Annotated in this window: 57 protein-coding genes and 1 tRNA gene (2 of these 58 running past the window's edge); 29 read left to right on the top strand and 29 right to left on the bottom strand. The window is 71.6% G+C overall.

Going from position 1 to position 54,539, the window contains the following annotated elements:
- The 3 genes from IE295_RS12250 to IE295_RS12240 form a co-directional block, all read left to right on the top strand.
- A protein-coding gene (locus IE295_RS12250) for a helix-turn-helix transcriptional regulator (protein WP_190063620.1) crosses the window boundary here: on the top strand, nt 1–773 show its 3' portion. It extends 37 nt beyond the left edge of the window; 773 of the gene's 810 nt are visible here — the last part of the coding sequence; its start codon lies beyond the left edge, outside the window; the stop codon is at nt 771–773.
- A gap of 106 nt (nt 774–879) precedes the next feature.
- Entirely contained in the window at nt 880–1,542 is a 663-nt protein-coding gene (locus IE295_RS12245) for a GntR family transcriptional regulator (protein WP_190063619.1), read from the top strand.
- Complete coding sequence (locus IE295_RS12240) at nt 1,539–2,864, top strand: MFS transporter (RefSeq protein WP_190063618.1); 1,326 nt, start codon at nt 1,539–1,541, stop codon at nt 2,862–2,864. The genes IE295_RS12245 and IE295_RS12240 overlap by 4 nt, the downstream gene beginning before the upstream one ends.
- A 6-nt stretch (nt 2,865–2,870) precedes the next feature.
- Here IE295_RS12240 and IE295_RS12235 read toward each other — a convergent pair whose 3' ends face one another.
- Nucleotides 2,871–3,701, bottom strand: a complete 831-nt coding sequence (locus IE295_RS12235; RefSeq protein WP_190063617.1) for a maleylpyruvate isomerase family mycothiol-dependent enzyme — start codon at nt 3,699–3,701, stop codon at nt 2,871–2,873.
- 143 nt (nt 3,702–3,844) lie between these two features.
- Between IE295_RS12235 and IE295_RS12230 the strand changes: the two genes are divergently transcribed.
- The 3 genes from IE295_RS12230 to IE295_RS12220 all read left to right on the top strand — a co-directional run bounded on the left by IE295_RS12230 (nt 3,845) and on the right by IE295_RS12220 (nt 7,772).
- A complete protein-coding gene (locus tag IE295_RS12230; protein ID WP_190063616.1) occupies nt 3,845–4,621 on the top strand; it encodes a carbon-nitrogen family hydrolase in 777 nt (258 codons plus the stop codon).
- A 63-nt stretch (nt 4,622–4,684) separates the two neighbouring features.
- A complete protein-coding gene (locus tag IE295_RS12225; RefSeq protein ID WP_190063615.1) occupies nt 4,685–5,725 on the top strand; it encodes a recombinase family protein in 1,041 nt (346 codons plus the stop codon).
- Nucleotides 5,726–5,930: 205 nt separating this feature from the next.
- Entirely contained in the window at nt 5,931–7,772 is a 1,842-nt protein-coding gene (locus IE295_RS12220) for an NHL domain-containing thioredoxin family protein (protein WP_190063614.1), read from the top strand.
- Between the two features lie 26 nt (nt 7,773–7,798).
- Here IE295_RS12220 and IE295_RS12215 read toward each other — a convergent pair whose 3' ends face one another.
- The 4 genes from IE295_RS12215 to IE295_RS12200 form a co-directional block, all read right to left on the bottom strand.
- On the bottom strand, nt 7,799–8,023 hold the full coding sequence (locus tag IE295_RS12215) for a DUF6458 family protein (RefSeq protein ID WP_190063613.1): 225 nt from the start codon (nt 8,021–8,023) through the stop codon (nt 7,799–7,801).
- A 116-nt stretch (nt 8,024–8,139) separates the two neighbouring features.
- Nucleotides 8,140–8,781, bottom strand: coding sequence for a DUF4232 domain-containing protein (locus IE295_RS12210; RefSeq protein WP_190063612.1), 642 nt, complete (start codon nt 8,779–8,781; stop codon nt 8,140–8,142).
- 71 nt (nt 8,782–8,852) lie between these two features.
- Nucleotides 8,853–10,145 (bottom strand): M18 family aminopeptidase, encoded by a 1,293-nt coding sequence (locus IE295_RS12205; protein ID WP_190063611.1) that lies wholly within the window; start codon nt 10,143–10,145, stop codon nt 8,853–8,855.
- 96 nt (nt 10,146–10,241) lie between these two features.
- Nucleotides 10,242–12,068: an acyl-CoA dehydrogenase gene (locus tag IE295_RS12200; protein WP_190063610.1), complete on the bottom strand. Its 1,827-nt coding sequence runs from the start codon at nt 12,066–12,068 to the stop codon at nt 10,242–10,244.
- A gap of 130 nt (nt 12,069–12,198) precedes the next feature.
- Between IE295_RS12200 and IE295_RS12195 the strand changes: the two genes are divergently transcribed.
- Complete coding sequence (locus tag IE295_RS12195) at nt 12,199–12,651, top strand: SseB family protein (RefSeq protein ID WP_190063609.1); 453 nt, start codon at nt 12,199–12,201, stop codon at nt 12,649–12,651.
- A 28-nt stretch (nt 12,652–12,679) separates the two neighbouring features.
- On the opposite strand, the gene IE295_RS12190 is transcribed toward IE295_RS12195, so the two are convergent.
- Nucleotides 12,680–13,597, bottom strand: coding sequence for a trypsin-like serine peptidase (locus tag IE295_RS12190; RefSeq protein ID WP_190063608.1), 918 nt, complete (start codon nt 13,595–13,597; stop codon nt 12,680–12,682).
- A 93-nt stretch (nt 13,598–13,690) separates the two neighbouring features.
- Here IE295_RS12190 and IE295_RS12185 point away from each other — a divergent pair, with 93 nt between their 5' ends.
- Nucleotides 13,691–14,482: a pirin family protein gene (locus IE295_RS12185; RefSeq protein WP_190063607.1), complete on the top strand. Its 792-nt coding sequence runs from the start codon at nt 13,691–13,693 to the stop codon at nt 14,480–14,482.
- A 6-nt stretch (nt 14,483–14,488) separates the two neighbouring features.
- On the opposite strand, the gene IE295_RS12180 is transcribed toward IE295_RS12185, so the two are convergent.
- Together IE295_RS12180 and IE295_RS12175 are read right to left on the bottom strand one after the other, a co-directional pair.
- On the bottom strand, nt 14,489–15,049 hold the full coding sequence (locus IE295_RS12180; protein ID WP_190063606.1) for a CD225/dispanin family protein: 561 nt from the start codon (nt 15,047–15,049) through the stop codon (nt 14,489–14,491).
- A 157-nt stretch (nt 15,050–15,206) separates the two neighbouring features.
- A complete protein-coding gene (locus tag IE295_RS12175) occupies nt 15,207–17,342 on the bottom strand; it encodes an ATP-binding SpoIIE family protein phosphatase (protein WP_190063605.1) in 2,136 nt (711 codons plus the stop codon).
- A 185-nt stretch (nt 17,343–17,527) separates the two neighbouring features.
- Between IE295_RS12175 and aspS the strand changes: the two genes are divergently transcribed.
- The gene (gene aspS / locus IE295_RS12170; protein ID WP_190063604.1) at nt 17,528–19,315 is read left to right on the top strand and encodes an aspartate--tRNA ligase; all 1,788 of its coding nucleotides are present in this window, start codon (nt 17,528–17,530) and stop codon (nt 19,313–19,315) included.
- A gap of 66 nt (nt 19,316–19,381) precedes the next feature.
- On the opposite strand, the gene IE295_RS12165 is transcribed toward aspS, so the two are convergent.
- From IE295_RS12165 to IE295_RS12140, 6 genes are all read right to left on the bottom strand, one after another.
- Complete coding sequence (locus IE295_RS12165) at nt 19,382–19,756, bottom strand: DNA-binding response regulator (protein WP_190063603.1); 375 nt, start codon at nt 19,754–19,756, stop codon at nt 19,382–19,384.
- 144 nt (nt 19,757–19,900) lie between these two features.
- Nucleotides 19,901–21,634 (bottom strand): methionine--tRNA ligase, encoded by a 1,734-nt coding sequence (gene metG, locus IE295_RS12160; protein ID WP_190063602.1) that lies wholly within the window; start codon nt 21,632–21,634, stop codon nt 19,901–19,903.
- A 97-nt stretch (nt 21,635–21,731) separates the two neighbouring features.
- On the bottom strand, nt 21,732–21,965 hold the full coding sequence (locus IE295_RS12155) for a DUF7848 domain-containing protein (protein WP_190063601.1): 234 nt from the start codon (nt 21,963–21,965) through the stop codon (nt 21,732–21,734).
- Nucleotides 21,962–22,159, bottom strand: a complete 198-nt coding sequence (locus IE295_RS12150; protein WP_190063600.1) for a hypothetical protein — start codon at nt 22,157–22,159, stop codon at nt 21,962–21,964. The genes IE295_RS12155 and IE295_RS12150 overlap by 4 nt, the downstream gene beginning before the upstream one ends.
- Nucleotides 22,160–22,299: 140 nt before the next feature.
- On the bottom strand, nt 22,300–23,403 hold the full coding sequence (locus IE295_RS12145) for a vWA domain-containing protein (protein ID WP_308013100.1): 1,104 nt from the start codon (nt 23,401–23,403) through the stop codon (nt 22,300–22,302).
- A gap of 177 nt (nt 23,404–23,580) precedes the next feature.
- The gene (locus IE295_RS12140) at nt 23,581–24,942 is read right to left on the bottom strand and encodes a carotenoid oxygenase family protein (RefSeq protein ID WP_190063599.1); all 1,362 of its coding nucleotides are present in this window, start codon (nt 24,940–24,942) and stop codon (nt 23,581–23,583) included.
- A 324-nt stretch (nt 24,943–25,266) separates the two neighbouring features.
- Between IE295_RS12140 and IE295_RS12135 the strand changes: the two genes are divergently transcribed.
- Nucleotides 25,267–26,586: an alpha/beta hydrolase gene (locus tag IE295_RS12135; protein WP_190063598.1), complete on the top strand. Its 1,320-nt coding sequence runs from the start codon at nt 25,267–25,269 to the stop codon at nt 26,584–26,586.
- A 51-nt stretch (nt 26,587–26,637) separates the two neighbouring features.
- Here IE295_RS12135 and IE295_RS12130 read toward each other — a convergent pair whose 3' ends face one another.
- A complete protein-coding gene (locus IE295_RS12130; RefSeq protein ID WP_190063597.1) occupies nt 26,638–27,597 on the bottom strand; it encodes a ScbA/BarX family gamma-butyrolactone biosynthesis protein in 960 nt (319 codons plus the stop codon).
- Between the two features lie 233 nt (nt 27,598–27,830).
- On the opposite strand from IE295_RS12130, the gene IE295_RS12125 reads away from it, so the two are divergent.
- From IE295_RS12125 to IE295_RS12115, 3 genes are all read left to right on the top strand, one after another.
- Nucleotides 27,831–28,571 (top strand): HAD family hydrolase, encoded by a 741-nt coding sequence (locus tag IE295_RS12125; protein WP_190063596.1) that lies wholly within the window; start codon nt 27,831–27,833, stop codon nt 28,569–28,571.
- On the top strand, nt 28,558–29,331 hold the full coding sequence (locus tag IE295_RS12120; RefSeq protein ID WP_372478800.1) for an SDR family NAD(P)-dependent oxidoreductase: 774 nt from the start codon (nt 28,558–28,560) through the stop codon (nt 29,329–29,331). Before IE295_RS12125 ends, IE295_RS12120 begins: the two co-directional genes overlap by 14 nt.
- Nucleotides 29,332–29,522: 191 nt before the next feature.
- Nucleotides 29,523–30,218: a ScbR family autoregulator-binding transcription factor gene (locus tag IE295_RS12115; RefSeq protein ID WP_190063595.1), complete on the top strand. Its 696-nt coding sequence runs from the start codon at nt 29,523–29,525 to the stop codon at nt 30,216–30,218.
- 128 nt (nt 30,219–30,346) lie between these two features.
- Here IE295_RS12115 and IE295_RS12110 read toward each other — a convergent pair whose 3' ends face one another.
- Nucleotides 30,347–30,943 (bottom strand): TetR/AcrR family transcriptional regulator, encoded by a 597-nt coding sequence (locus IE295_RS12110; RefSeq protein ID WP_190063594.1) that lies wholly within the window; start codon nt 30,941–30,943, stop codon nt 30,347–30,349.
- 492 nt (nt 30,944–31,435) lie between these two features.
- Between IE295_RS12110 and IE295_RS12105 the strand changes: the two genes are divergently transcribed.
- From IE295_RS12105 to IE295_RS12095, 3 genes are all read left to right on the top strand, one after another.
- Entirely contained in the window at nt 31,436–31,711 is a 276-nt protein-coding gene (locus IE295_RS12105; RefSeq protein ID WP_190063593.1) for a hypothetical protein, read from the top strand.
- Between the two features lie 136 nt (nt 31,712–31,847).
- Nucleotides 31,848–32,267, top strand: a complete 420-nt coding sequence (locus IE295_RS12100; protein ID WP_190063592.1) for a rodlin — start codon at nt 31,848–31,850, stop codon at nt 32,265–32,267.
- 207 nt (nt 32,268–32,474) lie between these two features.
- Nucleotides 32,475–32,915: a rodlin gene (locus IE295_RS12095; protein ID WP_190063591.1), complete on the top strand. Its 441-nt coding sequence runs from the start codon at nt 32,475–32,477 to the stop codon at nt 32,913–32,915.
- A gap of 107 nt (nt 32,916–33,022) precedes the next feature.
- Here IE295_RS12095 and IE295_RS12090 read toward each other — a convergent pair whose 3' ends face one another.
- A complete protein-coding gene (locus tag IE295_RS12090; RefSeq protein ID WP_224322988.1) occupies nt 33,023–33,289 on the bottom strand; it encodes a hypothetical protein in 267 nt (88 codons plus the stop codon).
- Between the two features lie 152 nt (nt 33,290–33,441).
- Nucleotides 33,442–33,840, bottom strand: coding sequence for a helix-turn-helix domain-containing protein (locus IE295_RS12085; RefSeq protein ID WP_190063590.1), 399 nt, complete (start codon nt 33,838–33,840; stop codon nt 33,442–33,444).
- Nucleotides 33,841–34,069: 229 nt separating this feature from the next.
- On the opposite strand from IE295_RS12085, the gene IE295_RS12080 reads away from it, so the two are divergent.
- From IE295_RS12080 to IE295_RS12060, 5 genes are all read left to right on the top strand, one after another.
- Nucleotides 34,070–34,285: a hypothetical protein gene (locus tag IE295_RS12080; RefSeq protein ID WP_190063589.1), complete on the top strand. Its 216-nt coding sequence runs from the start codon at nt 34,070–34,072 to the stop codon at nt 34,283–34,285.
- Between the two features lie 123 nt (nt 34,286–34,408).
- Nucleotides 34,409–34,627, top strand: a complete 219-nt coding sequence (locus tag IE295_RS12075; protein ID WP_190063588.1) for a hypothetical protein — start codon at nt 34,409–34,411, stop codon at nt 34,625–34,627.
- Between the two features lie 96 nt (nt 34,628–34,723).
- The gene (locus tag IE295_RS12070) at nt 34,724–36,823 is read left to right on the top strand and encodes a hypothetical protein (RefSeq protein WP_224322987.1); all 2,100 of its coding nucleotides are present in this window, start codon (nt 34,724–34,726) and stop codon (nt 36,821–36,823) included.
- Between the two features lie 39 nt (nt 36,824–36,862).
- Entirely contained in the window at nt 36,863–37,510 is a 648-nt protein-coding gene (locus IE295_RS12065) for a hypothetical protein (protein WP_190063587.1), read from the top strand.
- A gap of 36 nt (nt 37,511–37,546) precedes the next feature.
- Nucleotides 37,547–38,260 (top strand): hypothetical protein, encoded by a 714-nt coding sequence (locus tag IE295_RS12060; RefSeq protein WP_190063586.1) that lies wholly within the window; start codon nt 37,547–37,549, stop codon nt 38,258–38,260.
- Between the two features lie 22 nt (nt 38,261–38,282).
- Here the strand turns inward: IE295_RS12060 and IE295_RS12055 are convergent, their stop codons facing one another.
- Nucleotides 38,283–38,630 (bottom strand): MerR family transcriptional regulator, encoded by a 348-nt coding sequence (locus IE295_RS12055; RefSeq protein WP_190063585.1) that lies wholly within the window; start codon nt 38,628–38,630, stop codon nt 38,283–38,285.
- A gap of 427 nt (nt 38,631–39,057) precedes the next feature.
- On the opposite strand from IE295_RS12055, the gene IE295_RS12050 reads away from it, so the two are divergent.
- From IE295_RS12050 to IE295_RS12040, 3 genes are all read left to right on the top strand, one after another.
- Entirely contained in the window at nt 39,058–39,261 is a 204-nt protein-coding gene (locus IE295_RS12050) for a cold-shock protein (RefSeq protein ID WP_037915390.1), read from the top strand.
- Nucleotides 39,262–39,471: 210 nt separating this feature from the next.
- Nucleotides 39,472–40,761 (top strand): DEAD/DEAH box helicase, encoded by a 1,290-nt coding sequence (locus IE295_RS12045; RefSeq protein ID WP_190063584.1) that lies wholly within the window; start codon nt 39,472–39,474, stop codon nt 40,759–40,761.
- A gap of 6 nt (nt 40,762–40,767) precedes the next feature.
- Nucleotides 40,768–41,037 carry an SCO5918 family protein gene (locus tag IE295_RS12040; RefSeq protein ID WP_190063583.1) on the top strand — a complete coding sequence of 90 codons (270 nt, stop codon included), beginning with the start codon at nt 40,768–40,770 and terminating at the stop codon, nt 41,035–41,037.
- Here the strand turns inward: IE295_RS12040 and IE295_RS12035 are convergent.
- Nucleotides 41,024–41,734: a DUF998 domain-containing protein gene (locus IE295_RS12035; RefSeq protein WP_190063582.1), complete on the bottom strand. Its 711-nt coding sequence runs from the start codon at nt 41,732–41,734 to the stop codon at nt 41,024–41,026. The genes IE295_RS12040 and IE295_RS12035 overlap by 14 nt on opposite strands.
- Before the next feature lie 194 nt (nt 41,735–41,928).
- Nucleotides 41,929–42,222, bottom strand: a complete 294-nt coding sequence (locus IE295_RS12030; protein ID WP_190063581.1) for a hypothetical protein — start codon at nt 42,220–42,222, stop codon at nt 41,929–41,931.
- 239 nt (nt 42,223–42,461) lie between these two features.
- Here IE295_RS12030 and IE295_RS12025 point away from each other — a divergent pair, with 239 nt between their 5' ends.
- On the top strand, nt 42,462–42,944 hold the full coding sequence (locus IE295_RS12025) for a DUF5994 family protein (protein ID WP_190063580.1): 483 nt from the start codon (nt 42,462–42,464) through the stop codon (nt 42,942–42,944).
- Nucleotides 42,945–42,978: 34 nt separating this feature from the next.
- Here the strand turns inward: IE295_RS12025 and IE295_RS12020 are convergent, their stop codons facing one another.
- From IE295_RS12020 to IE295_RS12000, 5 genes are all read right to left on the bottom strand, one after another.
- Nucleotides 42,979–45,852 (bottom strand): M48 family metalloprotease, encoded by a 2,874-nt coding sequence (locus IE295_RS12020; RefSeq protein ID WP_190063579.1) that lies wholly within the window; start codon nt 45,850–45,852, stop codon nt 42,979–42,981.
- Between the two features lie 6 nt (nt 45,853–45,858).
- Nucleotides 45,859–46,389, bottom strand: a complete 531-nt coding sequence (locus tag IE295_RS12015) for a hypothetical protein (RefSeq protein ID WP_190063578.1) — start codon at nt 46,387–46,389, stop codon at nt 45,859–45,861.
- 140 nt (nt 46,390–46,529) lie between these two features.
- A complete protein-coding gene (locus tag IE295_RS12010; RefSeq protein WP_190063577.1) occupies nt 46,530–48,314 on the bottom strand; it encodes a serine/threonine-protein kinase in 1,785 nt (594 codons plus the stop codon).
- 97 nt (nt 48,315–48,411) lie between these two features.
- A complete protein-coding gene (locus tag IE295_RS12005) occupies nt 48,412–48,939 on the bottom strand; it encodes a DUF4232 domain-containing protein (RefSeq protein WP_190063576.1) in 528 nt (175 codons plus the stop codon).
- Nucleotides 48,940–49,131: 192 nt separating this feature from the next.
- On the bottom strand, nt 49,132–50,433 hold the full coding sequence (locus tag IE295_RS12000) for a helix-turn-helix domain-containing protein (RefSeq protein ID WP_229922955.1): 1,302 nt from the start codon (nt 50,431–50,433) through the stop codon (nt 49,132–49,134).
- A 259-nt stretch (nt 50,434–50,692) separates the two neighbouring features.
- On the opposite strand from IE295_RS12000, the gene IE295_RS11995 reads away from it, so the two are divergent.
- Nucleotides 50,693–51,406: a DUF4232 domain-containing protein gene (locus tag IE295_RS11995; RefSeq protein WP_190063574.1), complete on the top strand. Its 714-nt coding sequence runs from the start codon at nt 50,693–50,695 to the stop codon at nt 51,404–51,406.
- 60 nt (nt 51,407–51,466) lie between these two features.
- Here the strand turns inward: IE295_RS11995 and IE295_RS11990 are convergent.
- Nucleotides 51,467–51,540: transfer RNA gene (locus IE295_RS11990), tRNA-Gly, on the bottom strand.
- 285 nt (nt 51,541–51,825) lie between these two features.
- On the opposite strand from IE295_RS11990, the gene IE295_RS11985 reads away from it, so the two are divergent.
- The 3 genes from IE295_RS11985 (at nt 51,826) to IE295_RS11975 (ending at nt 53,169) form a co-directional block, all read left to right on the top strand.
- Nucleotides 51,826–51,990, top strand: coding sequence for a hypothetical protein (locus tag IE295_RS11985; protein WP_190063573.1), 165 nt, complete (start codon nt 51,826–51,828; stop codon nt 51,988–51,990).
- Between the two features lie 76 nt (nt 51,991–52,066).
- Complete coding sequence (dcd, locus tag IE295_RS11980) at nt 52,067–52,642, top strand: dCTP deaminase (RefSeq protein WP_071962992.1); 576 nt, start codon at nt 52,067–52,069, stop codon at nt 52,640–52,642.
- A gap of 29 nt (nt 52,643–52,671) precedes the next feature.
- On the top strand, nt 52,672–53,169 hold the full coding sequence (locus IE295_RS11975; protein ID WP_086573381.1) for a phosphoribosyltransferase: 498 nt from the start codon (nt 52,672–52,674) through the stop codon (nt 53,167–53,169).
- An 84-nt stretch (nt 53,170–53,253) separates the two neighbouring features.
- Here IE295_RS11975 and IE295_RS11970 read toward each other — a convergent pair whose 3' ends face one another.
- Both IE295_RS11970 and IE295_RS11965 read right to left on the bottom strand, forming a co-directional pair.
- Nucleotides 53,254–54,261 carry a Yip1 family protein gene (locus IE295_RS11970; protein ID WP_190063572.1) on the bottom strand — a complete coding sequence of 336 codons (1,008 nt, stop codon included), beginning with the start codon at nt 54,259–54,261 and terminating at the stop codon, nt 53,254–53,256.
- A gap of 102 nt (nt 54,262–54,363) precedes the next feature.
- Nucleotides 54,364–54,539: the 3' portion of a MarR family winged helix-turn-helix transcriptional regulator gene (locus IE295_RS11965; protein ID WP_190063571.1), read on the bottom strand. The gene runs 307 nt beyond the window's last position; 176 of the gene's 483 nt are visible here — the last part of the coding sequence; its start codon lies beyond the right edge, outside the window; the stop codon is at nt 54,364–54,366.

Raw genomic sequence — 54,539 nt, 5'->3', positions numbered from 1 at the left:
TCCGGGCCTGGCGCGGCCGGATCGATCCCAGGACCGTCCGCGAGCTGCGCGGAGTTCTCCCGCGCCCCGGACGGCGGCTCTCCCAGAAGCACGTCGCCCGGATGACCGGCGTGAGCGAGGGCTGGTACCGGGCGCTGGAGGCGGGCCGCAGACAGGACTTCTCCGAAAGCTTTCTGCTGAGGGTCGCCGAGGCGCTGCGGCTGAGCGAGGCGGAGACGCTCACGCTCTTCCTCGCCGTCTGCGGCCGAAGACCCCCGGAACCGGGCCGCGCCCGGGCCGACTTGCCGCGGGGCGTCGAGGCCCTGCTCGAGCAGCAGGTCACCTATCCGGCCTACCTCTCCGACGTGGCCTGGAACATCGTCGCGTCCAACGCCCTGATGGGCGAGTGGTTCCCCTGGGTCCGCCGCCCCCGCCCCAACCTCATGCGCTGGGCCCTGCTGCACCCCGAGGCACGCGAGCAGATGCTCGACTGGGAGGACAGCTGCGCCCGCGTCTACCTCGCCATGCTCCGCGTCGCCGCCAACAGCAACCCCGGCAACGAGGAACTGCGCGGCCTGGTCCACGAGATCCTCGACGCCGACGCGGACTGCCGTCGCATCTGGGCGCAGGAGTACGACGTGGTCGAGCACCGCGACGGCCACGTCTTCCGGCTGCGCCTGCCGTACCACGGCAACGCCGAGATCCGGGTGACGAGCCACGTCCTGCTGCCCATACAGCGCACCGACCTGCGGTTCGTCTTCATCACCCCCGTCGACGGCTGGGCGGGCGTCTAGCGGGCACGCGAGGGCCCGTACGCCGCCGCGGTTCTGACGAACCGTCGATCGTCCGGATCGCGGACGCCCCCTCACCAGGTGTCTTTGTTGTATCTATGCTGTGCGCATGTCTCCCGCGCCCACCGTCCAGGACAGACAGCCCCCCGCCGCCGAGCGGGTGTACGCGCACGTCAAGGAGGCGGTACTGCAACGGCACTACGAGGGCGGCACGCTGCTGACCGAAGGCGACCTGGCCGAGGCCGTGGGGGTCTCGCGCACGCCCGTCCGCGAGGCGCTGCTGCGGCTGGAGGCGGAGGGGCTGCTCAAGCTCTACCCCAAGAAGGGGGCGCTCGTGCTGGCGGTGTCCGCCCAGGAGATCGCGGACGTGGTGGAGACCCGGCTGCTGGTGGAGAAGCACGCCGTCGGCAAGGCCGTACCCGCCCCGCCCGCGCTGATCGACCGGCTGGAGGAGCTCGTCGACGACATGCGCCGGCAGGCGGCGGCCGGCGACCTCGCCGCCGTCTCGCTCAGCGACCGCGCCTTCCACGCCGAGATCGTGCGCAGCGCCGGCAACCGCATCCTCTCCGGCCTCTACGAGCAGCTCCGCGACCGGCAGTTGCGCATGGGCGTGGCCGTGATGCACGCCCACCCCGACCGGATCGCCAAGAACATCGCCGAGCACACCGAGATCCTTCAGGCCCTCCGCGCCGGGGACGCCCCGGAGGCCACGGCCGTCGTCGACCGGCACATCAGCTGGGTCCGCAATCTCGCCCGGGGGGAGACCCGATGAGCCAAGCCCCGACAACACTGCCCGGCGACCCACCCGGCGGCCGCCGGGCCGTGGCCGTCTGGGGAATCGGCGTCGCCGTCTACTTCGTCGCGATCATCTTCCGCACCAGCCTGGGCGTCGCCGGCCTCGACGCCGCCGAGCGCTTCCACATCAGCGCCTCCGCCCTGTCGACGTTCTCCATCCTCCAACTCCTCGTCTACGCCGGCATGCAGATACCCGTCGGCCTGATGGTCGACCGGCTGGGCACCCGGAAGGTGCTGGCCCTGGGCATCGTCCTGTTCACCGCCGGACAGCTCGGCTTCGCCCTCGCCCACTCCTACCCCGCCGCCCTGGCCTGCCGGGCCCTGCTGGGCTGCGGCGACGCGATGACGTTCATCAGCGTGCTGCGCCTGGGCGCCCGCTGGTTCCCCGCCCGCAACGGCCCGATGATCGCGCAGGTCGCGGCCCTGTTCGGGATGGCGGGCAACCTCGTCTCCACGCTCCTACTGGCCCGGCTGCTGCACACCGCCGGCTGGACGGCGACCTTCGCGGGCAGCGCCGCGGCGGGCGTGGTCGTCCTCGTGCTGATGCTCTCCTTCCTCAAGGACCACCCCGACGGCCACGAGCCCGCCCCCGGCCCCCGCCCCGGCAAGGGCTTCGTACGCCGCCAGATCCTGCTGGCCTGGCGCGAACCCGGCACCCGGCTGGGACTGTGGGTGCACTTCAGCAGCCAGTTCCCCGCCATGGTCTTCCTGCTGCTGTGGGGGATGCCGTTCCTCATCGAGGCCCAGGGGCTCGACCGGGGGACGGCGGGCTCGCTGCTCACGCTGATCGTGCTGGTGAACATGGCCGTCGGGCTCGTCTACGGCCAGATCATCGGCCGCCACCACGCGGCGCGCCTGCCGCTGGTGCTGGGCACGCTGGCCGCCACGGCCCTGCTGTGGGCGGCCGTCGTCGGCTGGCCGGGGGAGCGCGCCCCGATGTGGCTGCTGATCACGCTGTGCGCCGTGCTCGGCGCCTGCGGCCCCGCCTCGATGATCGGCTTCGACTTCGCCCGCCCCGCCAATCCGCCCGAGCGCCAGGGCACCGCCTCCGGCATCGTCAACATGGGCGGCTTCGTCGCCTGCATGACCACGCTGCTGGCCGTGGGCGTCCTGCTGGACGCGACCGACGGCAGCTACCGCGTGGCCTTCGCCTCCGTGTTCGTCCTCCAGGCGCTCGGGCTCTCCCAGATCCTGCGGCTGCGGGGCAGGGCCCGGCGGCGCGAGCGGGAGCGGATCGTGGCCTCGCGCGTGACGACCGTCCACGTGCCCGTGTGGGCGGAGGGCGACGTCAGGGGGTGACCCGCGTCAGGGGGTGACCGCGAACTCCCGCAGGATCGCCCCCGCCAGCTGCCGGTCCCCCTCGACCCCGACGCGGTCGGCCACCGCCTCCGGCCGCACCCGCCCGCACGCCAGCCGGGCGTACGTCTCCCAGTCCAGCGAGAACGTCACCGTCGGCCCCAGCGAGACGCTGCCGTCGATCGTCCCCTTGCCCTGCGGCCCCACCCGCACGGTCCGCAGGAACTCCAGCGGCCCGTGCACGTCGAAGGCCGCCGTCATCCCCGGCCTGGCCCCCGCCTTCCGCGCGACCACGTCCGGCAGGGCCGTCAGCAGCACGTCCCGGGCGATCTGCGCGGCCGGCGAGTCCAGATTGCCCGGCACGCCCAGCGCCCGGCGCACGTCCTGCTCGTGGGTCCACACGTCGAAGGCCCGCACGGCCAGGGTGCGTTCGAGGGTGCGCTCGCTGCCGCTGCCCAGCGGCCAGCGGATCATCGTCTGCGGGGAGCGCGACTCGTTGCGCAGCTGACGGCGGCGCCGGATGATCGTGTACTCCAGCTCGGAGGTCATCTCCAGCGCCGTGTGACAGCGCCGGACGTCGACCTGCACCTCGATGTAGCGCGAGAACTCGTCGGTGACGTGGCGCAGATCGCGCGGCAGCGTATGGATCGGCCGCGGCTCGCCCAGCATTTCGCACTCGACCCCGATGACGTGCGAGACCACGTCGCGCACCGACCACCCCGGGCACTCCGTGGCCCGGTTCCAGTCGCTCTCGGCGAGCGGTGTGACCAACTCGTTGACGGCTTCGATGGAATGCGCCCAGGCGTCGATCGCGGGCTGAAGGCTGGGGTGGACTGTCACGGGCGGATCCCTCGGGCGATGCTGGGCGATGGCTGCGTGCGCGTGGGTGGCAAGTGCTGTCTGGGCTCTCCGCAGTTAAGTTACGCTGCGGACGGTCGTCCCTGCAGAGGTTTCGTGTGACGCATGCGGAGAGTGGTGGTACTGTGCGCGCCTCTTTGATCCAGCTCGGTGTGGACGACGACGAGCCCGTCGCCGCCCGTCGCGAACGCGCCGCAGGCCTCGTCCGGTCGCTGCGCGGCAGCGACCTGGTGGTGCTCCCCGAGCTCTGGCCGGTCGGCGCCTTCGCCTACGAGTCCTTCGCCGCCGCGGCCGAGCCGCTGGACGGACCCACGGCCGAGGTCATGTCGCGGGCCGCGCTCGAGACGGGGGTGTGGCTGCACGCGGGCTCGATCGTGGAGCGGGCCGAGGACGCGATGTACAACACCTCGCTCGTCTTCTCCCCCACCGGAGCCCTCGTCCGCACCTACCGCAAGATCCACCGCTTCGGCTTCGACCAGGGCGAGGCCGTCCTGATGGGCGCCGGCGACCGCCCCGTCACCGCCCGCCTCCCCGAGGCCGTCGTGGGCCTGGCCACCTGCTACGACCTGCGCTTCCCCGAACTCTTCCGCGCCCTGACCGACGCCGGCGCCACGGCCTTCGTCGTCCCCGCCGGCTGGCCCGAACGCCGCCGCGAGCACTGGAGCCTGCTCGCCCGCGCCCGCGCGGTGGAGAACCAGGCCTACGTCCTGGCCTGCGGCACGGCCGGCACCCACGCGGGCGTGCCCCAGGCCGGCCACAGCGTCGTCGTCGACCCCTGGGGCGAGGTCCTCGCCGAGGCGGGCCACGACGAGGAGATCCTCACCGCCGACCTCGACACCGCCCGGGTGGCGAAGATCCGCGAGGAGTTCCCGGCGCTGAAGGACCGGGTGCTCGGACGTTAAGTCCGTATTCTCGATTTCTGGATTTCGTGAACCAATGTGCGCACTCCTGGCCAGCGTGGAGACGTGCACCAACACGCCACTGCTGACCTGTGCGTGCGCCTGTCCCCGGACCGGGAGGGCAAGACCGCGATCGACCGTCAGGAAGCCGACTGCCGGGCATGGGCGGAGCGCAACGGACTGACCGTCCGCAAGGTCCACATCGACCGTGGACGTTCCGGCTACAAGAACGTCAGCCGCAAGGGGTTCGACGCGGCGATCACAGCCGTCACGGCCGGTGTCGTGGGCGTGCTGATCGTCTGGAAGCTCGACCGGCTCTCCCGTAAGGGCATCGGCGAGGTCGGCAAGGCACTGGACGACATAGGCAGGGCCGGCGGGCGGCTGGTCTCCGTCATGGACGACCTCGACACGAAGAACGACAGTGCCCGGGTCGCCATCGTGAAGCTGGCGGAACTCGCGCGCAACGAGTCCCGCAATCTGGGGATGCGCGTCGGCAGCGCCAAACGGTACCTACGCCAGCGGGGGCAGTGGATCGGTGGGCAGCCGCCTTACGGACTGCGGGTGGACCCGGAAACGAAGAAGCTCGTCCACGACCCCGATACCGCCGTCTACGCCCGACTGATCGCTGACGAAGCGTTGTCCGGGAAGGCTCTCGTCCACATTGCCCGGCTGCTGAACCAGCATGGAGTGGAGTCGGCCCGCGGAGGCGAGTGGAACTCGTCCAGCGTCATGCAGCTCATTCGCTCACCGGCCTTCGCCGGGCTCATGCCGCAGAGCGCTGGGTGCAGAGGGAGGACCCGGAGGTGTTCGCGAAGCGGGATGCCATCGAGGCGGAAATCGAGGACGAAGAGGCCCGGCTGGCGGACCTGGAGGAGGCCAGGTACGTCCGCGGCGAGTTCGATGGCGCAGACGCCATTGACCGGTACAACCGACTCGCCGGACGACTTCGTATTCGTGTCGAGGGGCTGCGCGCGGATCTGCTGCGGATGCCGACTCCTTTCGCTGACATCTCCCCGCTCCTGGATGCCGGACTTCTGCGTGAAGCCCGGGAAGCCGACGATGCGGCCGGCAGGCGCGAGCGCCTTGGCCTCGCGATTGACCGCGTAGAAGTCCGGCGCGGGAAGGTGGGCGTCAGGTTCGACGGTGACGAGCGCTGCCGGATCGTCTGGGCGACGAGAGACGGTGCCCGGGGCGGAGTCAGCAGGGTGACAAAGTGATGGAATAACGGCCGAAGCCCATTACCTTAGGCGGACAGCCGATGGTGTCGTGCGGACGTGACCTGGCGTTCACGGGCGGCTGGCAAGCTTGAAGCATGAACGATGCTGCCTCGGCGCACCCTCCCGCGTCTGCGCCCCACCGTGCCCGTGTCCGTGCTCCCGAGCTGATCGGCAAAGGGGGGTGGCTCAACACCGGCGGCAAGGATCTGAAGCTTGCCGACTTCCGAGGTCGCATTTTGATCTTGGATTTTTGGACGTTCTGCTGCGTGAACTGCCTGCACGTCCTCGACGAGCTGCGCGAGCTCGAGGAGGCGCACCGCGACACCGTGGTGATCGTCGGCGTGCACTCGCCGAAGTTCGTCCACGAGGCCGACCACCAGGCCGTCGTCGACGCCGTCGAGCGCTACGAGGTCCACCACCCCGTCCTCGACGACCCCGAGCTCGCCACCTGGAAGCAGTACGCCGTCCGCGCCTGGCCCACGCTGGTCGTCATCGACCCCGAGGGCTACGTCGTCGCCCAGCACGCGGGCGAGGGCCACGCCCACGCCCTCGCGAAGCTGGTCGCCGAGCTGGAGGCCGCCCACGAGGCCAAGGGCACCCTGCGGCGCGGCGACGGCCCGTACGTCGCCCCCGAGCCCGTCGCCACCGACCTGCGCTTCCCCGGCAAGGCCGTCCTGCTGCCGAGCGGCAACTACCTCGTCTCCGACTCCACCCGCCACCAGCTGGTGGAGCTGGAGGCCGACGGCGAGACCGTCGTCCGCCGCGTGGGCACCGGCGAGCGCGGCTTCACCGACAGCCCCCCGAGCTTCAGCGAGCCCCAGGGCCTCGCCCTGCTCCCCGACGGCACGGTGATCGTCGCGGACACCGTCAACCACGCGCTGCGCGTCTACGACCCCGCCACCCAGGCCGTGGCGACCGTCGCCGGCACCGGGCGGCAGTGGTGGCAGGGCTCGGCCACGTCGGGCCCCGCCCGCGAGGTGGACCTCTCCTCGCCGTGGGACGTGGCCTGGTTCGCGGACCGGGTGTGGATCGCCATGGCGGGCGTGCACCAGCTGTGGACGTACGACCCCGCCACCGCCACCGTCGGGGTGGCGGCCGGCACGACCAACGAGGGACTGGTCGACGGCCCGGCCGCCGAGGCGTGGTTCGCCCAGCCCTCCGGCCTCGCGGCGGCCGGGGACCGGCTGTGGCTCGCCGACTCCGAGACGTCGGCGCTGCGCTACGTGGAGGCCGACGGGGACGGCTTCGCGGTCCGTACGGCCGTGGGCGCGGGCCTGTTCGACTTCGGGCACCGTGACGGCGACGCCGGCCAGGCGCTGCTCCAGCACCCGCTCGGCGTGACCGCGCTGCCCGACGGCTCCGTCGCCGTCAGCGACACCTACAACCACGCGCTGCGCCGCTACGACCCGGCGACGGGCCAGGTGACGACGCTCGCCACCGATCTGCGGGAGCCCTCGGACGCGGTCCTCGTCGGCGAGGACATCGTGGTCGTCGAGTCGGCGCGGCACCGGCTGACGCGGCTGCGGCTTCCGGAGGAGGCCGTGCGCGTGGAGTCCGTGGCCCACCGTACGCAGCGGGAGGCCACGGAGATCGCTCCGGGGAAGCTGGTGCTGGACGTGGTCTTCCAGGCGCCGGCCGGGCAGAAGCTCGACACCCGCTACGGTCCCTCGACGCGCCTGCTGGTCAGCTCCACGCCGCCCGGCCTCCTCGCGGACGGCGCCGGCCAGGGCACGGACCTGAGCCGTGAGCTGGTGCTCGCCGACGGGGTGACCGAAGGGGTGCTGCACGTCTCCGCGATGGCGGCGTCGTGCGACGACGACCCGGCCAACGAGTACCCCGCCTGCCATGTCCACCAGCAGGACTGGGGAGTTCCGGTGCGGGTCGTCGAGGCCGGGGCGGCGCGGCTGCCGCTGGTCCTGGCGGGCCTCGACGCCTGAGCGGCTGAGGGGGGCACCGGATCAGCTCAGCGGGTGATCCGGTGGTCCTCCTCCACGACGCGGGCCGCCGGGGGCGGTGGCTGCATCCTGCGGCGCTTGAACACGCTCACGTAGGCGCTCAGCCCCAGCAGGCCGGCCGCCATGAGGATCAGGCCCACCAGCGTGATGTTCATGCCGTCGATCTGCCAGTCGACCGCGAAGGTGAGGATGCCGCCCGCCGCGATCAGACCAATGCACCATCCCATTCCCATGGGAAACGCCTCCAGACGTGGTCGGCCCCTACCGGCGTAACCGGCCGGGCACAGGGCGGGTACCCCCGCCCGGCGCCGCGAACCACGTCCCCCTCACGCCGGGGCCGCCACCGCGGCTACCACTTGAGCGCGGCGGCCTCGTCGTTCAGCCAGTACGAGGTGCGGGCCGAGTCGTCGATGTGCAGCTTCCCGTCCGGCAGGGACGCCTGGGACGGGCTGCCCTCGATGGGGTCGCCCTTCGCCTGCTGGAAGGTGACCGAGACCTCCCGGGCGTCGCGGCCCTTGCCGCCCGAGCCGTCGGCGGCGGAGACGCGGACGCCGGCGTAGGCGGACTTGCCGGGGGCGAGGCTGACGCGGTCCTGCGGCCGGCTCTCCTCGACCACGCCGGCCGTGGCCTGGTCCTGGTCGAAGCGCAGGAACGGGAAGCCGTAGGCGAAGCAGGGCGACTTCGAGGTGTTCGTCGCCACCAGCAGCACGTGGTTGACGGGCGACTTCACCGCCTTGACCTCGACCTTGACGGAGTCCGGTGCGCAGGCGTCGCCCTTGTTCCGCGGCTTGCCCGTGTCGCCGGCCGAGTCGTCACCGCCGTCGCTGCCCTCGGCCCCGTCTCCCTCGGCCCCGTCCCCCGGGGCCATGGACGCCTGCTCCTCGCCCTTCGCCTTGTCCTCCTTGGCGTCGGAGCCGCCGCAGGCGGTGAGGGTGAGGGCGGCCACGGCCGTGAGCGCGGCGGCGGCGATCCGCAGGGTGCGAGTGGTCATGCTTCCCCCGGTGGGACGTTCGAGTTGTCGGGCTGTGTATATCAGCCCCCGCCCGGGCGGGGGGCGGCGTGTCAGCCCTCGAGGAAGGCGGTGAGCGCGGCGGCGAGGAGGTACGGGTCGTCGGCGCCGCACAGTTCGCGCGCGGAGTGCATCGACAGGATGGCCACGCCGATGTCCACGGTGGCGATGCCGTGGCGGGCGGCCGTGATGGGGCCGATGGTGGTGCCGCAGGGGACGGAGTTGTTCGACACGAAGTGCTGCATCGGCACGCCGGCCCGCTCGCAGGCGGCGGCGAAGACGGCCCGGCCGCTGCCGTCGGTGGCGTAGCGCTGGTTGACGTTGACCTTCAGCAGGGGGCCGCCGTTGGGCATCGGGTGGTGGCCCGGCTCGTGGCGCTCGGCGTAGTTGGGGTGCACGGCGTGGCCGGTGTCGGAGGAGAGGCAGATGGTGCCGGCGAAGGCGCGTGCCTTGTCCTCGTACGTACCGCCGCGCGCGAAGACCGAGCGCTCCAGGACGTTGCCGAGCAGGGGGCCTTCGGCGCCGGTGTCGGACTGGCTGCCGTTCTCCTCGTGGTCGAACGCCGCCAGCACCGGGATGTACGGCAGGCCCTCGGAGCCGATGGCGGTGGTCAGCGCGGCCAGACCGGCGTGCACCGACAGGAGGTTGTCCATGCGGGGGCCGGCCAGCAGCTCGCGGTCGCGACCGAGGTAGGCGGGCGCCTCGACGCTGTGCACCATCAGGTCCCAGCCGCTGATCTGCCCGGCCTCCAGGCCGGCTTCCTCCGCGACGAAGCGGATGAGGTCGCCCTCGGTGACCTCGCCCAGGCCCCAGATGGGCGTCATGTGGCGCTGCTTGTCGAGCTTGAGGCCGTCCTGGTTGACGGTCCGGTCGAGGTGCACGGCGAGCTGGGGGACGCGCAGCAGGGGCCGGTCGACGTTGACGAGGTGGTCGCTGCCGTCGCGCAGCGTGACCCGGCCGGAGAGGCCGAGGTCGCGGTCGAGCCAGGTGTTGAGGAGCGTGCCGCCGTAGAGCTCGACGGCCACCTGGCGCCAGCCGTGCGCGCCGGTGTCCGGCAGTGGCTTGACGCGGAGGTTGGGGGAGTCGGTGTGGGCCCCGATGATGCGGAACGGGGTGGCGGCGGTGGCCCCTTCGGGGACGTACCAGGCGATGACGGCGCCGCCACGCGTCACGTACTTGCCGCCGGCCTGTGCGTCCCAGGAGTCGGTCTCCGCGACCTGGCGGAAACCGGCCTTCTCCAGCCGCTCGGCGGTGTTGGCCACCGCGTGGTACGGCGACGGGCTGGCCGCGAGGAAGGTCATCAGGTCGTCGGTGTGGCCGCGGTCGAAGCGGTGCGCAGAGCTCATGGCCTCAGGATAGGGATCAGGGCAAGAGCCGGGCGGTCCTTTCGGCGCCCGGCTCCTGCCCTTCGCGTGAGTGGATTCCGGCGGTCCGGAAGCGGACTAGAAGGCGGCCTCGTCCAGCTCCATCAGCGACTGGTCGACCGCCTCGGCGAGCGAGCGCTCGACGGCCACGACCGGCAGGACCGTGTGGGCGAAGAACTTCGCCGCCGCGATCTTGCCCTCGTAGAAGGCCTTGTCCTTGGAGGAGGCGGCCGGCAGCTTCTCGGCGGCCACGGCCGCGCCCTTGAGGAGCAGGTAGCCGACGACGACGTCACCGGAGGCCATCAGCAGGCGGGTGGTGTTCAGGCCCACCTTGTAGATGGACTTGACGTCCTTCTCGGTGGCGGCGAGGTCGGTCAGCATGGCGCTGACGATGCCCTCGAGGTCCACCGCGGCCTTGGCGAGCTTCTCGCGGGCCTCGGCCAGCTCCTCGCCGCCCGCGGCCTCGGCGAGGAACTTCTTGATCTCCTCGGAGAGCGTGGTCAGGGCCTGGCCCTGGTCGCGGACGATCTTCCGGAAGAAGAAGTCCTGGCCCTGGATGGCCGTGGTGCCCTCGTAGAGGGTGTCGATCTTCGAGTCGCGGATGTACTGCTCGATCGGGTACTCCTGCAGGTACCCGGAGCCGCCGAAGGTCTGCAGGGACTGCGCCAGCTGCTCGTAGGACTTCTCCGAGCCGTAGCCCTTGACGATCGGCAGGAGCAGGTCGTTGAGGCCGTGCAGGGCCTTGGCGTCCTCGCCCGCGGCCTCCTTGACCAGGATCTCGTCCTGGACCGAGGCGGTGTAGAGCACCAGGGCGCGCATGCCCTCCGCGTACGCCTTCTGCGTCATCAGCGAGCGGCGCACGTCGGGGTGGTGGGTGATGGTGACCTTGGGCGCGGTCTTGTCCATGAAGTTGGCCAGGTCCGGGCCCTGCACGCGCTCCTTGGCGTACTCCAGCGCGTTGAGGTAGCCGGTGGAGAGGGTGGCGATCGCCTTCGTGCCGACCATCATGCGGGCGAACTCGATGATCATGAACATCTGGCGGATGCCGTCGTGCTTCTCGCCGATGAGCCAGCCCTTGGCGGGGTGCTTGTCGCCGAAGGTCATCTCGCACGTGTTGGAGGCCTTCAGGCCCATCTTGTGCTCGACGTTGGTGGCGTAGACGCCGTTGCGGGCGCCCAGCTCGCCGGTCTCGAAGTCGAACTCGTACTTCGGGACGAGGAAGAGGGACAGGCCCTTGGTGCCCGGGCCGTGGCCCTCGGGGCGGGCGAGGACGTAGTGGAAGATGTTCTCCGCCATGTCGTGCTCACCGGAGGTGATGAAGCGCTTCACGCCCTCGATGTGCCAGGAGCCGTCCTCCTGCTTGACGGCCTTGGTGCGGCCGGCGCCCACGTCCGAGCCGGCGTCCGGCTCGGTGAGCACCATGGTGGAGCCCCACTGCTTGTCCACCGAGAGCTTGGCGATCTTCTTCTGCTCGTCGGTGCCCTCGGCGTAGAGCACGCCGGCGAAGGCCGGGCCGGAGGAGTACATCCAGATCGCCGGGTTGGAGCCCAGGATCGTCTCGGCGAAGCCCCACAGCAGCGAGCGCGGCGTGGTGGTGCCGCCGATGCCCTCCGGGATGCCAAGGCGCCACCACTCGGCGTCCATGTAGGCCTGGTAGCTCTTCTTGAAGGACTCCGGGACGGGAGCGGTGTTGGTCTCCGGGTCGAAGACCGGCGGGTTGCGGTCGGCGTCGACGTAGGAGGCGGCCAGCTCGTTCTCCGAGAGGCGGGCGATCTCCGACAGCACGCTCTTCGCCGTCTCGACGTCCATTTCACCGAACGGGCCGGTGCCGTACAGCTTGTCGCGACCGAGAACCTCGAAGAGGTTGAACTCGATGTCGCGGAGATTCGACTTGTAGTGGCCCATGACAGACGGCTCCGTAGGTGACGGGAGGGCGATCCTCTGTGCGTACCGGTCAGTAAGAAGCATGATGCTACCCAGCGGTAACAAGACGCAAGACCTGATCGCCCAACTGTGACTCGTTACGCTTTGGCCCATGTACGGCTACGACCAGAACGCGGCACAGCAGGGCTACGCGCCGCCGCAGCAGCCCGGCGGCTACGGCGAACAGCCGCTCTACCCCGAGCCGTCGCCCCCGTCGCTCGCGGACGCGGTACGGGCCTTCACCACGGGCCAGATGTCCGCCGAGGACTTCCAGACGATCTTCTCCACCTCCAAGGTCTACTGCCCGCGCGGCGACAACCCCGGCTTCCTCGCGCTGCACAACACCCAGCAGCCGGTGATCCCGATGTTCACCTCGCTCAAGGAACTGCGCCGGTACGCGGGCAAGGAGTCCAAGTACTTCGTGATCACCGGCGCCGAGGTCCTGGACCTCCTGCCGACGGGCTACGGCTTCGTCCTGGACATGGAGGGCGACCACCGGATCGTCTTCGACGCGAAGTCGGTGGAGCAGATGGTCGACTTCGCCATGCGGCGGATGTACGGCTGACCGGGGCCGGTCTTCAGGTTCCGGGCGGTTATTTCGTGGCGCGCTCGTAGAGCTTGCGGGCCGCCGCGCCGAAGTAGGGGCTGTACGACGTCTCCTCGTCGCCGCCCTCGTCCTTGCCGCCCAGGACGCCGACGAGGGTGCCCAGGCCCGTCGAGGCGTCGACGTCGGTCAGGAAGGGGCTGCCGCTCGTGCCGTTCGGCAGGCGCTCGCAGTCGAAGCGCAGCTGCCCCGCGCTTTCGGCGGCCGTGCTGTTCTGGCAGGAGACGGGTCGCTCCGCCTCGTTGGGGTAGCCGAGAACGCGGGTGGGCCGCTCGCGGGGCGGGTCGAAGCGGACGCGCTCGGCGCCCGTGACGCGCTCGAGGGGCGCGGTCCCCTCCGCCGGGCGGACGCGCAGGAACGCCACGTCGTGGTCGGGGTCGCGGCCCTTCGCCCACTCGGGGGCGACGTCGGCCGAGACCGGCACCCACACCCCGTACGGCGCCTTCCCGTCGCGGTAGCCGGGGACGAAGGCGATGTCGGTGCGGAAGCCGCCCATGTGCACGCAGTGCGCGGCGGTCGCGATCAGGTCGCCCCTGCGGCTGTGGACGACGCTCGCCGTGCAGCCGTGGCCGGGCACGCCCCCGGCGGTGTAGAACAGCGGCCCGATCGCGGGCGACGGCTCGGCCTCGGCGGCGGCCAGGGGCTCCGAGGCCGGCAGGGGATCCCTGCGGCCGGCCGCGCCCCGGGCGGCGGGGGCGCTCAGCGGTGCGGGCTCCTCGGCGCGTACGGCGCTCTTCATGGCCTCGGCCGCCGCGTCCGCCTGGTCCCTGGGCTGCTCGAAGTGCCCGGTGGAGTCCCCCTCGGCCGTCGGTCCGCCCGTCGCCGGGACGCGGCCCGCCACGAGCAGGCCGGCGACGGCTATGGCCGCGACGACGGCGACGAGGAGGGCGAGATGTCTCAGGCGCATTGATCAAGTGTCTCCCGCCGGGAATGAACCCACCCTTGCCGATGGTTCACTATTCAACTAACTTGGAAGGCGCAACCACCCGAGGAGGCCGCAATGCCCGCCGTGACCGTAGAGAACCCGCTGGTCCTGCCCCGTGTCGCCGCACCCGCGCACACGGCGCCGCAGCGCCCGGTGCTGCACGTCGGCACCGCACCGGGGGGCCTGATCGACGGCACCTTCGTGCACCGCGACTCCCACGGGGGCGGCGGCACGATCCGGGGCGGCGACACCCAGTGGATGACCGCCGGCTCCGGGCTGCTGCACATCGAGGCGCCGCCGGAGGAGCTCGTCGTCAGCGGCGGACTCTTCCACGGCCTCCAGCTGTGGGTGAACCTGCCGCAGAAGGACAAGATGATGCCGCCCCGCTACCAGGACATCGGCGGCGGCAAGGTCGCGCTGCTGACGTCCCCGGACGGCGGCGCGCTGATCCGGCTCATCGCGGGGGAGATCGACGGCCATCAGGGCCCGGGCATCACCCACACGCCCATCACGATGGCGCACGTGTCCCTGAACCCCGGCGCCGAGCTCACCCTTCCCTGGCGCCCCGACTTCAACGCCCTCGCCTACGGTCTCGCCGGGCGCGGCACCGCGGGCACCGAGCGGCGCCCGTTCGGCACGGGCCGGACCGTGGTCTTCGGCGACGGCGACTCCCTCACCGTCAGGGCCGACGACACGCAGGAGTCCCGCAGCCCGAACTTCGAGTTCGTGCTGCTGGGCGGGCAGCCGATCCGCGAGCCCATGCGGCACTACGGGCCGTTCGTGATGAACACCGACGCCGAGCTGAAGCAGGCCTTCGATGACTTCCAGGCCGGACGCCTCGGGGTCATCCCGGTGGACGAGGGGTGACGGCGGTCAATAGCCGTTGCCCGGGTTGTAGTCGCTCCACCAGGAAGCCGTCAGCGCGGCGAAGACGATGAAGAGCACGATGCCGAGCACCGCGATGATCGTCGAGATCAGCGAGAACAGCCGTGCCTTCGACGACGAGTCCGCCGCGCCCGCGTAGTCGCCCATCTCGTACTTGCTGTTCACCTGCGAGGCGAAGATCACCGCCGCGATGCCGAGCGGCCAGAAGAGGATGATCGAGATGATCGACCAGACCAGATGGCTGGCCGGCCGCGGGGGCGGCACGCCGTAGTACGGCTGCTGCTGGGGAGTGCCGTAGCCGGGAGGGTACGAGCCCGGCGGGGTGTACGGGCCCGGCTGCTGCTGGGCGCCCGGCGGAGGCGGCCAGGAGCCGGGCTGCGGAGCCGTGCCGGGCTGGGGGGTTTCCGAAGGCCGGCCCTGTGGCGGGGGCGGCGGATATCCGGAGCTGCCGTCGGCACGGGTGGGTTGTTCGCTGCCGGGCGGAGGGCGGCCGGACGGGGGCCGGTCCTCCGGAGGGGGTGGGCGGTCCTGCCACGGTTGCTGGCTCATGAGCCCTCCTCGTCCGCGTGATGAACTCGGAGCCTCTGACTCCAGGCTCACTCCGGCGGAGGACCGCCGCAACCAGCCGCGCCCCCGCCGCCACCGCCTGCGTCCCGCCCTCGGACCGCGCCTTCGCGCCCGCCGGACGGCACCCCCGGGGAACGGGTCAGGTGATCGCCTCGAAGTCCGTCTCCATGGGGGCCTCGTGGAGCTCGAACCAGATGTTCTTGCCCTCGCCCCGGGGGTCCACGCCCCACGCCTCGGCGAGCAGCTCCATCAGCACCAGGCCGCGCCCGGAGGAGGCCATCTCCCCCGGGTGCCGGCGGTGCGGCAGCTCGTCGCTGGCGTCCTCGACGTCGACCCGTATCCGCCGCTCGCCCGGCCGCCCCGATATCTCGGCCATCAGCAGCGCGTCCCCGTCCGTGTGGACCAGCACGTTGGTGACCATCTCGGAGACCATCAGCACCGCCGAGTCGGTCTGGTCGGGGTCGGGCCAGTCGTGCATGAGGTCGCGGATGTGCTGCCGGGCCTCGGCGATGCGCTCGGGCTCGGCCTGGGCGATGGTCAGCACCGTGCGCCGGGGCGGGCGCGGCACGGCGGGCGGGGCGCCCACCTCGGCCGGCGCCGGGAGCTCGCGGCGCAGGAGCAGCAGGGCGATGTCGTCCTCGCGGCGGTCGATGAGCGGCCCGGTGGTGTAGTGCGAGGGCGGCCCGTGGACGGCCTGGACGAGGGCGTCGGCGAGCTTCTCCAGATTGCCCCCGTTATGGTCCGCCGGGTGCCCCTCGACGACCTCCCGCAGCCGGTTCCAGCCGGTCTCCAGGTCGTGGCCGCCGGTCTCGATCAGGCCGTCGGTGCACACCAGCATCGTCTCGCCGGGCTCGAGCGTGATCCGGGTGATGGGGTAGTCGGTGTCGGGCACGATGCCCAGCGGCAGGCCGCCCGCCGTGGGGCGTACGAGCATCGTGCCGTCGCTGAGCCGGATCGCGGGGTCCGGGTGGCCGGCGCGGGCGATGACCAGCAGTCCGCTGTTGGGGCAGGCCTCGATGTAGAGGCAGGTCGCGAAGCGCTGGTCGGCCGACGCCTCGGAGTCCTCGTCGCCGTTGATGCCGGCCAGGAAGCGGGAGGCGCGGGAGAGCACGGCGTCGGGGTGGTGGCCCTCGGAGGCGTACGCGCGCAGGGCGATCCGCAGCTGTCCCATGAGCCCGGCGGCGCGCACGTCGTGTCCCTGGACGTCCCCGATGACCAGGGCGATCTTCCCCGACGGCAGCGGGATCATGTCGTACCAGTCGCCGCCGACCTCCAGGCCGCCGCCGGTGGGCACGTAGCGCGCGGCGACGGCCATGCCGGGGACGTCGGGTCGCAGGGTGGGCATCATCGAGCGCTGCAGGCCGACGGTCAGCTCGCGCTCGGACTCGTGGACGCTGGCCCGGCCGAGCGCCTGGGCGAGCATCCGGGCGACGGTGGTGAGCACCGAGCGCTCGTCGGGGGTGAAGGAGACCGGGATGCTGAAGCCGGCCATCCAGGCGCCGATGGTGCGGCCCGCGTTGATCAGCGGCAGGAAGGCCCAGGACCGCCGGCCGAAGCGCTCGACCAGCGGGTAGATGGTGGGGAAGCGGCGCCGGTAGTCCTCGGGGGAGGGGAGGTAGACCGCGCGGCCGGTGCGGATCACCTCGGCGGCCGGGTAGCCGGTGTCCATGGGCTGGTCGAGGAACTCCTCCATGTCGCCCGGCGCGTAGCCGTGGTGCCCGATGAGCTTGACGCGGCCGCCCTCGCCGACGAAGACGGCCAGCCCCGACGGCTCGAAGCCCGGCATCGACAGCGTCGCCGCCACGCGCAGCACCTCGGCCGTCGAGCGCGCCTCGGCCAGCGCCCGGCCGGCGTCCAGCAGGAAGGCCTCGCGGTTGCGTCGCCAGTCGCCCGTGACCGGGGTGCGCGCGGCGGTGGTGCCCGGCTGCGGCTCGGGGACCTCCTCGATGGTGCCCACCAGCGTGTAGTCGCCGCCGTGCCCGAAGGGCCTGGTGCGGCTGCGCACGGTCCGCAGGACCCGGCCCTCCTCGTCGACGACCCGGATGCGGGCCTCGGCGAGGGTGCCCTCGGCGACGGCCAGGTTGATGATGCCCTGGACCTCCACCCAGTCCACCGCGTGGAAGCGGGCGCGGGCGGCGGACTCGGTGAGCTCCACGCGGGTGGGGGGCATGCCCAGCAGCCGCGCGGCCTCGGCATCGAAGGTGACCCTGCGCGAGGCGTTGTCCCAGTGCCACAGTCCGGTCGCGACGGCGGCCAGTACGTCCTCGGTGCGCATTGCCCCACTTTATGCAGGTATGTGCAGCAGAGACCACCGATGCCGGGTGGGGATGCCGGGTGGGGCAGTACCCTTGCTGGGTGCTGTATGCACACTGCCCGCACGGTAACCCGGTGCGGCGGCCCTGTGCAGCTCGGCACGGCGCGCTTTACGACCAACGCCCTCGACCACGACTTGGATGAACGATGCATCGGTACCGGTCCCACAACTGCGGCGAGCTCCGTGCGGCTGACGTCGACACCGACGTCCGTCTGAGTGGCTGGCTGCACAATCGGCGCGACCTGGGCGGCATCCTCTTCATCGACCTGCGGGACCACCACGGCCTGGTCCAGCTCGTGGCCCGCCCCGGCACCGCCGCCAACGAGGCCCTCAGCCACCTGACCAAGGAGACCGTCGTCCGCGTCGACGGCAAGGTCATGAGCCGTGGCGCCGAGAACGTCAACCCCGAGCTCCCCACCGGCGAGATCGAGATCGAGGTCACCGAGGTCGAGGTGCTCGGCGCGGCCGAGCAGATCCCCTTCACGATCAACACCGACGACGGGGTGAACGAGGAGCGCCGCCTGGAGTACCGCTTCCTCGACCTGCGCCGCGAGCGCATGCACAGCAACATCATGCTGCGCTCCGCCGTCATCTCCTCCATCCGCGAGAAGATGACGAACCTCGGCTTCAACGAGATGGCCACCCCGATCCTGTCCGCCACCTCCCCCGAGGGCGCGCGTGACTTCCTGGTGCCCTCGCGCCTGCACGCCGGCAAGTTCTACGCCCTGCCGCAGGCCCCGCAGCAGTTCAAGCAGCTGCTGATGATCGCGGGCTTCGACCGCTACTTCCAGATCGCGCCCTGCTTCCGCGACGAGGACGCCCGCGCCGACCGCTCGCCGGGCGAGTTCTACCAGCTCGACATGGAGATGTCCTTCGTCGAGCAGGAGGACGTCTTCCAGGTCATCGAGAAGGTCATGACCGACCTCTTCGAGGAGTTCGGCAACGGCCGCCACGTCACCTCCCCCTTCCCGCGGATCCCCTTCCGCGAGGCGATGCTCAAGTACGGCTCCGACAAGCCGGACCTGCGCGCCGACCTCGAGCTCGTCGACGTCTCCGACGTCTTCGCCGGCTCGGAGTTCAAGGCCTTCGCCGGCAAGCACGTCCGTGCGCTGGCCGTGCCGAACCTCCAGGACCAGTCGCGCAAGTTCTTCGACGGCCTCGGTGAGTTCGCCGTCGAGCACGGCGCCAAGGGCCTGGCCTGGGTCCGCGTCGGCGAAGGCAACGCGCTGACCGGCCCGATCGCCAAGTTCCTCACCGAGGAGAACGTCAAGGCCCTCGCCGAGCGCCTCGGCCTCGAGCCCGGCCACGCGATCTTCTTCGGTGCGGGCGAGTTCGACGAGGTCTCCAAGATCATGGGCGCCGTGCGCGTCGAGGCCGCCAAGCGCGCCGGCCAGTTCGAGGAGAACGTCTTCCGCTTCTGCTGGATCGTCGACTTCCCGATGTTCGAGAAGAACGAGGACACCGGCCAGATCGAGTTCTCGCACAACCCCTTCTCCATGCCGCAGGGCGGCCTGGAGGCGCTGAACACGATGGACCCGCTGGACATCCTCGCCTGGCAGTACGACATCGTCTGCAACGGCACCGAGCTGTCCTCCGGCGCCATCCGTAACCACGAGCCCGAGGTCATGTACCGCGCCTTCGAGATCGCCGGTTACAGCAACGAGGAGGTCGAGAAGGAGTTCGGCGGCATGCTGCGCGCCTTCAAGTTCGGCGCCCCGCCGCACGGCGGCATCGCCCCCGGCATCGACCGCATGGTGATGCTGCTGGCCGACGAGCCGAACATCCGCGAGACCATCGCCTTCCCGCTCAACGGCAACGCGCAGGACCTGCTGATGGGCGCCCCGAGCGAGGTCGACGACGCCCGCCTGAAGGAGCTCCACCTGAGCATCTACAAGGGCGCGGCCAAGCCGACGCCGTACAAGCCGACCAAGTAACAGGCACCCGGCACGCGAAGGGGCCCGGCAGCACTGCTGCCGGGCCCCTTCGCGTCACCCGTCCGTTCACACCAGGGCGGCGGACATCGGCACTCTCGGGCAGCAGCCCGCCGCCTGGTGGACCGCCCGCGACAGCCGGCCCGGCGTCAGCCGGTCCCCCCACAGCACGGACCGCACGCCGTACTCCGCCACGGCCATCAGCTCCGTCTCGCCCAGCTCCTCGGCGACCACCACCAGCGGCGCGCGGCCCGCGCGCGCCAGCCGGCGCAGCTCGTCGGGGGCGGCGTCGTCCTGCCGCCCCATGACCAGGATGTCCACGGCGGCGTCCTCGTCCCCCCGGACGACGCCGACCCCGGGCAGGGTGCGCAGCTGCCTGACGATGCGGTGGCGGCCCAGTTCGTCGGCGGCCCGGACGTTCACGGTGATGCGTTTCTCGAACACTGCTCTTCCTCGTCTTCCCCCGCGTATCGACTCCCTCATGCTCACCGGGCGGGCTGAACGATCGATTGCCGAACGATCAACGGGCGCGCGAAGGGCCCGGAACCGCACCGGTTCCGGGCCCTCCGTCCGCTGGGGAAGCCGCGGCTACGCCTGCGCGTCACCGCCGCCGAAGCGCTCGACGTACGCGGCCAGGTCGTCCTCGGTGATCTTCGCGAAGAGGACCGGCGGCACGGTGAAGGGCGTGCCCGCCGGGACGAAGGTCAGGGACCTGGCCTCGTCCTGGGTGACCCAGGTGGCGCGCTTCTGGTCGGACGCTGTGTCGGCCAGCTGGAAGGCCGAGCGCATGGCCGCGGCCGAGGCCGGGATGAAGGGCTCGGAGACGACCGAGTAGAGGTGGATGAGGTTCATCGCCGTGCGCAGCGTGAGCGCGGCGCCCTCGGGGTTGGTCTTGATCTCCAGCCAGGGGGCCTTGGTCTCCAGGTAGGAGTTGCCCGCGCTCCACAGGGCGCGCAGCGCCTGCGCGGCCTTGCGGAACTGCAGCTCCTCCATGTGCCGCTCGTACTCCGCGAGCAGCTCCGCGATCTGGCGGCCCAGCTCCGCCTCGGCCTCGCCCTCCTCGTTGCCCGCGGGGACGTTGTCGCCGAAGCGCTTGCGCGAGAACGACAGCACGCGGTTGACGAAGTTGCCGAGGGTGTCGGCGAGGTCCTTGTTCACCGAGGCGGCGAAGTGCTCCCAGGTGAAGGAGGTGTCGTCCGACTCCGGGGCGTTGGCGATGAGGAAGTAGCGCCAGTAGTCGGCCGGCAGGATCTCCAGGGCGGCGTCGGTGAAGATGCCGCGCTTCTGCGAGGTGGAGAACTTGCCGCCGTAGTACGTGAGCCAGTTGAAGGCCTTGACGTAGTCGACCTTCTTCCAGGGCTCGCGGGTGCCGAGCTCGGTGGCCGGGAACATCACCGTGTGGAACGGGACGTTGTCCTTCGCCATGAACTCGGTGTAGCGCACGTCCTCGGCCTCGTACCACCACGACTTCCAGTCGCGGTTCTCCGGGTCCTTGGCCGCCCACTCCTTGGTGGCGCCGATGTACTCGATGGGCGCGTCGAACCACACGTAGAAGACCTTGCCCTCGGCCGCCAGCTCCGGCCAGGTGTCGGCCGGGACCGGGACGCCCCAGTCCAGGTCGCGGGTGATCGCCCGGTCGTTCAGGCCCTCGGTCAGCCACTTGCGGGCGATGGAGGAGGCCAGGACCGGCCAGTCCTTGCCGTGCTCGTCGATCCACGCCTCGACCTCGCCCTGCAGCTTCGACTGCAGCAGGAAGAGGTGCTTGGTCTCACGGACCTCCAGCTCGCTGCTGTTGCTGATCGCCGAGCGGGCGTCGATCAGGTCGGTCGGGTCCAGGACGCGGGTGCAGTTCTCGCACTGGTCGCCGCGGGCCTTGTCGTAGCCGCAGTGCGGGCAGGTGCCGACGATGTAGCGGTCGGGCAGGAAGCGGCCGTCGGCCAGGGAGTACACCTGGCGGATCGAGCGCTCCTCGATGAACCCGTTCTTCTGCAGCTGACGCGCGAAGTGCTGGGTGATTTCCCGGTTCTCCGGGGAGGAGCTGCGGCCGAAGTAGTCGAAGGACAGCGCGAAGCCCTCGTAGATGGCCTTCTGCGCGTCGTGCTGCTGGGCGCAGAACTCGGCGACGGGCAGCCCGGCTTCCTTGGCGGCCAGCTCGGCCGGCGTGCCGTGCTCGTCGGTCGCGCAGATGTACAGCGCCTCGCGGCCGGTCTGGCGCAGGAAGCGGGTGTAGACGTCCGCCGGGAGCATGGACCCCACCATGTTGCCCAGGTGCTTGATCCCGTTGATGTACGGAAGGGCGCTGGTGATGAGGTGTCGAGCCATTGCGGCTGCTCCCTGGTCGGTGTGTGTTCAGGTTGAGGTGCACCTTTAGCGTATCCGAGGGCCAGGGGGGTGACGGGCGGCGTTTATGACGGCTGTGTCAACGCATCCAGGCCCGCCAGGGCCGGGTGATCAGCTCTCTGTACGTGTGGTGCGCGGGGTTGCGCCCGGCGTGCTTGAACGTCCATCCCTGGGCGACGGCCTCGTCCTCGCTCGGCTCCGAGGAGGCTCCGCACACCGCGCACTCCATGGCGTAGGTCAGCGGCTCCGCGTCGGGCTCCTGGTCGGGCTGCAGCGTCCAGGTCCCGAAGAGGAAAACCGTTCGTGCGGTCATGGACGCCACCTCCGCTCGCCGTCGGCCGTCTCCTCCTCGGCCACGGGACGGGCGTGCTCGGGCGGGCAGTTCCACTCGAGCCCGCCGCGCGGCGGTCGTAGCTGTACGTAACCGGCGTGGTGGTCCATGACCTGTCCGAGCCGGCCGGTCCTGGTGTCGACGGCATAGGCGCCGGCGGGAATTTCTTTGCTCACGCCTTATGCATGCCCACTGGGGCGGAACCTGATCAGCCGCAGGGCCGGTACGGAGAGTGATATTTCGAAGCCCCCGGTACACAGGGCGAGGGCCGCCCGCCGGCCGTGGCGGGTGGCCCTCCCAAGGTCTGGGGCGTCCGCTAGCGGATGATCCCGGCGGCGCGGGCCTCGGACAACCACTCGGGGAACTCGACCATCAGTTCCCTGTAGAGCTCGTCGTCCGACAGCAGCCGCGGCTCGCGGCCCGCGTGGAAGAAGCCGGCGTTGTCGACCACGCGCTTGTCCGGCACCGGCAGGTCGTCCAGCTTGCGCAGGAAGTCGAAGCCCTTGCCGTCCGGGTCGCCGAAGCCCACGAACTGCCAGAAGATCGGCAGCTTCGCCGCCTCGCACAGCGCCCGCTCCGCGGCCGGCTTGCTGTACGGGGCGCCGTCGGTCTGGAAGATGACGAAGGCCGGGTCGGTCGCGCCCGACTTCGTGTAGTGGTCGACGACGGCCTCGATGGCCCAGTGGTAGTTGGTGCGGCCCATGTGCCCGTACGACTCGTGCAGCTCCTGGATCCGGCCGTCGTAGTCGCTCAGGTCGAGCTCGGCGGTGCCGTCGACGTCGGTGGAGAAGAAGACCACGGGGACGACGCCGTCGTCGTCGAGGTTGGCCGCGAGCCCCAGCGCCTGCTCGGCGAGGTGCTGGACGGTGCCGTCCTTGTAGTAGTTGCGCATGGAGCCCGAGCGGTCCAGGACGAGGTAGACGGCCGCTCGCCGGCCGGCCAGGCCCTGCTTGCGCAGCGAGGCGCCGGCGGACTTGTAGAGGCTCACCAGCCCGGGCGCGGTCTGCCGCACCTTCTCCAGGCTGACGGCCGGCGCGTCGTCGCCGGCGGCCGTCATCGCGGGGGAGGGCTCGGGGTCCGGGCCGGGGGTGGGGTCGGGGAAGGGGCCCGGGGCGGGCCTCGGCGCCGGCTCCGGCTCGGGGACGGGCTTCGGGGACGGCATGGGGTGCGGCTGGGGCTCGGGCTCGGGGACCGGCTCGGGGCGCGCCGGGCCGGGCGTGGGGATCGGCCCGAGCGGGCCGGGGTCGGGGACGGTGGGACGGGTGCGGTCGGCGGTCTCGGCGGTCGGCTGGGCCGGGACGGACACGGCGGCAGCGGCGCTGTCGCCGGGCCCCGCACTCTGCTGGGGCAGGCTCGGTTCGTCGCGCCCGGCTGTTCTGGACCGGCCGAACGCGTTCCGCAGCAGACTCCGAATGCCCATGGGGAGGTGTCCTTCATGTGTCTCGGGTGCGATGAATTGTCCGTAGTGCGGGGATAAATCCCCTGGCTGGCGACTACGTAAGGCTAGCCGTCAAGTCCGGTCCCGTCCGTTCACACCCGACACGCCGTTGGTGCGTGTCATACCGGGGCATTGTGTGCCTCGACGGTTCATCACCTGTCATATGTGATCGGGAATCCAACTGCCGTGGAAGCCCAGCGGCACCCGCACCGGCAGATGGACCCGGGCCACCGGCCCGGCCGCGAAGTCCTGGGCGGCCAGCACCACGAGGTCCGTGGCGGCGCGCTCCGGCGCCCAGGCGTACGCGAGCACCCAGCCGTCGTCCTCGGCCGCCTCGGGCGACGCCGGTACGAACACGCCCTCGCCCACGTCGCCGCCCGCCGGAACCTCGAACTCCACGCAGGTGCCGCGCTCCAGGTCGTACTTGAGCAGGGCGGTGTCCCGGCCCGCCGTCCGCTCGCGCATGGCGTAGCCGTAGCGGTGCCGCACGGTCAGGCGTCGCGGGTCGACGCGGGGGTACTCCACCGGGCGGTCGTCCACCCGCTGCCGGCGGACGGTCCCCGCGGCCAGGTCGACGGTCCAGCGCTCCAGGTGGGCCGCCCGCTCGCCGGGCACCGGCCGGGCGGTGTCGAAGAAACGGTCGTAGCGGACCAGGTGCACGGTGATGAAGTGGCCGTCGTGCTCGAAGGCGTTCATGGGGTGGAAGACGAAGCAGGGGTCCGTCTCCAGCCAGCGCACCTCGTGCGCGGCCCCCTCGCGCGGCAGCACCCCCAGGCGGGCCGGCCGCCCGGGCGCCCAGGCGGGATGCGGCCCGCCCGCGCGGCCGTTCCCGGCGAAGACGACCGGGAGGTCGTACAGCAGCACGTACCGCTCGGTGAGCGAGAAGGCGTGCATCATCGGATGCCCCTGGACGGGGATCTCGACGTGCCGGCGGACCCGCCCGTCCACGCCGGCGACGACGTACTGCACGTACGGCCAGGCCAGGCAGTAGGCCACCGCGTGCAGCTCGCCGTCGCGCGGGTCGACGACGGGGTGCGCCGACAGCCCGCCGGGCAGCGTGCCGTGGAAGTCGAACGGCCCGATCGTGTAGAGCTCCGGGTCGAGCTCGTACGGCAGGGTGCCGCCCTCGACCAGCGCCAGGCAGTGCCCGGCGAAGAACTGGACGTGGGTGTTGGGCGCGAAGTCCATGTCCAGGTGGCGGGGGCCGTGCAGCAGCTTCTCGCCGAGCTGCCCGGCCACCGCGTCCGAGCGCACCCAGCGGTTGCGGTACCACTCGGCGCGGCCGTCCCGCAGCCGCACGCCGTGGATCATGCCCTCGCCGCCGAACCAGTGGTAGGCGGACGGGTCGTCGACGTGCACGGGGTTGGGGCCGTTGCGCAGGTAGCGGCCGCGCAGGCACTCCGGGAGCGTGCCGGTCACGGGCAGGTCGACCGCCGTGGTCTCGTCCCGCACGGGCGCGTGGAGACCGCTCAGATAGGGATTGGCCGCGCCGTGCCGCGGGCCGTGTGTCGTGCCGGTCATCTCGCCCACCTCCACCGGCCCTCCCCCAGCAGCGGCTGGTCGGTGCCCCCACCGCGGAGCCGTTCTTTTTCACCATCCAGCGGAAGGCAGGGTTCGGCCAGCCTCCATCTGAGCGTCGGCTCGCCTTCATCCGCCACGGGTAACCGGCCCGAGCCGGGATTCGTTGCCGGGAACACCGGGAGAAGAGCAGGACACGGGCAGGACAAGAGCGGGGCAATAAACGGTCGATGGGCAACCCTGTCCGCCCGTTCCCGCCTCTTTATCGGTGACTATTGCCGGACCGAACATGAGTACCCACCACGGGGGCAGGGAGTTGAGGGGCACATGGGCCTGACCAGCCAGTCACTCTTGTACACGGTGGCGTTCGTCGCCATTGTGTGTGTGGGGCTCACGACATGGCTCTGGCCGAGGCTCGCCGGGCGGGGCGCGCTGCCCGTGCTGGGACGCCTCGGCGCGATCCTGGTGACCCAGGTGACGATCATGTCCACGGTGCTGCTCGCGGTGAATTCCGCCAATAGCTTCTTCGGCACCTGGGGTGAGCTGATCGGCAGGTACGACAAATCGCAGGGGCAGGTCACCCAGGGCGCCGCCGACGGCGGCGGGGGCGCGCGCGTCGACGCGGGCAAGGGCGGTCTGGTGCGGCCCGCGGGGTCGGAGGGCCTGGACCGGGCGGCGCTGCCCAAGGGGCCCCGGGACCAGGTCGGCGCGCTGCAGTCGGTGCGCCTGGTCGCCCGCCGGGCGAACGTCATCGAGCCCGCCTTCGTCTATCTGCCCCCGCAGTATTTCCAGAAGCAGTACGAACGGGCGCGCTTCCCCGTCATCGTGGCCATCAGCGGCTATCCCGGCGGCATCAACAACCTTTCGCAGTATCTGCAGGTTCCGAAGACCGCGAGCACGCTGATCTCCGAGCACCGGATGCAGCCCACCATCGTGGTGATGGTCCGGCCGACCATCGCGCCGCCGCGCGACACCGAGTGCGTGGACGTTCCCGACGGCCCGCAGGCCGAGACCTATTTCACCAAGGACATTCCGGAAGCGCTCAGGAGCGCCTACCGGGTCGGCCACGAGGCGAGCGCCTGGGGCGTCATGGGCTATTCCTCGGGCGGCACCTGCGCCCTGGAGCTCGCCATGCGCCAGCCCGGGATCTATCCGGTCGCGGGCGCGCTGTCCGCCGATTACAAGATCAAGAATGATCTCACCACCGGCAAACTCTTCGGCGACGACGAAGCGGGCCGCAAGCGGCAGCGTGAGCACGACCTGATCTGGCGCCTGCGGAATCTGCCCGTTCCCCATGTGTCGGTACTGGTCACCAGCAGCGAAAAGGGCGAGAAGAACTACGAGGAGACGAAGAAGTTCCTCGCCGCGGTCAAGGAACCCATGACGGCCGCGAAGATCATTCTTCCCTCGGGCAGCCACAACTTCACCACTTGGCGGCGGGAGGTCTCACCGACGCTGGAATGGATGGGCAAGCAGCTCACCTTCCCGCAGGACACCGCCGACAAGCAGAAGCCGGGCGACAAGCAGCGCGCAGAGGAAAAGAAGAAGGAAGAGCAGCGGAAGGAAGAGGAGAAGAAGCGCGCCGAGGAGCAGAAGCGCGCGGAGGAAGAGAAGCCGGGTGACCAGGCGGAGCAGGGCGACGAATAGCCGGTCGTTCCTCATGGACCGGTCCGGCGTCTTCCGCGTCGGACCGTGGCGTCACAGCGAAGCGGCACCCGCGGGCGGAGGCGCCGCCGAAATCGTGCAGGAGAAGAGGAGCTCGTCGTCCTGGTGCCCGCTGACGCGGGTGACGAAGGACCCCGAGCCGTCCGGGTCGTCGCGGTCGGCGGCTATCCGTACGGGGCTGTCCAGCTCGGCATAGCGGTGGAAGGCGCCGTTCAGGGTCGCGGGGAAGACCACCGGGTGCGGGGCCAGGGCGGTGACGGCCTGCCGGGCGGCCTCCAGCAGCACCATGCCGGGGATGTGGTCGACGGGATGGTCGAAGAGTATGGGGTGCCGGCCGTCGGCACGCAGCAGCCAGCGCCCCGGGCGGTCCCGGTCGCCGGGGCCCAGGACCACGTCGAAGTCCGAGACGCGGCCCACCTGTTCGGGCGGCACGGGCGGCGAGCCCAGCTCGGTGGGAGGGCCGGGCAGCCGGGGGCCGCGGATCCTGCGGTAGACCTCCGGCGAGGTGCAGGTGAAGGACGCGCTGCCGGTCGCGGCGACCGCGCCGTCGCGGCGCACGACGACGTCGTAGCGCATGCCGGACAGGACCCGCCCCCGGCGGCGCACGTCCGAGCAGACGACGTCCAGCTCCAGCTCAGCCGGGGCCGCGCCGATCCCGAGGTGCTCCGCGTGGACCGCGTAGTCCAGGTGCCACATCAGGAACTGGTAGCCGAGGGGGACGTCGAACTCCGCGTGGGCCAGCAGGGAGCCGACCTGGCGGACCGTCTCGGCGACCATCATGGGATCGTGCCGCGTGCCGCTCACCGGGGTGAAGAAGCTGTGCCCGCGAGGCCATTGGGCGCGGACGCGAAAGCGCTCCCCGTCCACTCTGCTCCACCCCGTGAGCAGCACCTCCGCCACGGCCGCGCGATGGACGAACTCGCGGGGTACGGTCGTGGTCAGCCGGGGCAGATCGGGCGCGAAGGACCCGGGCACGGTCGTGGACGGGTACATGTTTCCCCCTCAGTCGATAAGCAGAGCAGGCCGGTTGGCCGCCAATGTCAAGGTGCGTGCCATCGGGTTTTCTTTTAAAGTGTTACCGTTCCCCCGGTCAACGCCCTCCGGGGGGCCAAGATACAAGGCGGTTGACGGCCAATCAGCCCCGATGTGATTTACCTCTCGCGTGCGGAACATCCGGGCGGGACGGTTTAATTTCGAGGCTCTTCCCCCAACAATGGAGGTCGATTGTGGCCGCACCGCTGCGCCGGATACGGCTGGCCGCCGTCAATATCGACGGCGTCCTTCTCAATGACACGTTCAGTCCGATGATCCACCGCTTCGTCACCGGTCGCGGCGGCCGCTACACGGCCGAAGTGGAGCGGGCCGTCTTCTCCCAGCCGCAGCTGGTGGCCGCCCGCGCCATGGGCGAGGCGGCCGGCCTGGACTGGGACCCGCAGCGTGTGCTCGAGGCCTACTTCGAGGAGCGCGCCGACTATCTGGCGAGCGACCCGATCCGCCTCCTCGACGGCGCCCTGGACCTGCTGCACCGGCTGCGCGCCCTCGGGCTGCGCACGGTCTGTTACGGCGGACTCGACGCCTCCCACTTCACCCGGTACCTCGGTGCGCACGCCGAGCTCTTCGACGGCCCCGGGTATGTATGCACCAACGATTTCCGGCCAGGCATCACCGAGATCACCACGGACGTCTTCGGACTGCGCCACGACGAGGCGCTTTTCATCGACGACGTGGCCCGCGTCGCGGAAACGGCACGCGCCCTGGGCACCGCTTTCATCGGCCACCCCTCCGGCTTCGCGCACGGATTCCAGGGCGAGCTGATGCGCGAGGCGGGCGTGCGGCACGTGGTCGGTTCACTGTCCGCGATCGACGAGGCGCTGCTGCGCACCGTCGACGCGGAGGCCGAGGCCGGGATCCTGTGGTCGGGTTCCGGTGCAGACGAGGAAGAAGAAGGTACGCATGATGGCCGGTGAGCACGGGCTGCTCCGGGGCAGGGTCGCACTGATCACGGGTGCCAGCAGCGGCATAGGCGCCGCGTCCGCGCGGGTGTTCGCGCGCGAGGGGGCCACGGTGGTGCTGGCCGCCCGGCGCGAGGACCGGCTGCGCGAGCTGGTGGAGGAGCTGCGGGCCACGGGCGCGGAGGCCGCGTACGTGGTGACGGACGTCTCCCGGCGCGAGGACACCCGGCGCGCCGTGGACTTCGTCCTCGAGCGGTACGGCCGGCTGGACTCGGCGTTCAACAACGCCGGCTGGGGCGCCGGGCGCACTCCGCTGCACCTGATGGACGACGCCACGTACGACAGCATCATGGACGTCAACGCCCGCGGTGTGTGGAACTGCCTGCGCGACGAGATCACCGCGATGCTGGCGTCCGGCGGCGGCACGATCGTCAACAACAGCAGCGTCGGCGGCCTGCTGGCGACGCCGGTCGCGGCCCCGTACGTGGCGGCCAAGCACGCGGTCATCGGCCTGACGAAGGCGGCCGCCGCGGAGTACGCCGCCCAGGGGATCCGGGTCAACGCCGTGGCCCCGGGCACCACCCGCAGTGAGGTCGTCGCGGACTGGTTCGCCCAGAACCCGGGCATCGAGGCCGCGCTGCACGCCGCGACGCCGCAGCCCCGCACGGCGGAGCCGGAGGAGATCGCGGAGGCCGCCGCGTGGCTGCTCAGCGACCGTGCGTCCTTTGTCACCGGCGCCACCGTGCCGGTCGACGGCGGATTCACCATGGTGTGATTCGGCCGCTGCGATTCGCCCTGGCGGACGGGATTCACCAGGGTGAGAATTGCGCCAGATTGCGAGGCCGGGCTTGATAGGATACGGACTCGCCGGTTTGATTTCGGGGGCGACAACCGCACCAGGGGGGTGCACCCGTCGCCCTCGCCGCCGACTTGCGGCGAAGCGACCCAATTGATCCGGAGGCAACCGTGGCAAAGCAGGACCGTGCGATCAGGACTCGCCAGTCCATTCTGGAAGCGGCCGCGGTGGTGTTCGACGAGCGGGGCTACGACGCCGCCACCATTACGGAGATCCTGGCGCGGGCCGAGGTGACCAAGGGGGCGCTGTATTTCCACTTCGCCTCCAAGGAGGAGCTGGCGCTCGCGGTCATAGACGCCCAGATGTCGACCATCCCCGAGCCGGCCGAGCTGGCCGGCGCCTGCAAGATGCAGGAACTGGTCGACATGGGGATGATCTTCGCCCTCCGGATGGTCGAGGACCCGCTGCTGCGCGGCAGCGTCCGGCTCACGCTCGAGCACGGCTCGTCGAACCTCAACCGCGCCAGCCCCTTCAACGGCTGGACCGAGGTGCACACCCGGGTCCTGCTGGAGGGCAAGGAGCGCGGCGAGGTGCTGCCCCACGTGGTGCCGGCCGACACCGCCGAGCTGATCGTCGGCGCGTACGCGGGCATCAACACCATGTCCCAGGCGGTCACCAACCGCGCCGACCTCGAGCGCCGGGCCATCGTGCTCTACGAGCACCTGATGCCCAGCGTGGCGGTGCCCTCGGTGCTGGCCCGGCTCGACATGAGCCCCGGGCGCGGTGCCCGCGCGCTGGCGCTGGTGGAGGCGGAGCGGATGCGCGCGGGCCGGGCGGAGGACGGGCAGCTGATCGCCGCCGGCTGACGGGGCGGACGCTTCCCCGGGCGCGGCCCCGGAAGCGGCCCTGGAAGCGACCCCGGACGGCCGTCGGCCTCGCGGCAGGCCATCAAACCGACTCGACGGTATGGAGCGGTCGCGGGGGCCGCGCGGGGTCACCGGGCGGCGGCCGGTTCCGCGTCCGCGCGGCCGGCCGAGTCCAGGATCTCCAGGGCGACCCGCAGGAGGGCGGCACGCTTGTCCTCGGGGTCGCCCTTCACGCCGTCCAGGGCGAAGGTGCCGAAATGGACCGTCAGCAGGGCGCTGGAGGACCGTACGGAGCTCTCCAACGCCCCGTCACCCGACTGGATGAGCCGGGAGACGGCGGTCACCCTCCGGCGCAGCGTCTCGCCGATGGCCAGCTCGCGCAGCGTCGCCTGGTTCTCCTGCAGGATGCGGTAGATCGGGGCGGCGTCCCGCAGGGCCGCGCTGTAGCGGCGCAGCAGTTCGCGCTTGGTCTCCAGGGTGGGGGGCTGGGCCTCGCCCCAGGCGATGAGCTCGTCGACGGGCCGCCCGAGCTGCTCGGAGAGGGCGCTGAGGATGTCCTCCTTGGTCTTGAAGTGGTAGTACAGCGCGGCCTTGGTGACCCCGAGCTCCTCGGCGATCTCGCGCAGCGACGTCTTCTCGTAGCCCCGTGACACGAACAGGTCCAGTGCCGTCTTCTGAATGCGCTCGCGGGTGTCGCTCTTGCGGGGCTGTGGCGTGCTGCCCATGGGCTCACTCTCCTGCTGTCCGTCGTCCGTCGCACATGTACTCAACTAACCCGCTGGCAAGTAAGTACAGGTGGGCCTCCCGCACACGTTAGGGGAGAAAGATCGCCCCCCAGGACATGATCGGTACGGCGATACCGCCCGGGACCGGTACTCCGGGGGGCGTAGGGGCGCCGGTCGCGGCGTCCGCCGCCCTCTCGCCAGGTGCTCGGGGCCGGGCCGGCCCCGCGGCCGCGCCGGCCGGGCGTGAACAAAACTTCCCGCTGGTCACCGTGTTCGCGGTCAACGCGCCGGTGTGACGCGTCATCACCGCACCACCTCTGGCCGGTTCCTTGTGGCCGGGATATTTCGTTGAGCGGTCTCTTACCTGCCGACAAGCAAGGAAAAAGCATACTTGACGCCCGGTTAGGTGCTGCATACTCTTCCGGCGGAGCTGGCTGGCCTGGCGGCAAGTACGAAAAACGCGACTGGACCGAGGGGATGGTGCGCGTCGGGATGGCACGAGACATTGCTGCCGCGATCGACTACTACGCCGCACACGACTACGACGCGGTGGACCACGAGGTGGACGGCGGTGCGGCCGAGGAGCCCGTCCCCGCGGTCTTCGAGGGGCTGAGCGTCCCGGTGCGGACCGCGGCCTCGCTGCTCGGGCTGACGCCGTGGACCGTCGCCCACCTCATAGAACGCGGCGAACTGCGCAGCGAACGTGGCGGGCAATATCGCTACGTCACGCTGACCAGCATTTTTTCCTATCGGCGACTGACGCGTTGATGTCGATTTCGCGGTAGCGGTGCCCACTGGCTCGAATGAGTGAAAGCCCGAGTAATGACCGGAACTTCCCGAATGGGCCGGAGTTATTCAGAACGCTTTCTCAGTGGGGGCGCTACTCGATCGAAAGGCAATAGACGTGCTCAAGAAGGTTCTCGCCACGGCGGCCCTGTCCGCTTCCGCGGTCGGCGCCGTCGCCTCGCCCGCGATGGCCATCGGAAACGACCAGGATGTCTTCAACGCCAACGGCGCGAAGACCGGTTACGGCAACACCCACACCGGTGGCCACGAAAGCCCCCAGATGAGCCTGATCCAGGGCACGCTGAACAAGCCGTGCCTGGGCATCGGGAAGATCAACGCGCAGGGTCTCGTCGGAGCGGTGCCCATCAACCTCCAGGACATCCCGATCCTGTCCTCGCAGCAGCAGCAGCAGTGCACCGACAACTCCACGATCAACGACGGCGACGACCCGCTGTCGCACATCCTCGACGAGATCCCGATCCTGTCGGGCAACGGCTCGGGGAACGCCGGCCCGCTCTTCGGGGAGCACGGTCACTGACCGGAGTCCGGACCATCGGGAATTCCCCCTGCGGCGGGTGTGCGGGACCCGCTGCGGGGGGTTTCCCTATGTTGTGGAAAAAGGCTCGGCGTGGTCTTTCCGTGGGCCGAATGAATGAAGCCCGATAACCTTTGCAGCCCGCTTCCGGTTACGCATGGCGTTCTCTGTCATTCGTCGGCCCGGTCGGCTCGGAGCGAAGGAACAACTGTGATCAAAAAGGTAATGGCCGCGGCCGCGCTCGCCGTTTCCGCGGTCGGCGGGACCGCCGCCCCGGCCCTGGCCGCCGGCGGCGGTGGTGACTCCCGGGACACCTTCAACGCCAACGGCGCCACGCAGATGTACGGCAACACCTACACCGGCGGCTATATGAGCCCTCAGATGGGCCTGATCAACGGCTCGTTCAACAAGCCGTGCATCGCCATCGGCAAGGTGGGTCTCCAGGGTCTCGCCGGGGCGGTGCCCATCAACCTCCAGGACATCCCGATCCTGTCCTCGCAGCAGCAGCAGCAGTGCACCGAGAACTCCACGATCAACGACGGCGACGACCCGCTGTCGCACATCCTGGACGACCTCGTGATCCTGTCCGGCAACGGCTCGGGGAACGGCGGCCCGCTCTTCGGGGAGCACGGACACGGCGGCCACCACTGACCGGTCCGTTCCCCGGAACCGAGAACCGCCCCCCGGCGATCCCGGGGGGCGGTTCTCTTCGCGTGCGTGGTCCTCATTCGCGCGGGCGTGCCGGCCCTCGTCGTGGGTCAGCCCTCGTAGTAGACGGTGAGCACCGCGCCACCGATCTCGACGCGCCGCTGCCCCAGGCCCTCGCCGCGGCGCAGCGCGCGCAGGCAGGCGCGGAACATCGCCATCTCCTCGCCGGTCAGCACCGCGGCCGCCAGGTCGAGGAGTTCGGCGACGCTCCGGTCGGTGAGTACGTCCGGCAGGTCACCGGAGAGCAGGACGACGGATTCCCCGGTGCGTCCCCGGACGACGGCGTGGGACGTCGAGCCACCACTGACAACGAGCACACATTCCCCCTGGCCTCGGCAGATCGAGACGATAGCCGGGAGCGGGCATGATCCTCGGCCGGACGGGAATATTCGCTGGATTCAACCGTTCCGGGAACCGGGGGAGTCGGGGGCGGCGTCCGTGACGCCGGGCCGCCGCCGAAACCGCCGGTTCAGTCCTGTGCGGGTGACTCCTTGGGCGCGCGTTCGAGCAACGACTCGACCAGCGCGGCCACATGCCGGCGGTCGTCGGAGGACAGCCGCTGGACGCTCGCGATCAGCAGGTCGACCTCGGGGTCCGGCGGGGACTGCGGGGCGTCCTCCTCCCGGGCGGGGTAGAGGTGGATGCCGCAGGCCTCGGCGGCGGCCCGGCGCACGGTGTCCAGGGGCAGTTCGAGCCCTCGCGAGAGCCCCTCGAGCGTGGCGGGCTGCGGCATGCGCACCAGGCGTTCGGCGGTGGCCAGATGGTGCACGGTCGAGCGGGGGATGCCGCCCCTGCGGGCCACCTCCCCGTAGGACCACCCCTGCCGGTCCAGGCGCTGTCTCATCAACTGCTGCAGTGCGTTGGCCACTGACGGTCGCTTCCTGCTCTCGGCGGTTCGGCTCTCGGCTGGCCCGTCCCTCGGGTGGAACCGATTCTACGGGCGGCGTCCAGACGAACCGCTTGCGCGGGGCCGACGCCCGCCACTAGTGTCCAATCTCGTTGGACAGCACGTCCGACCGCATCGGACGCGAGGCCGGGGGGTCCTGCCCGTGCCCGAGGGCGCAGTACGTGACACACCATCCCGGAGGGGGACCACCATGCTCGACGCGCATGAGCTCGAGGCCGAGTCCGCTGAGCTGCTGCCCGGCCGTGAGGCCCTGGGCAAGCTGAAGTTCAGCTTCACCCGCACCACGAACGTCACCAAGCACGTCGCCAACGTCTCGGCCCACAACTCCTCGACGGCGCTCAACGTCTGCTCGCCGGACGCCGTGGCGCAGTCCGCGGCCGGCCAGTCGATCGCCATCCAGCAGTAGTACACCGCGCCGTACGCCGTCGCATGCGACAGGCGTGCAACAGAACGTCATCAGAGGCGTCCGCGGACCGCACCGGTCGCACGGCACGTCGTTGCACACGTCGTTGGAAAGAAAGGCACAGCCATGAGCATGAACCCGATCGAGCTCGAGGCCGAGTCCGCTGAGCTGCTGCCCGGCCGTGAGGCCCTGGGCAAGCTGAAGTTCAGCTTCTCGCGCACCACCAACGTCACCAAGCACGTGGCCACCGTCCACGCGCACAACGAGTCGCTGGCCGTCAACGACAGCTCGCCCTTCGCGGTGGCGCAGTCCGAGGCGAGCCAGGCCATCTCGATCAAGCAGTAGCCCGGCCCCACGCACTCGGCGGGCCGCGTCCAGGGGAAGGCGCGGCCCGTCGACAGGGGGGGAACACCAGCGGTTTCGCCGAGGGGGAGGAACTGGATGACGGTGGTCGGAGACCACGAGGCCGGCCGCAGTCGCCAGCGCGGTATCGGCGAGACCGCGACGCTTCAGATCGACACCGGGGCATCCGGCGTCCGGACAGGGGACGCCGGTGCGCCGGTGCCGGGGCCCGGCGGCTTCCCGTACACCGCCGCCCCGGGGGCGTACGGGAAGGGGGAGCCCGAGGACGCCACGTTGCGGCTGCCGTTCGCGCGGCTGCCGGAGCCCGAGCCCGAGCCGCGGCCCGAGGCGGAAGCCGTCGTCCCGCGGCTCAGCGCCGGGCTGCGGCTGCACGGCGAGTACCAGGGCTCGGGCTTCAACGAGCCCAAGTACATCGCCCGGCGCGGCGACGGCCAGGTCGTCCAGCTCTCCAGGCTGCTGCACCTGGTCGCGTCGGCCATCGACGGCGAGCGCGACCTGCGCGCGGTCGCGGCCCGGGTCAGCGCCGGCTACGGGCGCGAGGTCAGCGGCGAGAACGTCGCCTACCTGGTGGAGAAGAAGCTCGAGCCGCTCGGCATCACCGTGCCGCACGGCCAGGAGAGCGACGAGGTCCACGGCCCGCGCTCGGACCTGCTGCTGAGCCTCAAGGGCCACCGGGTCATCTTCAACGAGAAGCGGGTCGCCGTCATCGCCCGCTCCCTCGCCTGGCTGCACCGCCCGCCCGTGGTGGCGGCCGTACTGTCCCTGGCCGTCGCCATGGACGTGTGGCTCTTCGGCTTCCACGGCGCGATGGAGCCCGTACTCAGCGTCCTCGACCAGCCGTTGCTGCTGCTCGTGGTCTTCGTGCTGACCGTCGCCTCGCTCGTCTTCCACGAGTTCGGGCACGCCTCGGCGTGCAGATACGACGGCGCGCATCCCGGCTGCATCGGCTGCGGCATCTTCCTGATCTGGCCGTCCATGTACACCGACGTCACCGACGTCTACCGCATCGGCCGCGCCGGACGGATCCGCACCGACCTCGGCGGCGTCTACTTCAACGTCGTCTTCATGCTGCTGCTCACAGGGGCGTACTTCGTCACCGGACAGCCGTTCCTGCTCTGCGCGGTCTACCTCGGGCACTTCGAGGTGCTCGAACAGCTGATGCCGGCCGTGCGGCTGGACGGCTACTTCATCCTCGGCGACCTCGCCGGCGTGCCCGACCTGTACGGCAAGATCAAGCCGATCCTGCTCAGCATGATCCCGGGCCGCAAGCCCGATCCCGCCGTCGCCGACCTCAAGCGCAAGACACGCGTCATCGTCACCACCTGGGTGCTGACCATGGTGCCCTTCCTGCTCGGCGAACTCTGCTACGCCCTGTGGAACCTGCCCCGCCTGGTCGCCACCGGCATCCGCTCGCTCACCCAGCAACTCACCGGCACCTACGAGGCGTTCGCGGCCGGCGAGCTGCCGGCCGGGCTGGCGGGCGTGCTCGGCAGCCTCATGCTCATCGTGCCGCTGGCCGGCATGACGTACCTGTCCATCCGCCTCTCGGGGCGGCTGGGCCGCAACGCCCTGCGCTACACGGCCGACCGCCCCCGCCTGAGGGTCGGGCTCGTGCTGGGCGTGGCGGCCGTCGCCACGACCCTCGCCTACGCCTGGACCAGCGGCGTCACGCCCAAGCCGCTGCCGCCCGCGCCGCCGATCGCCCCGATCCTGCAGCCCCACGTGCCCACCGCCCCGGCGTCACCGAGCCCCACCCTGCCGGGCCACGACCCGTCCAAGGGGGACACGCCGGGCGTCTGGGCGCCGGACGGCGCGGCCCCGGCCGTCACGCCGCTGCCCTGGCGCACCCCGCCGGCCGCCCCCGGGCTGCCGACGCCGATGCCCGCCGCGGTCCGTCTCCCGCCGGGCGCCCCGGCCGCCGCACCCGCCCCGGCCGCCCAGCCCAGTCAGGCGCCCGCGCCGGTCGTCCTCCCGCCCACGATGCCCCCCGCGCTCCCGCCCGCCCTGCCGCCGACCGCGCCGCCCAAGCCCGCGCCGGCACCCAGCGCCACGGCCGCGCCCTCCCCGGCCGCGTCCCCGACGCCCGCCCCGGCCCCCGAGCCGTCGGCGAGCCCGTCCGCGGCGGCCACCACCCCGGCGCCGCCCGCGCCGGCCACGTCGCCGCCACCGTCACCGTGAACCACGGTGAGCCACCGTGAACCGTTCCAGGAGAAGACCGTGAAGCCTGCGAAGTCCCGCACGTCCCGCCACTTCCTGCGCCTCGGCCTGCTGGCCGCCGGCCTCGCCGCGGCCGCCACCGCCGGCCCGGCCCAGGCCGCCGAGGCGGTCGTCATCGCCAACGACGGCGTCCGCACCACCGCCGACCACCGCCACCACACGCAGTTCCGCGACAGCTTCTCCGTCCGTCAGCTCGGCACGGTCGCCGCCGCCCGCGTGGGCAACCGGGCCGTCGCCCGTTCGGCGGGCTGCACGGCGGACGACGCCTGCCGGTCGGTGGCCCTGTCCTTCCAGATCATCACGCTCTCGGGCGAGCACGTCCGCCTCACCGCCGTGAACAACGGCCGCGCCACCAACGACCACTGCACCGGCTGCCAGACCCTCGCGGGCGCCTACCAGTTCGTCGTCTCCACCAAGAAGGCCACCCGCCTCACCCCGGCCGCCCAACGGCGCCTCGCCGACATCCACCGCCGACTGGACGCCCTGGGCTCCTCCCGCCTCCCGGCGGCCGACCTCAGGAAGAAGACCGACGCCCTGGCCGCCGAGGTCACCGCCGTCCTCGCCGACCCGGCCTCCACGACCGCCGCCCGGTCGGGCCGGCCCACCGTCAAGGTCCACCGCCAGCTGGACGGCTGGCCCGGCCGCTGACGGCACGCGGGCACCGCCTGCGGGATAATCCCGATCATGAGGCTCACCGGGTCGCACCAGCGGCTGCTCGCCGATCTGGCCGCCGTCGGGGCGCCGTACCCGCTCGCCCTCTCCGGAGGCCACGCGATGGCGGCGCACGACCTGGTGGACCGCCCGTGCCGGGAGGTGGAGCTGGCCACCGACAGCCCGGTGCCGATGGAGGACATCGCGGCGGTCGTCCGCTCCGGGCTCGCCGAGCGCGGCTGGCGCGTGAGCGGGGCCGACGTGGCCCCGCTCGGGGCCCGGCTGCGGCCGGCCGACGCCACGACCGGGGAGGAGCACACGGTCGTCCTCCTCAAGGAGACGGTGTGGCGGCCGCCCGTGCGCACGGAGTACGGCCTGGTCCTCGCCGCCGAGGACGTGGTCGGCATCCGCGTACGCGCGCTGGCCGACCGGGGCCTGGCCCCTGACCTCGTCGACGTCCATGCCGCCTCGGCCCGCTGGTCGCTCGCCGAGCTGGAGGAGTTCGGCCGCCGCCACGCCCCCGACGCCTTCGACCCGGCCGATCTCCAGGCCCGCCTGGAGGCGGCCGACTTCGTCGACGACGGCGAGTTCGCCGCCTACGGGCTGGACGCCGCCGCCACGGAGGGGCTGCGCCGCTGGGCCCACGGCTGGGCCACCGAGATCGCGGAGCGGATCGCGGAGGAGACGCCGTACGAGGACGAGGACGGCGCCGGCGAGGGGGACGAGGGCGGCGGCGGGGACGGCTGACCCCGCGCGCGCAGGCGCCGGCTCAGGGGCCGGCGGGCCGGTCCGGCCGGCCCTCGCGTCCGCGCAGTTCCTCGTTGAGCCGCAGGGCCTCCTCGAGCTGGTCCTCGAGGATGATGATGCGGCAGGCGGCCTCGACGGGAGTCCCCTGGTCGACGAGCTCGCGGGCGCGCGCGGCGATGCGCAGCTGGTAGCGGGAGTAGCGGCGGTGGCCGCCGCCGGATCTCAGCGGGGTGATGAGCCGGGCCTCGCCCAGGGCCCGCAGGAAGGCGGGCGTCGTACCGATCATCTCTGCGGCGCGGCCCATGGTGTAGGCGGGGTAATCGTCGTCGTCGAGATTGCCCGCGGCGTTCTGTCGGGCCTCTGGAGCCATGCGCGGACCCTATCGGCTGGCCGAGAAGAATGTCTATCGCGGCCGTTGGAGGTTCGGCCCGGCGGAGGCCCTGCGCCGCACGGGCCCCGCCCCGGGCCCGGCGCCACCGGGCCGCCGGCCGCCGGGCGGGTCGAAAGATATGAGCGGCGAATATCTCTTGCCGCGGCGACAGAAATTACGTATTCGCCGTCGCCGGTCTTTTCGGCGCGGACCCGCCGATCCGGGAAAGCTCTATACGCCGGCGGAGGGGTCGTGCTACTGTCGATATTAGTTGCAGTTGTGGTTCCCATACCCTCGGATGCCTCCCGGCCGTCTTTTCGTCGGCGGAGGCTTCTTGTATCCCGGAGTTCTCCGGATGGGGCAATCATCGCGGCGACGCGAGGCTCGCGCAGTGTGAGTCCAAGGCATTTCCCCGAAGGAGAAAAACATGGCTACCGGTACCGTGAAGTGGTTCAACGCGGAAAAGGGCTTCGGCTTCATCGAGCAGGACGGTGGCGGCGCTGACGTGTTCGCCCACTACTCGAACATCGCCACCCAGGGCTTCCGCGAGCTTCAGGAGGGCCAGAAGGTCAGCTTCGACGTCACGCAGGGCCAGAAGGGCCCGCAGGCGGAGAACATCGTCCCCGCCTAATCTTGAGGCGTAACGAACGCCGGGGCCCGCATCTTGGGTGCGGTCCCCGGCGTTTGTGTTGTAAAGAATTCCCTCGGCGTGTGCGCGCCGGGACATCGCGGCGGCCGGATGTGTTTGATATTTAATTCGACCCGTTCGTGCGATTTCTTGCACGGCCCGTAGGGCGGAGAATTCCTCGTGCGTGTCGCACTCGATCGAGGAAGGTTCAGCATGAACCGTACCGCTCGTACGCCGCCCCTTCCCGCCGTCACCGATTTCGCCGAGCTGGACATGCCGCGGCCGCTCCTCGCGGCCCTGGGAGCCGACGGGGTGACCGTCCCGTTCCCGATCCAGGCGGCGACGCTGCCGAACTCCCTGAGCGGCCGGGACGTCCTGGGCCGCGGCCGCACCGGTTCCGGCAAGACCCTGGCCTTCGGGCTGGCCCTGCTCGCCCGGACCGCCGGACTGCGGGCCCGGCCCCGCGAGCCGCTCGCCGTCGTGCTGGTGCCCACCCGCGAGCTCGCCCAGCAGGTGACGGACGCGCTCGCCCCCTACGCCCGCGCGCTCGAGCTGCGGCTGGTCACCGTGGTCGGCGGCGTGTCACTGGCCCGCCAGGCCCTCGCCCTGCGCGGCGGCGCCGAGGTCGTGATCGCCACTCCGGGCCGGCTGAGGGACCTCGCCGACCGTGGGGACTGCCGGCTGGACCGGGTCGGCATCACCGTCCTGGACGAGGCCGACCGCATGACCGACATGGGGTTCACGCCGCAGATCACCGCCCTGCTCGACCGGGTGCGGCCCGACGGCCAGCGGCTGCTCTTCTCGGCCACCCTGGACCGTGACGTCGACGCCCTGGTCCGCCGCTACCTCCACGACCCGGTCGTCCACTCGGTCGATCCCCCGGCGGCGTCGGTCACCACGATGGAGCACCACGTCCTGCACGTACGGGACGCGGACAAGAACGCCACCACGACCGAGATCGCCGCCCGCGAGGGCCGCGTGATCATGTTCCTGGACACCCGGCACGCCGTCGACCGGCTCACCCGTCACCTGCTGCGCAGCGGCGTACGGGCCTCGGCGCTGCACGGGGGCAAGACCCAGCCGCAGCGCACCCGCACCCTGGCCCAGTTCAGGGAGGGCCACGTCACGGTCCTGGTCGCCACGGACGTCGCGGCGCGCGGCATCCACGTCGACGACCTCGACCTCGTCGTCAACGTCGATCCGCCCGATGACCACAAGGACTACCTGCACCGCGGCGGCCGCACCGCCCGCGCCGGCGGGTCCGGCAGCGTCGTCACCCTCGTCCTGCCGCACCAACGCCATGCCGTGAACAGCCTGATGGCCCACGCGGGGATCACCCCGCACGCCACCGAGGTGCGCTCCGGTGAAGCGGAACTGAGCCGCATCACCGGTGCCCGGGCGCCCTCGGGCGTTCCCGTCACGATCTCCGCCGGGGGGAACCCTGCCGGACGCCGTTCCCCATCCGGCCGGAAGAAGCGCCGGCCCTCCCTCCCATCCTGTTGAGGCACCATGCGATGTGTGATCGCCCGTTTTCCCTTCGACTTCATCAAGAGTGAGGTGCAGACGCTGATGGCCGGCGTCGAGCCGGAGGACGCCACCGGACCCTGCGCCGTCATCGACGACCGCACCTACCCCGTCAAGCAGGTCGGCCAGGTGATCACGGGCCTGGACCGGCGGGACTTCACGGCGCTCGAGCTCACCCGGGCGCTGAGCCGTCTGGGTTTCACCTGCGTCACCGCCCCCGTCGCCGGCCGGCTGGGGTCCGTCACCGACTTCTGACGGCGGCCGCCGGCGCCACGGCGTCCGGCCGGTGGGCGGCGCGGAGCACGGCGCACGCCATGACGAGGGCCCACACGTCCATCGCGAAGGCGGCGACGCGTTCCATGCCGCCCAGTCCGGTTCCGGGATCGACCTGGGCGAAGAACATCCCCGCCGCGGCGACCGCGGCGGCGGCCAGGACGAGGGAGACGGCGCGCAGCCGGCCGAACAGGGACTCCCGGGGTGCGAACCCCGTGCAGAGCAGCCCGGCGTTCCCCAGGCCCATGATGAGCAGCGCGCCCAGGACGTGGAGGTTCTCGTCGACGTCCGCGGGCACCAGGCCGACCAGGACCCAGCCCCCGGCGTTGACGGCCATCAGCGTGCGGGCGGTCGTCGCCGCCCCGCCGCGCCCCCAGCAGGCACCGGCCAGCAGGGTGCCGGCGAGCAGCAGGACGCCGTGCACGACGAACGAGGCGTTCATCGCGTCGTGCAGGGGCGAGCACACGTACCGGGGCCGGGAGTCGTCCCAGGTCCCGCAGAGGACGTTGCCGAGATCGCTGATGTTGTTGGCCGCCCAGCTGTAGGGCGTGCGCCAGCCGGACTCCACGACCAGCTGGACGACGAGGAACTGGGTGGCGGCGACGATCCACGCGACCGCACCGGCCTTCGCGGCCGGTGCGACGCGGTTGCCGGAGTACGGCGCGGGACTCGGTTTCACGATGTGCCTTTCGGGGCCGCGGAGTTGCATCACGTTCGTCCGTGAACGCTCTCAGCCGGCGGTGTTCCGGCACATCGCTGCGCGGAGGGAAACCGGAATCCCTCCACGGGGGGAGCCGGCACTGGCTCGTGCGGGGGAGGCGCCCGGGCGGCGAAGCGCCGCCGGGGTGCCGTACGCCGTCATGTGCCGGGTCGTCAGGTCCCGTCGCCTGCTGGGCCGTCGCCCGCCGGGCCGTCGTCCGCGGGGTCGTCGTCCGGAGAGGGGCGGCTGGTCGAGAGCCAGGAGCGCGCGGGTTCGGCGGGCTGCGTGGTGTCCACGGTGAGGTGGAGGCGGGTGCCGCCCTCGCGGCCGGCCGGGTAGCTGCGCTGCTCGGTGGAGTCGAAGCAGTGCCGGAGGACTTCCGCGACCCGGCGGGCGGTGTCGGGGGAGGCTGCGACGATGCGAATGTCGGCACGCCCCCTCGGGGGCACGGGTTCCGCAGGTTTCATGCCGGCCTCGTTTCGTAGCGGGAGCCCGCTGACGCCGGTGATCCACAACCGTGGGAAAGCCGGTGCGCGCAGTGCTCCCGGACTCTCCACCCTACTCCGGCGGGCGTCCACGGACCCCGCGCGACCAGGCCGTATGGCGGAGTAGGGTGGGACTGATGCGAGCGCTTCGCCCGGTGGCCGCCGACACGGCCCGGGCGACGAATGGATGCGCCGAATTCTCGGAGACGGGCGAAAAGACCATGACCGATTCCGACACCCCCCACCTGCCGCCCGGGCTCCTGCCGGACGAGATCCACCGCGCCGTGAAACCCGGGACGGCGCTCCTGCGCCTGGAGACCACGCGGGAGCGCGGGGGAATCCTGGACGGCGCCTGGTGGCCGCGCTCCCGCGACGTCGGGGCCGAGCTTCCCGGGCTGGTCAGCGCTCTGACCGAGCACCTCGGCCCCATCACCCGCGTCGGTCTGGACGCGAGTGCCTGGGAAGACCTGCCGACGCGGCTGGTCATCGACGACCGGGTCGTGCACCTCGACTCGTTTCCGGTCGGTGACGACACGGTCCTCGTCACCCGGGGCGACAACGACCACTTCGCCCTGCTGGTGGTCCCGCCCGACACGGCGCCCGACGCGGCACGTACCGCGATGGCCAGGGCCGTACGGGCCGACAACGTCGACCAGGCCGGGCAGATCCTCATCGACACCGGCAGCGGCACCGGGCGGCCCTGACCGCCGCCGCGTGCCGCCGCGCGGCGCCCCGGCCTCATCCCGAGCGCCGCGGCAGCGGCAGACCTCGTGTCAGCTCGGACATGCGCGCGGTCGCCGCGCTGCCGGAGGCGGCGGCTCCGACGAGTTGTCGCACCGACGATACGAGGAGGTCGCCGTCCGACCGAGCCGTGGCCTGTTCGCACGTACGGCCGACTCCGTCGAGGCGGGTGATGAACGTCTTCCAGTGCGACTGGGCCCGGGGATCGGGCACCCGGAAGTAGTCCCCGGCGTCCCGGGCGATCCGGAGGAAGTCGGCGCAGTAGGGGCGGACGCGGGATTCCTCGATGCTGCCCTTTCCCTTGACGAGGAGCCCGGTGAAGTCGCGGGAGGCGGTCGTGAAGCGGCTGACCAGCTCTTCCCCGCCATAGGCGAACCAGATGACCACCTGGACCCGCCGGGTCTCCTCGGACACGGGCCCGGCCGGCGGGCGTGCGAGCGAGGTGGTGCCGCGCTGCGAGCCCTCCTTCGAGCCCGAGGCGTTCGTCATCGCGGTCACGGTGACGCCCAGCGCGGCGGCGCACAGCACGCCCACCCAGAGGCGACGGGCCGCGGGCCCGGGCCGTCGGCTCCCGGCCGGACGCGCCGGGACCGCGCGCCGCACGGAGGATCCGCGTGCGCGCCGGACCACCGCGGCGGCGGCCGCCACCGCCGCGGCCGCGCCCACGGCGACGAGGACGCCGAGCAGGAGGGCCGGCCCCAGGAGGTAGTGGAAGACCGGCCAGGACATCTCGGGCCGCCAACCGCAGGTGCGCACGAGGGTGTTCAACGGCTGGACGCACCCGTCGGAGGAGGCGAGCACGAACGTCCCCGCGAAGGCCGTCGCCGTCGCGGCCCCGGCGGCCATGAGCGCCGCGAGCAGCCGGAAACGACGCGCCCGCGCGCTCGCGACGAGGGCGGCGGTGGCCGCCGCCACGCCCAGGGCCACCAGCACCCAGGCGTAGTAGCCCACCGCGTAGTGCTGGGTGAGCCGCCCGGGCGCCGGCTGCCGGGTGTGCAGGAAGGCCATCACGCCGGCGAGGGCGGCCCAGCCCGCCGCCCCGCCCAGTACGGCGGCGAGCAGCACCCCGCGCAGCGACGGCAACGCGTCCTCCGGCCGGCCCGGCGTGCCCGCGTCGCCGCCCCGCAGGGCGCCGTGAACCCAGGCGGGCGTGGCGGCGGCCGGGCGGATCACCCAGGCGAGCAGCGGGACGATCCACAGGGTCGCGACGGCCGGCAGGGCGAAGGGCTCGCCGGCCGCGAGCCTCAGGTTCACCATGACCGAGACGGGTGTGGACCGGTACGCGTCGGGGACGGCCGCCAGCGCCGAGCTCTCGTACAGCGAGGTGAGGTCGAGGGGCCTTCCCATGACGTAGAACGTCCCGCTGTACTGCCACCACGTGAACCACGCCGACAGCACCAGCCACATGGCCGCCAGGCCCAGCAGCATCGCCGGGCGGATCGTCCGCCCCTGCCACACCCGGACCCACAGATGGGCGCACTGCGTGGCCCACCAGACGATCACCACTCCCGCGAGCACCACCAGCGCGAGGACCCCGGGCCGGGCGGGCAGCCACCGGAAGAGCGTGACGTCGTCCACGACCAGCTCGCCGACGGCCATCCCGGCCCCCAGCCACAGCCCCGCGCGCACGCCGTGGGGCACGCGGCGCGCGGTGAGCACGGCGTGGGCCACGCTCCGCCACAGGGCGATCCCGACCACTGCGGTGATCAGCCCGGCCGAGACCAGCACCCGCAGCTGCTCCGCCCACGGGCCGGCCCACCGGGAGGTCACGCCCTGCGCCTGGTAGTTGATCAGCGTGGCGGCGACTCCGGTGAGGAACAGCGGCAGCGCCCGTACGCCGAACAGCGCCGCCGAATCGGCGAGGGAGTCCCGGCGCAGGTCCCACCGTGGGTGCGTGCGCCAGAGTTCGGCGAAGGCCGCGAGCGCCCGCCGCATCGCGCCCTGCGGCGGCAGGGGCGTCACGACGGCCCAGCCCCGGGGGTCCGCGCCCCAGCGCACGGCGGCGCGGTCCGCGTAGATCTCCCGGTGGCGCAGCACGTCGGCGCGCGCCAGATAGACCAGCACGACCATGAACGCCATGAGCGCGAGGCCACGCGTCAGGCCCGGAAGTTCGGCGGGGCGGAGCATCGGCGAGATCCTGACGGCGGCCCTGACGAAATACACCACGGCGGGTACGAGCACCACGGCGACGAACGCGTGCCACACGGCGACGGTGATGTAGGTGACGGTCACGTCGCCGTGGCGGATGTGGGCCATCTCGTGCAGGAGCACCGCCCGGAAGCCCTCGGGGTCGGTGTGCCTGCGGGCGAGCAGGCCGCCGTGCAGGCACACCGTCGGGCGGCGGTTGCTGCCGAACACCACGGCGCCGGTCGAGGCCGCCGTGGGGTCGACGACGACACGCGGCACGCGGGCCAGCCCCGCCACCGCCGCGAACTCCTCCAACAGGCGCCGGATCCCGCCGTCGTGGTCGATCGCGGCCAGCGGCACGACCCGGCCGCGCCGCGCCTTCCAGGCGGGCAGGCCCCAGAACAACAGGCACGCCACGGCCACCAACAGGACCGGCCACGCGAGGCCCACCCACCAGGGCGGCGTCGGCTCGTAGCGGGCCGTACAGGCCCGGTAGGCCGCGTCCTGGCTGGACGCGCTGAGCAGGTTGTCCAGGGCGCTGCCGTGGAAGGGGTCTCCCCCGGAGGCGAGCAGACAGCCCAGGTGGCCGAAGCCGGCCGGGTGGGAGAACGCCCGGGTGATGCCGCCCATCACATAGCCGCAGCTCACCAGCAGCAGGACCACCAGCAGGGCGAAGCGCACCGTGGTGCCCGCGCCCATCGACCGCTCGTCGACGACCCGTGTCCGGGGGAGCGTCGTGGTCATCCCGCGCTAGCCCTGGGCCGGAGTTCCGCTTCCCGCCGTGCTTCCGGAGCCCGGTGGCTCCTGTGTCCCCTGGGCGGGAGCGCCGGGAGCGCCGGGAGCGCCGGGCGCGGTCAGCGCCAGCCGGGTCACCACCGCGTCGGCGATCGCCGTCGCCCGTTTGTCGCCCAGTCCCCGCTGTACGGCCGACTCGACCACGCGCCGGTGGATCTCGGCGAGTTGCTCACGGGTCAGCTCGGGGACGGTGACCGGCGCGGCCGGCCGGCGCAGGACCCTGCGCATGACGGTCCTCGTCCCGGTGGCGGCTCTGCTCGCGACGGCGCCCGCGAGCTGCCGCGCCGCCTCGTCCACCACCAGCCACACCACGGGAGCCACCATCGCCGCGATCTCGCCCAGCCCGAACCCCAGGGGCTCGCGCCGCCCGCCCCGGCGCGCCAGCCGCCGTACGACCGAGGCGTCGTCGAACCGGGCCAGCGCCTCCACCAGAGGCAGCTCCTCGGGCGCGACCTGGGCCACGACATCGCGGACCACGTCGCGCACCCTGGGCCCTCCCGATATGAGGTGCCCGCCGGATGAAGCTGCTCCAGAGACCATCGTGCCCTCCTGTGGCCCGTGTTCCGCTAGAGCACGCTACTGCGGAAGCCTGGCCTCCACCCCTGGTTGCGCGACAAAGGGTCCCGTCAGCAGCGGGGAGGCTGACCGCTCTGACGGATGATGTTGTCGGCGGACATCCAGCCCGCGCTCTTCGTCCCGTCGACGCGGACGTAGATCCACTTGTGTCCGTAGGCGTTCTCGACGGAGCAGTGGAACCAGAGCTTCGCGCCGGACTTGGCCGGGGTCACGGAGCCGCAGACCTTGTAGGGCCCGTTCACGATGTGCTTGTCGCCGGTCAGGTAGCCGTACGTGCCGGGCTTCGGGTCGTGGTGGTTCCAGCCGCTGCAGGTCGTGGGCACCGTGGGCTTGGCCGACGGAGAACCGGACTTGGCCGCCGAGGCGCTCGGCTTGGCCGTCGGAGAGGCCGAGGGCGCGCCGGACGGCTTCCCGGAGGAGCTCACGGACGGCGAGGCGCTCGGGTTCCCCTCGGGGGTTGCTCCGTCGCCGCTCGCCGGGGAGCTGACAGCGGGCGTCGCCGCCTGTGCCCGGTCGCCGTCCGCGCTGCCGTCCTTGCCCGTCAGGGCGTACGTGACGCCGCCCCCGGCGAGTACGACGGCGGCGACCGCCGCCGCGATGAGGGCGCGGCTACGGCGCCGCCCGCCGCCGGCGGCGGGACGGCCGGTGCCAGGGGCGTGACCCGCCAGAGGTACGCCGGGCTGCGGCTGCGGCTGCGGCTGCGGGTGCGGGTGCTGCGGGCCGGGCGGGGGGAAGCCGGCGTGCGGGGGCTGCGGGGAGGGGTGGGGGAACGGAGGCTGCGGAGAAGGCTGGGCGAACGGAGGCTGTGGGGAAGGCTGGTGGAACGCCGGCGCGGCACCGAAGCCGGGCGGCGGCGTCGGGGTGACGGCCTGCGTCGGCGTAGGCGTGACGGGCTGCGCCGGCGTGGGCGCGGGGGCCGATGGCGCGACGTTTGGCGTCCCGCCCGCGGCCACCCGCTCCAGCATCTCGCGCGCCTGGTCGGCGGTCGGCCGGTTCTCCGGCTCCTTCGCCATCAGCGCCATCAGCACCGGCGCGAGCGCTCCCGCTCGCCGGGGCTCGGGAAGGGGCTCGGCGACGATCGCCGACAGGGTGGACCACACGGACGTGCGGCGGAACGGCGAGGTGCCTTCCACCGCCGCGTACAGCGTCATGCCGAGCGACCAGATGTCCGACGCGGGGCCGGGGTCCCTGCCCTGCGCGCGCTCCGGCGGCAGATAGTCGAGGGAGCCGACGAGTTGGCCGCTCTGCGTCAGCTTGGCCATGGCCTCGTCGCCGGCGGCCTCCATGCTGGCGATGCCGAAGTCGGTGAGCACGACCCTCCCCCAGCCTCCGGCCGGGGGGACCCCCGTCTCGCTTCGCTCGCCGCGCTCCAGCAGCACGTTTCCGGGCTTGACGTCCCGGTGCAGGACGCCGACGCGGTGCGCGGCGTCGAGCGCGTCCATCAGCTTGGCGCCGATCGCGGCGGCCTCGTGCGGCTCCAGCGTGCCGCGCTCCGCCAGCACGTCGTCGAGCGAGGGCCCGTCGACGAGTTCCATGACGATGACCGGCAGGCCCTGCTCCTCGGTCACGTCGTGCACGGTGACCACGCCGCCGTGCCGGATGCGGGCGGCGGCCTGCGCCTCCCGCTGCATCCGGGTCCGCAGGTCGAGCAGTTCGGGCTGGGAGGCGTCGGTGAAGGCCCGCAGGAGCTTGACGGCGACCTCGCGGTTCAGCAGTTCGTCCACGGCCCGGGCGACCACGCCCATGCCGCCGCGCCCGATCGTCGCGGTCACCCGGTAGCGCCCGCCGAGGACCCTGCCTATCAGCTCTTCGCCGTTCGCTTCCCCCGTGGCCACCGCACGCTCCGTTCCCTCAGTGATCGCCGTTCGTGTCCGGCGGCCAAGAGTAGAGGGAGGAGGGGGAGGAGCGCGGGGGAGGCGGGACGGATTGTGGTCACCACCGCAGGGCGTCGGAGACGTCCGACTGCCAGTAGGTGACGGCCGCGCTGTCGTCGATCCACGTGCCCTTCGGGAGGGCGATCGAGTCGGGGCCGCCCTCGGAGCCGTCACCGCTGTCGAGGAAGACGTGCAGGGTGCGGACGTCACGCCCGTTCTCCCCGGAGCCGTCGGCGGACGACAGCCGGATGCCCGCATGGGCGGACTGGCCCGGCTTGAGCGTCACGGCCGACTGCGGCGCGGAGTCCTCGATCGCCTGGGCGCCGACGTACGTGTCGTCGTCGAAGGCCAGGAGCGGGGCCTTGATGAGGGTGCAGGACTCGGAGCCGGTGTTGGTGACGGTCAGCAGCTGGTGGTTGACCGGGCGGCTGACGTTCCGCACGGTGAAGTCGGCGGACGTGGTGGAGCAGATCGCCGTGACCGGGCCGCGCTCCGCCCGCGGGGCGGCCTGGGCGGGGCCGGCCACCGTGGTCAGCACAGCGGCTCCGGACAGGGCGGCGGCGGCGATGAGACGTGCGAAGCGCATGGGGCTCCTCCTGATGAGGTGTCACTGAACGGTGCCGCCCCGGCGGTCGACCGGGGCCCGATCAGCCTGCGCGGCCGCCCGTTCCGGCATCAAGGCCTGCCCGGTCTTCCGGGAAGCTGGAACGATTGCACACGGTCTGACCTGCGGAAACGACAGACCGTGGAACGCGTCGGTGGGACGCGGAGGTCGGCTTCAGGGGGTCGGTCCCCACTGCGCCGCCCCCGGCGGCCGCTGGTACGAGGGCCTGCCCGCGGCACCGCTGGTGTGGAAGGGCCTGCCCTGGTCGTCGATCCGGAGGACCCCGCGCCGGCCGCCGCTGGACCACTGCAGTTCCAGGTGCCACCGCACGTCGTGCTGCCGGGCGTCGGCCTTGACGTAGAAGACCTCGGGGTCGTTCTGGCTCACCTTGTACGGGAAGTCGCGCTGACCGTCCCTCGGGCTGAGGGAGGGTGACGCGGCGTCGAGGCCGACGCCGAAGGACCGTGTCGCCACGTCACCGCCGCACCCGACGCCCGTCTCGTAGGCGTTCCAGGCGAGCGGTGCCTTCGAACTGTCCACCCGGACGTTCAGCCCCTCGAGCACGACCGTGTTCTTGCCGGTCCCCTGCAGGGTGATCTTGATGAACTGGTTGTCGGCGCTGACGGCGCCGAGCTCGGACACCCAGGCGGGCGCGTCCTGCTCGAAGGGGGGTTTCGGCATCTCGCCGGGGGCCCGGTTGACCAGGTAGCGCTGGGAGCAGGGGCTTTCGTAGGCGTAGGGCCGGGTGTGGACGGTCAGGGGAACGTCGTCGCTCTTGTCGTCACCCTTGTCGTCGCCGTGGCCCTGCCCGTCGTCGGAGGGGGCCGACGCGGTGGCGTCCGGCCCCGCGGATGCGGGCCCGCCGCTCTCCTTCGCCTCCCCCTCCTCCGGAGCGGACGACGGCGTGGCGGACGAACCCTTGCCGGACCTCTGGGACTTGCCGGGCCCGGCTGCCCCGGCGTTCAGGGAAGCGGAGGCTTCGGCGGGCCGATTTCTTCCGTCATCGCCCGGACCGCCGCCGGTGAGGCTGACGGCGAGCCCGGCGGAGCCCACCACGCAGACGAGGGATATGGCGGCCAGGGCAGCCTTCCGGTGCCGCCGTCCCCGCCGCGGGCGATCCTCCGGCAGGGCCCGGGGCGTCCGTGCCGGGTCGTGGGGAGGAGGTGTCGTCGCCTGCTCCGGAATCGCATCTTCCGGTGTCGCCTGCTCCTCCGATGGAGCCTCCTCCGGTGGAGCCGTTGGTTCCGGTTGAGCGGAACCGGCCGGTGCTCCGTCGGTCTGCGCCTTACGGCCGCGCGCCGCGTCCGCGATGATCCACTGCCGGTGGACCTCCATCAGCTCGTCCGGAGTGGCCTTGCACAGGCGTGCCAACCGCTCCACCGGGGCGAACTCCGTCGGCACGGTGGACCCATTGCAGTACCGGTGCAATGTCGACGTACTGACGTGCAGCCGCTTGGCCAGCACTCCGTAACTCAAGCCCGACCGCTCCTTCAGCGATCGCAGTAACTCGGCGAGACCGCTTGCCTCCACGCCACCCCTCCGTCCCACGTCCCCGTTCCAGGGCACGTCCATTCCCCCAGGTCAGAGCCAGTGCGAGCGTTCCGGCGTCCCCAACTGCCCCGCCGCGCTGGCGCCTGGGACACGGCCTCGCACAAGCTTTCGTCATCCAAGCATGCCGCTCCCGGATCCGGTCGAGCGGCGCTCCGCTGCCCGCCCGTCAAGAAAGAGATCCGTCATGCGCGCCTCCGTCCGCCGGCCCCGTCTGCTGGCCGCCACCTTCGCCATCGCCGCACTCGCCCTGACGGCGTGCTCCAACGGCGGGGGAGTCCGCGAGGAAGGCGCCGCCTCCCAGTCCTCGGGCGCCGTGTCCCAGGACACGACGGCCCCGAAGCCCGACGGGCCGGCCGGCTCCGCGCCCCACGGTGCGAACGGCACGAGCAGCGTGAGCCCCGGCAAGGCGGGCCAGGGCGGCAGGGCCGGCAGGACCGGCAAGGGCGGGGGCTCCGCCGCGGGCGCGGCCGGCGACCCGGACGCCCCGGAGAACCGCGTGCCGTGCACCGCCGGCAACACCAAGGTCGTCGCCACGCCGGTGTCCCGTCCGCTGAACCACATGCTGCTCACGATCACCAACACGGGTTCCAGGATGTGCGACCTGAAGGGCTACCCCATCGTCAAGTTCGAGGGCGCCCAGTCCGTCCCGCCGGTCATGGCGCACACCAAGCCCCAGGCGGTCACCTCGCTCCCGCCCGGCCAGAGCGGCTACGCGAGCGTGATCCTGTCCGCCGGTGACGGCAGCGGTGGTGAGGGACGCACGGCGCGGAGCCTCGAGATCGGCTTCCAGGGCAGCGACGGGATGGCCCGGGCCACCCTCCCGGCCGAGGGCGTGCACATCGACGACTCGCTGCGCGTCTCGTACTGGCTGACCACGGCCGAGGACGCACTCTCCTGAGCCGTGGCACCGGGGGCGGACAACAACAAAGCCCCAGGCAGTCGGCCTGGGGCTTTCTCGTGGAGCGGGCGACGAGAATCGAACTCGCGCTCTGAGCTTGGGAAGCTCATGTTCTACCATTAAACTACGCCCGCGCGAGGCGCCCATCGGGGCGTCGCATCGTCGCACACTCTACCCCATCGAAGGCCCCCGGTGCACTTGCCGTGGTGGCCTTCTCGTCGTGTGAGGGGGGTGTGGCGGGGGTGGGGATGCGGGCGTGGGGCGCGGGAGTTGGGGCGTACCGTGGGGCACGGCAAGAGACGCGGGGGCGGGCGGGGTGCCGCCTTAAGGCCGACCCGATGGATCCCCTAATGTGGCTTTTGTCTTTGATGTCGTGCCGGAGGCGCGCATTCAGTAACGCCATGGGGAAAGGGAGCTCGATGGAGCGCACCGTCGTTCGTTGTGCCGAGGGGCACGTGTTCAGCACCGCTTCGTTCCCGATGCAGAACCTCGGCACCGGCCGGATCGGCCCCGGGCGGCTCCTGCGCTGCCCGCGCTGCGCGCGACTGCGCCGGTCCGTGCCGGTGGGGAGCGAGAAGAGGTGATCGGGCGCGGGCCCGGGCCACCTCGGCCCGGGCCCGCGTTGTCAGGTTGTCCGTCTTCTTTGCGTATCCTCGAGGCGTGCTTCTCTCAGACAAGGACATCCGGGCCGAGATCGACGCCGGCCGAGTGCGGATCGACCCGTTCGACGAATCGATGGTGCAGCCGTCGAGCATCGATGTGCGGCTCGACCGCTACTTCCGGGTGTTCGAGAACCACCGGTACCCGCACATCGACCCCGCGGTCGAGCAGGCGGACCTCACCCGCGAGGTGGTGCCGGAGGGCGACGAGGCGTTCATCCTCCACCCCGGTGAGTTCGTGCTGGCCTCCACGTACGAGGTGATCACGCTCCCGGACGACGTCGCCTCGCGCCTGGAGGGCAAGTCCAGCCTCGGCCGGCTCGGCCTGCTGACGCACTCCACGGCCGGCTTCATCGACCCGGGCTTCTCCGGGCACGTGACGCTGGAGCTGTCGAACATGGCCACGCTGCCGATCAAGCTGTGGCCGGGGATGAAGATCGGGCAGCTGTGCATGTTCCGGCTGACGTCGCCCGTCGAGCACCCCTACGGGTCCGCGAAGCACGGTTCCCGGTACCAGGGCCAGCGCGGGCCGACGCCCTCGCGGTCCTTCCAGAATTTCCACCGCACGCAGGTCTGAGCGACCAGGGAACAAGGCGAAGAGCAACAGTGAGCGATATCCGCGAGAACCTGACCTACCCGATCTTCGGGCAGGCCGTCCGTGAGCTGGCGCAGACCATCGCGGACGACGGCTACGAGCCGGACATCATCCTGTCCATCGCGCGCGGCGGCGTCTTCGTCGCGGGCGGCCTCGCCTACGCGCTGGACTGCAAGAACATCCACCTGGTGAACGTCGAGTTCTACACGGGCGTCGGTACGACGCTGGAGATGCCGGTCATGCTCTCCCCCGTCCCGAACGCGATCGACTTCTCCAACAAGAAGGTCCTGATCGCCGACGACGTCGCCGACACCGGCAAGACGCTCAAGCTCGTGCACGACTTCTGCCTCGACCACGTCGCCGAGGTGCGCAGCGCGGTCATCTACGAGAAGAGCCACTCGCTCGTGAAGTGCGAGTACGTCTGGAAGAAGACGGACGAGTGGATCAACTTCCCGTGGTCCGTCGAGCCGCCGGTGGTGCGCCGCGAGGGCCAGATCCTCGACGCCTGAGCGCGCTGAACGCGTACGGGGAAGGGCCCGTCGTGATCTCCGATCCGAGATCGCGACGGGCCCTTCCCCGTGGCTTCCGTCCGGCTAGAGCGTGCCCAGCTTCATCAGCGACAGCAGCGCGACCAGCTGGATCGCCGAGGCGCCCAGCGCCCGCGGCCAGGGCAGGTCGTGGGACTTGGCGACCATCGAGGTCAGCAGCGCGCCGCCGGCGACCCAGGTGGCCCAGCCCAGCACCTGTACGAGCGTGCCGTCGCCGCCCAGGAACATCGCGAAGAGCAGCCGGGGCGCGTCCGTGATCGACATGATCAGCATCGACAGGCCGACCGTCGGCTGCCAGAGGCCGTTGCCGCCCAGCTGCCGGGCGAGCGTGTGGGTGACGGCGCCCAGGATCAGCCCGGCCATCACCACCACGACGCCGGTGATCAGCACGGACGGCAGGCTGTTGGCGAGCGAGGCGTTCAGGACGTCCTTGCGGGCCTTGTCGAAGCCGAAGACGGCGAGCAGGCCGTAGATGAACGTGACGATCAGCGCGGGGCCCCACATGGCGTGGTCGCGCATCTGCCAGAACGTCGCCTGCGGCCGCAGCACGATGCCGCTCAGCAGGTCCTTCCAGTGCAGCCGCGGCCCGGGGGGCGGGGCGGGCGCGCCGGAGTCGCCGTACGGGTCGTCGCCGCCGTACCCGCCGTACGCGTCCGGAGCCTCGCCGAGGCTGAACTGCTGCGTGCGGCCCGGATCGTCGGGGGTCCGGCCGTAGTACGGGTCGTGGGCCGCCGGCCCGCCGTACTGCTGCCCGTACCCCGGCTGCTGCGGCGCCTGGTGCGCGCCGCCGCCGAAGTACTCCGGCTCGTCGTACCCGCCGGGCTGCTGCTGCCACTGCTGCTGCCCGCCGCCGTACCCGGGTATGCCGGGCTGCCCCGGCGCACCCTGGCCGCCGTAGGGAGCCTGCTGTCCTTGCCGCGCGGGTCCGGGGTCGTGCGAGTCCCGTCCGCGTCCCATCCTGAATCCAGCCACGCTTTGAACGTACCCGGTCCCGGAGCGTCCGGGAGCCGGGCCCGGGGCAACGAGCCCGGCATTGCGGCCGACCTGTGACATCCCTTAGGGGAAAGGTCCGGGGCGGGTGAGGCCGGGAGCACGTTTGGAGGAGACGCTGCGGCCAATAGGACGGCCAACAGGAGAGCGGCGGGAGGCGGGTGGTCAGGAAGTGAGCGCCTCGACGCCCCCGGTGTTCTCGACCATCCGCTGCAGCACCCTGACCACGATCGCGTAGTCCTCGTCGCTGATGCCGTCGTGAATCTCCCCGCGCACCCGGACGACGACCTCCATGGTCCGCTCCTTGGCCGCACGCCCGGCGTCGGTCAGCCGGAAGCGGC

Origin of the sequence: Streptomyces griseocarneus (assembly GCF_014655595.1) — a bacterium.
Taxonomy (GTDB): Bacteria; Actinomycetota; Actinomycetes; order Streptomycetales; family Streptomycetaceae; genus Streptomyces; species Streptomyces griseocarneus.
This window is presented reverse-complemented; position numbering and strand designations above follow the sequence as displayed.

What these genes read in the sequence shown, in the direction of transcription:
- IE295_RS12105 (WP_190063593.1), top strand. Translation starts at nt 31,436, where the DNA reads ATGGCACGAGACATTGCTGCCGCGATCGACTACTACGCCGCACACGAC.
- IE295_RS12185 (WP_190063607.1), top strand. Translation starts at nt 13,691, where the DNA reads ATGCCCGCCGTGACCGTAGAGAACCCGCTGGTCCTGCCCCGTGTCGCC.
- aspS (WP_190063604.1), top strand. Translation starts at nt 17,528, where the DNA reads ATGCATCGGTACCGGTCCCACAACTGCGGCGAGCTCCGTGCGGCTGAC.
- IE295_RS12120 (WP_372478800.1), top strand. Translation starts at nt 28,558, where the DNA reads ATGATGGCCGGTGAGCACGGGCTGCTCCGGGGCAGGGTCGCACTGATC.
- IE295_RS12055 (WP_190063585.1), bottom strand. Translation starts at nt 38,630, where the DNA reads ATGGCTCCAGAGGCCCGACAGAACGCCGCGGGCAATCTCGACGACGAC.
- IE295_RS12245 (WP_190063619.1), top strand. Translation starts at nt 880, where the DNA reads ATGTCTCCCGCGCCCACCGTCCAGGACAGACAGCCCCCCGCCGCCGAG.
- IE295_RS12075 (WP_190063588.1), top strand. Translation starts at nt 34,409, where the DNA reads ATGAGCATGAACCCGATCGAGCTCGAGGCCGAGTCCGCTGAGCTGCTG.
- IE295_RS12130 (WP_190063597.1), bottom strand. Translation starts at nt 27,597, where the DNA reads ATGTACCCGTCCACGACCGTGCCCGGGTCCTTCGCGCCCGATCTGCCC.
- IE295_RS12190 (WP_190063608.1), bottom strand. Translation starts at nt 13,597, where the DNA reads ATGCGCCTGAGACATCTCGCCCTCCTCGTCGCCGTCGTCGCGGCCATA.
- IE295_RS12020 (WP_190063579.1), bottom strand. Translation starts at nt 45,852, where the DNA reads ATGACCACGACGCTCCCCCGGACACGGGTCGTCGACGAGCGGTCGATG.
- IE295_RS12030 (WP_190063581.1), bottom strand. Translation starts at nt 42,222, where the DNA reads ATGAAACCTGCGGAACCCGTGCCCCCGAGGGGGCGTGCCGACATTCGC.
- IE295_RS12070 (WP_224322987.1), top strand. Translation starts at nt 34,724, where the DNA reads ATGACGGTGGTCGGAGACCACGAGGCCGGCCGCAGTCGCCAGCGCGGT.
- IE295_RS12220 (WP_190063614.1), top strand. Translation starts at nt 5,931, where the DNA reads ATGAACGATGCTGCCTCGGCGCACCCTCCCGCGTCTGCGCCCCACCGT.
- IE295_RS12050 (WP_037915390.1), top strand. Translation starts at nt 39,058, where the DNA reads ATGGCTACCGGTACCGTGAAGTGGTTCAACGCGGAAAAGGGCTTCGGC.
- IE295_RS12145 (WP_308013100.1), bottom strand. Translation starts at nt 23,403, where the DNA reads ATGGGCATTCGGAGTCTGCTGCGGAACGCGTTCGGCCGGTCCAGAACA.
- IE295_RS11995 (WP_190063574.1), top strand. Translation starts at nt 50,693, where the DNA reads ATGCGCGCCTCCGTCCGCCGGCCCCGTCTGCTGGCCGCCACCTTCGCC.
- IE295_RS12060 (WP_190063586.1), top strand. Translation starts at nt 37,547, where the DNA reads ATGAGGCTCACCGGGTCGCACCAGCGGCTGCTCGCCGATCTGGCCGCC.
- IE295_RS12200 (WP_190063610.1), bottom strand. Translation starts at nt 12,068, where the DNA reads ATGGGCCACTACAAGTCGAATCTCCGCGACATCGAGTTCAACCTCTTC.
- IE295_RS12135 (WP_190063598.1), top strand. Translation starts at nt 25,267, where the DNA reads ATGGGCCTGACCAGCCAGTCACTCTTGTACACGGTGGCGTTCGTCGCC.
- IE295_RS12040 (WP_190063583.1), top strand. Translation starts at nt 40,768, where the DNA reads ATGCGATGTGTGATCGCCCGTTTTCCCTTCGACTTCATCAAGAGTGAG.
- IE295_RS12180 (WP_190063606.1), bottom strand. Translation starts at nt 15,049, where the DNA reads ATGAGCCAGCAACCGTGGCAGGACCGCCCACCCCCTCCGGAGGACCGG.
- IE295_RS12140 (WP_190063599.1), bottom strand. Translation starts at nt 24,942, where the DNA reads ATGACCGGCACGACACACGGCCCGCGGCACGGCGCGGCCAATCCCTAT.
- IE295_RS12215 (WP_190063613.1), bottom strand. Translation starts at nt 8,023, where the DNA reads ATGGGAATGGGATGGTGCATTGGTCTGATCGCGGCGGGCGGCATCCTC.
- IE295_RS12205 (WP_190063611.1), bottom strand. Translation starts at nt 10,145, where the DNA reads ATGAGCTCTGCGCACCGCTTCGACCGCGGCCACACCGACGACCTGATG.
- IE295_RS12175 (WP_190063605.1), bottom strand. Translation starts at nt 17,342, where the DNA reads ATGCGCACCGAGGACGTACTGGCCGCCGTCGCGACCGGACTGTGGCAC.
- IE295_RS12005 (WP_190063576.1), bottom strand. Translation starts at nt 48,939, where the DNA reads ATGCGCTTCGCACGTCTCATCGCCGCCGCCGCCCTGTCCGGAGCCGCT.
- IE295_RS12110 (WP_190063594.1), bottom strand. Translation starts at nt 30,943, where the DNA reads ATGGGCAGCACGCCACAGCCCCGCAAGAGCGACACCCGCGAGCGCATT.
- IE295_RS12240 (WP_190063618.1), top strand. Translation starts at nt 1,539, where the DNA reads ATGAGCCAAGCCCCGACAACACTGCCCGGCGACCCACCCGGCGGCCGC.
- IE295_RS11985 (WP_190063573.1), top strand. Translation starts at nt 51,826, where the DNA reads ATGGAGCGCACCGTCGTTCGTTGTGCCGAGGGGCACGTGTTCAGCACC.
- IE295_RS12210 (WP_190063612.1), bottom strand. Translation starts at nt 8,781, where the DNA reads ATGACCACTCGCACCCTGCGGATCGCCGCCGCCGCGCTCACGGCCGTG.
- IE295_RS12025 (WP_190063580.1), top strand. Translation starts at nt 42,462, where the DNA reads ATGACCGATTCCGACACCCCCCACCTGCCGCCCGGGCTCCTGCCGGAC.
- IE295_RS12195 (WP_190063609.1), top strand. Translation starts at nt 12,199, where the DNA reads ATGTACGGCTACGACCAGAACGCGGCACAGCAGGGCTACGCGCCGCCG.
- IE295_RS12080 (WP_190063589.1), top strand. Translation starts at nt 34,070, where the DNA reads ATGCTCGACGCGCATGAGCTCGAGGCCGAGTCCGCTGAGCTGCTGCCC.
- IE295_RS12155 (WP_190063601.1), bottom strand. Translation starts at nt 21,965, where the DNA reads ATGACCGCACGAACGGTTTTCCTCTTCGGGACCTGGACGCTGCAGCCC.
- metG (WP_190063602.1), bottom strand. Translation starts at nt 21,634, where the DNA reads ATGGCTCGACACCTCATCACCAGCGCCCTTCCGTACATCAACGGGATC.
- IE295_RS12045 (WP_190063584.1), top strand. Translation starts at nt 39,472, where the DNA reads ATGAACCGTACCGCTCGTACGCCGCCCCTTCCCGCCGTCACCGATTTC.
- IE295_RS11970 (WP_190063572.1), bottom strand. Translation starts at nt 54,261, where the DNA reads ATGTCACAGGTCGGCCGCAATGCCGGGCTCGTTGCCCCGGGCCCGGCT.